This is a genomic window from Gluconobacter wancherniae NBRC 103581, assembly GCF_007988885.1.
Taxonomy (GTDB): Bacteria; Pseudomonadota; Alphaproteobacteria; order Acetobacterales; family Acetobacteraceae; genus Gluconobacter; species Gluconobacter wancherniae.
Genome location: NZ_BJUZ01000004.1, coordinates 1 through 57,671, shown reverse-complemented (window position 1 = coordinate 57,671; position 57,671 = coordinate 1). Strand labels below are relative to the sequence as shown.

Genomic DNA, 57,671 nt, shown 5'->3' with positions numbered 1-57,671 from the left:
CGATAACTCGCAGGGTCAACCATACCTCAACGCCCAGAGCATCGCGTATCTGACCTCCACCTCCCCGCGGAGCAAGATCATCCTGAATGCTTACTGGACCAAGGCGAACTGGGACGTGAACCTTCGTCAAACACGTTATGGCGAAACCACATCCATGCTGACCTATCAGGACCAGGCCCCTGCTGCGCTACAATATTCAAACACCACCTGGGGACAGTTCAAGAACACGCCGGTCTGGCTGACGGATATTGAGGTTGGCTATCGTCTGGACAGCAACTGGCACTTCGCAGTGGGCGCAAACAACGTGTTCAACCAGCGTCCCCGCAGGCTGCCAAAAGACCTGAACTACCTCGGCTCCAACATCTACGACACCGACTCTTCAGGTATCGGTATCGCTGGCGGTTATTATTACGGTCGCATCAACGCGAACTTCTGATCTACCGAAGCCCCCTCTTAACAGAGAGGGGGTTTTTTAAGGACGGCGGATCAGCAACTCGACCATTTCGAACGATCATGGCACCGCAAGCACCTCTTGGTTCCATCATCATTCTCTCCGCCCCGGTCGGTTGATCACTCTCTGAGACGTACACCTGCTTTCCGGTCCCAATGCAAAACATGCGGAGAGCGCGGAAGTGGCCCTGCTGTCTCGGCTGCCGTGACCCCGTATTTCCAGTCATGTGGACAGACCGCGATATACCGTGCGTAGCCACCAGTGCCCCCTTTGAACTTCGCAAATCCGATCGACACCAGACAGCCCGTCGGCTTGACCTGATCCAGATTGGCCAGCCCCTCTGCCTGTGCATAACCATGGTGCATCAGCCACTCCTCTCCTTCGAGAGTAGGCGTATCATCGGTGTCGAGCGGCTCGTGCCCATGGAACAGAATGTGCCGCTGCAAGTGCAGAAACTGCAATGCCGCAAGAGAAACACCGGGAAAACGCTCTTCGCGCGTCAAAGATGGATCAGGCCATTTTCTGGACCAGTCAGAACGTACAAACACGACTGAACCTTCAGGGATACGTCCATATTTGGCCTCGAAAGCCTCAATATCACTGACCTGTAACTGATGCCCTTTGTCCTTCGCCACCTGATCCTGCATCTGGATCACAACCAGTGGGCGCAGCGAGTAGGTGGGAGGAATTTCGTCAATTGCCGGATATTCGGGAGCCCAGTGCGCTGGTGGATCCAGTTGCGTGCCAAGCTGGTCTGTCGGCAGATCGTAATGCGTGGCCTCAAAGCCCGAGCGGGCATAGGTAAAAATCTGCCCCTTGTTGCCAAAGGGTGGAACAGAAGCATCAGCTTTTGCCGCGCGAAACACCGGTGGCGCAAAACCCGTCCATACAGGCATATCGGGAGTGATGGTGTGCGTCAGATCAATATACTTCGCACCGGCAAGCGCCTGATCATACACGGACCACAAATTTTCAGGATCTGCATACGCCACAGACGCGCCCGTACTGCCCAGAGCACCGACCATCATCAGCACCGTTACGTGTTTTCTCCATTTTCCCGGTCCCAGATTCATCACCATGCTCCCTGTATTGGGCTCCTTTATGCCGTCAGAGAGTTCTGGACTTCAATCAACACATCTCGCGCACTGCCATTGACCGCCCTCACTGCCAGCCCCTTATGAACAGGCGCGCCGCTCGCACTCTTTCCAGAAAGCTCCAGACCACATGCTGACGCCCGGACACTACACGACACTGCCTGAGAATTTCTTTGCGCGTCTGTCACCTCGCCCAGTGCGAAAGGCGGAGCTGATCAGGCTTAACAAGCCCCTAGCCGCAGATCTTGGGCTGGAGAGTGACTGGCTCTCTTCTGATGCAGGCATTGCGTTTCTCACGACCGGTGCGAGGCCGGACGGTCTGGGCCCAGTAGCGATGGCTTACGCCGGACATCAATTTGGCCATTTTGTTCCGTCTCTTGGCGATGGGCGTGCCATGCTGATCGGCGAAGCCCGGGATCATGAGGGAATCCTGCGCGATATCCATCTTAAAGGCTCAGGCCCTACCCCCTTTTCACGACGTGGAGATGGGCGGGCAGCACTTGGCCCCGTTCTGCGGGAATATGTAATCAGCGAAGCCATGCACGCGCTGAACATTCCCACAACACGCGCGCTCGCAGCCCTGACAACCGGCGAAACTGTCATGCGCGAAACGCCGATGCCCGGCGGTATCATCGCCCGTGTCGCACAAAGCCATGTACGCGTTGGCACGTTTCAGTATTTCGCGGCTCAGGGCGATCAGGATGCTGTTCGAATCCTTGCGGACCATGTCATTGAGCGTCTCTATCCTGAACTTTCTGGCGCCCAGAACTCCTATCTCGCACTTCTTGAAGCTATCATCACGCGGCAGGCGGAACTGGTGGCAAAATGGATGCTGGTTGGCTTCGTTCACGGAGTCATGAATACGGACAACATGGCAATCTCAGGCGAGACCATCGATTTCGGCCCGTGCGCTTTTCTGGATGAATATGACCCCGGCAAGGTCTTTAGCTTCATTGATGAAAATGGACGCTATGCTTACGGGAAGCAGCCCGACATGGCGCTCTGGAATCTCGGCCGCCTGGCGGAGGCATTGCTACCGCTTCTGGATCAGGACAGGGAACAGGCGATCGCATTGGCCCGCACGGCTCTGATGAGCTTCGATGACAGTTTCGGCGCTGCATATCTGGATGGGTGGCGCCGTAAACTTGGATTTTTCACATCTGAAGAACAGGATGCCCCACTGATTGGCCGCCTCCTAACCGTCATGCACCAGAGTGGATCTGATTTTACACTGACGTTTCGCAGACTCAGTGACATCACGTGCGCCGATGACGACACTCCCTTTGTGGAGCTTTTCTCAGATGCCGACGATATCAGGAGCTGGCTGAAAGACTGGCAGGAGCGTACAGGGCGGGAACAGCAGACAGATAGTGAGCGCCGCAAGGCGATGCATGCCGCCAACCCTCGTATCATTCCCCGGAACCATCAGGTCGAGGCCGTGATACAGGCAGCTCTGAAGGGTGACTTCAACCCGTTCCACATGCTGGTGGAAGCTCTTGCTGACCCATTTTCGAACAGGGATGATGGGCTGGATACTCCCCCAAGCATGCAGGAGCGCATCCAAAACACATTTTGTGGAACCTGACGGATCAGGCGGGCTGTGGCATCAACCGGCTGCGGCTCATGTCGAACAGTCGGCGCACCTGCGTATGCAGGGCCGCCAGATTCGGCAGGCAGGCATTATGCAGCGCACGCACACTCTCATGTGCTGCATAAAAACGCAGGGTATTGAGACCCTCTTGCAGAATTGCGGCGCCCAGGAAAACGCCATCCACATGAATGACCTTTGAACTCAGCATTGACTTAAAACCTCGACAAACACCCGTTCCAGAACGGTCGAACGCACTTTCGCGTCCGCCTCCGGCTTTTCCGGAGGGCGACACGAGTGGTGCTCTAACGGGGCACATGCCATATCGTTTCCAGTAATGGCGTGACCTTTTCATGACATCGTCTGACAGGCATTCAGGCCGGGGTCTGGACTCACTCTTCCCCATGCGTGAAAACCCGAAGCATGGCCGATCCCATTTCCCCCACCGCCCCAGAAAAAAACGCTGCCGACATGCCACATCTGTGGCTGCCGTATTCGCAGATGCAAACTGCACCGTTCCCTGTCGAAGCCACGCGGACACAGGGCAGCCGCATCACACTCGCAGACGGCCGGGAACTAACGGACGGCGTTGCGGCATGGTGGACAGCCTGTCATGGCTACAACCATCCCCATCTGCAGCAGGCCCTGATCCATCAGGCTGCGACAATGCCCCATGTGATGTTTGGCGGCATGGTCCACGCTCCCGCACGCACACTTGCGGCCCGCCTTGCGGCCCTTTTGCCCGGCGATCTGGAACGCGTCTTCTTCACGGATTCCGGGTCCGTGGCGATGGAAGTGGCCCTGAAGATGGCGGTACAATTCCATATCAACAGCGGAACCCACGGCCGCACCCGGATGCTCTCATTCCGCGGTGGATACCACGGTGACACGCTGGGCATGATGTCCATTTGTGATCCCGAAGAAGGTATGCACTCCCTTTTCGCAGGTGTTTTCCCCGAACAGATCCTGGCCGATCTGCCGCTTGATGAGCAGAGCACGGCAGATCTGGATGCTCTCCTTGCCGAACGCGGGAGCGAGATTGCGGCGGTCATTACCGAACCTCTGGTACAGGGTGCGGGAGGAATGCTTTTCCACGCTCCAGAAGTGCTACAGACCCTGAGAGCCCTGTGTGACCGCCACGGCATTCTTCTGATCGTAGATGAGATTTTCACGGGGTTCGGCCGCACGGGCACAATGTTTGCCTGCGAGAAAGCCGGGATTGTTCCCGATATCGTGGCGCTTTCGAAGGCCCTCACAGGTGGGACGATGGCACTGGCCGCGACAGTCGCCCGCAGGCATGTTTTCGAGAAATTCCTGTCCGATGACGCCGATCGGGCGCTGATGCATGGTCCAACTTTTATGGCCAACCCACTGGCCTGTGCCGTGGCCAATGCTTCTCTGGACCTGTTTGAACAAGAACCACGGCTCGAACAGGTGGCCGCGATCGAAGATCAGTTGCGCCGTGAACTCGCTCCCTGCCGGGCAATCCCCGGCGTCCGGGATGTGCGTGTCATGGGGGCTATCGGCGTTGTAGAGCTCGATAAGATCGAGGATGCAGACGCGCTTCGCAGGGCTTTCGTTGATCGTGGCACGTGGGTTCGCCCATTCCGCAGGATCGTCTATCTCACCCCGGCCTTCACCATCACGACCGAGGAATTATCCACCCTGACGGGCGCTATCGTGGATATTCTGAAAGCCCGCGCATGACGCTCTTTGACGTCCATTTTTCGGCCGTTCTTGAGGAACGTGAGCGCATCGGCACAAGGCGCGTTCTATCAGCGGTGACCCGCGATGGACGCTTCCTCGTGCGGGACGGCAAAAGGCTGCTCGACACATCGTCTAACGATTATCTGGGGCTCGCTGATCATCCTGCCCTGCGGGAACGGGCCGCTGACTGGGCATTGCGGTTCGGGACAGGAGCACGGGCTTCAAGGCTTGTCAGCGGCACGATGGAAATCCACCAGCAGGTGGAGAAAAAAATTGCCGCGCTCAAAAATTGCGAAAGCGCGCTTCTTTTCGCCACAGGGTGGCAGGCAAACGCATCTGTCCTCCCCGCCCTCTGCGCGCTCTCGACTGCACGGACAGGAAGCCCGGCGCTGGTTTTTTCAGACCGCCTGAACCACGCCAGCCTGCATCATGGGTGCGCTGCGGCAGGCATCCGCCAGATCAGGTTTCGCCATAACGATCTGGCCCATCTTGAAAACCTTCTCATGCGCGAAGCTGATAAAACCGGCCTGCGCATCATCGTCACGGAAAGCGTGTTCTCCATGGACGGGGATCGCGCAGACATCCCTGCATTGAGGGCTCTGACAGATCGCTTCAACGCTTTTCTTTACGTCGATGAAGCCCATGCGACTGGCGTACTCGGGCCACATGGTGGTGGCCTGTGCGAAGGTCTCGCCGATCTGGCTATGGGAACCTGCAGCAAAGCGCTTGGCGGAATGGGAGCCTATGTGGCGGGTTCCGCCCCCATGTGTGAGTATCTTCTCAATCACGCTTCCGGCTTCATCTACAGCACAGCTCTTCCTCCCGCCGTTCTTGGCGCAATTGATGCGGCGCTCGATTTGATACCAACAATGGACGATGAGCGCACAAACCTGTCACATCAAAGCCAGTATCTGAGAGCGCTTCTTCAGGATGGAAAACTCGAAACCCTTGGCTCAACAACGCAGATCGTTCCGGTTCTGATCGGCGATGCCAAACGTGCTCTCGCCATCTCAAAAGGTCTCGAAGAGGCTGGTTTCCTGAGCATCGCGATCCGCCCACCCACAGTCCCACCCAACACAGCCCGTCTGCGTCTGGCCCTTGATGCACGCTACACAACGACGGACATCGAAGCCCTCGCGGAAGCTATTATCACCCTAACACAGGAAATCTCCACATGATTTCAACGCTGTACTGTGTTCATGGCTGGAGTTTTGACCAGCATTTCTGGGAGGGCATCCGTCCTTTCCTCCCGGGAATGTCGCTCATCTGTTCGGATAGTGGCTATTTCGGTTCTCCGTTCGCACCGCCATTGCCAGAGGAGCCCTATCTGGCAGTCGGGCACTCTGCGGGCGTGCTCTCCCTTCTTGGCCGGGAACTGCCCGGATGCGCAGGAATAGTGTCTTTCAACGGGTTCGCACGGTTTGTGGAAGGGCAGGACTTTCCCGAAGGAACACCAACCCGCTTCCTGGAGCGAATGCGCGTAAAGGTCCGCCGAGCTCCTGATACAGTGCTGACAGATTTCCGGACGACATGCGGCACTGCCGAACCCTGGCCAGCCACGCCAGACAGCCAGCGTCTTTCAGACGGGCTGATCCCCCTTCTGACCGAAGACCGACGCACGGAAGCAGAGCGTTGGGGAAACAGGTTACACTGGTTAGCCGGCATGAATGATCCCTTCGGTGCGGCCCGGGCGATGCACTCAGCTTCTGGCGAAATGATTGAAGGCGGCCATCTTCTTCCCCTCAATCAACCTGAACGCTGTGCAGCCTTTATCCAAAGAGCGCTGCATGCCACGCATTGAAGAACGCAAGCACCGTATTGCAGCCCGTTTCGGTGCTGCCGAAAGCTACGAAGCCGCTGCGAAAATACAACGTGTCTGTGCGGATCAGCTGGCTGAACGCATTTGCTCTGCTTTTCAGACGCCCCCTCGGAGCATCCTGGAGTTCGGATGTGGCACAGGTTTTCTGACGACCCGACTGGCGACGCATTTTCCGACCGCACATCTCTGTGCCACGGATCTGGCGCCCGGCATGATCGAACGTATCAGGGCTCGCCTGCCGGATGTGGCGTCCGAGTTTCGGGTCATGGATGCTGAAAATCCGGATCGGGATTTCACGACACCCTTCGATCTGATTGCCTCCAGCCTTTGCCTCCAGTGGTTTTCAAACCGCCAAAAGGGTCTGGAACGCCTTTGCAGTCTTTTGGCGCCCGGCGGGAAGCTGATGGTTGCCACTCTCTTGCAGGGCAGCCTGCAAGAGTGGCGTGATGCGTGTGCCGTCGAACGCGCACCCTGCGGAGTTCCTGACTACCCTACGCTTGACCAGATAAGGGGTGAGTGGCCAACGGACGGTATTGGCTTCTGGGAGAGCGTGCCCCTTGTAGATCCTGTAGCAAAGGCTTCAGGTTTTTTGCGAGGCATGCGACAGATCGGCGCGTCTCTGCCGAGAGAAGGCAGCAGACCTGCCAGCGCAGCGGCACTTCGTCGTGCAATGCGCCGCTTCGATGCAGAAAATGACAGTGTGACTTACCAGATCGGCTTCGGCCTTTTCGAAAGGAACCACGCGTGAGCGTTACCCCAAAAGGCGTGTTCGTGACGGGAACAGACACCGAAATCGGCAAGACGCTGGTCAGTGCGATCCTGACGAAAGCGTGGAATGCAACGTACTGGAAACCTTTTCAGACCGGCCTCGCCGAGGAAACAGGCGACACATCAACTGTAACCCGCCTTGCCGATGTCGCCCCCGACCATGTTGTCGCACCGCTTTGCGCCTTGCAGGCCCCCCTGTCACCTTTCGCGGCTGCCGAACTCGAGAACACTGTCATTGATGTTGAGAAACTTCAGATGCCAGCGGGAAACGGCCCTTTCGTCGTTGAAGGCGCAGGTGGCCTTATGGTACCTGTGACACCTGACAGCATGATGATTGATGTGGTTCAACGTCTGGATCTGCCGGTCGTACTTGTGGCCAGAAGCGGGTTGGGGACGATCAACCATACACTTCTGAGCCTTGAAGCGCTCCGTCGCCGAGATATTGCTATCGCGGGTGTCGTTCTCAGCGGCTTGCCCAATGTTAAAAACGCCAGGGACATTGCGAGATTCGGCAAGACCCAAATTCTCTTTCAGGTTCCGAGGTTCGAAAATGTAACCCCGCAAACCATTGCGGATTTCGCCCGTTCAATTCCGGATTTCGCGAAGTTTTTCGATGACAAGCCTTCACAATAACGTGTGATTTGGCACCATGTCATGAAATGGCCATATCCCACCCGGTGATAGGACAGAACATTCCGCCATTGCCCTTCGCAAGACTGGGTAACCGGCGTATCGCTATTGTTACATCCCCTTCTATCAGAGGGTGACCAACAGGATTTTGAGTAAGAGTATGAGCATTCTGCGTCGTGATTTGGTGAAAGTCGGAGCAGGTCTCTCCCTTTTGGGAGCATCTGGTAGTCTGGCACATGCCCAGTCCGCTCCCGCCCAACCTGAAACCCCGCAGCCAAATCCCATGCCCAAGCCGGTTCCATTCGACGACAAGACTGTCCGCAATATTGCGCAGGCTCTTTCAAAGAAGTCCTATGCAGGCCCGTCGCAGGATATGCCTTCGGCCATCGCCAATATGGATTTCGACCAGTTCCGATCCATCGCATACAACCCTGACAAGGCCCTTTGGCATAACGACAAGCTGGCCTTTGACGTAGAGTTTTTCCCCAGAGGCTTCCTTTACAAGCCGCGGATCGGGATGAACGAGGTTGTTAACGGTCAATCCACTCCCGTTCCCTATGATCCGGACCTCTTTACCTACGGCAACCCCGTTCTGCGCGTTACTGATGATCTGGGTTTCGCGGGCCTGCGCCTACGCTATGCGATCAACACGCCGGGCGTAATGGAAGAATGCGCCGTGTTCCTGGGAGCTTCCTACTTCCGGGCTGTTGCCAAGGGCCAAAACTATGGTCTGTCCGCACGCGGCTTCGCGAATGGTACGGGAGACAGCAAGGGCGAGGAGTTCGCCCTTTTCCGCGAGTTCTGGCTGGAAAAGCCCGAGCCCGGCGTAAACTCAATCGTCATTCATGCATTGCTGGATAGCCCGTCCGTCGTGGGGGCATTCCGCTTCACGATCCGCCCCGGCGATACCACGGTGTTTGACGTCCAGACATCATTCTTTCCGCGCCAGTCCATCACGCAGGCCGGGATCGCCCCTCTCACGGGCATGTTCTATTTCGACACGAACGAGCGCAATCACGTCGACGACTGGCGCCCTGCCGCGCATGACAGTGAAGCCCTCCAGATCTGGACAGGCGCTGGCCAGCAGCTTTATCGCCCGCTCGTCAATCCGACGCTGCTCCAGTTCTCTGCCTTTACGGACAGCAGCCCACAAGGCTTCGGCCTCATGCAGCGCAAGCGGTCGTTTCAGGACTATCAGGATCTCGCGCTCAATTACGAAAAGCGCCCGTCCCTGTGGATCGAGCCTATCGGCAACTGGAATGATGGAGCCGTAGATCTCGTTGAAATTCCAACGCCCAACGAGGTCAATGACAACATTGTTTCTTTCTGGCGCCCGAAGGAACCCTTGAAGGAAGGGCAGGAATACGCATTCACCTATCGGATGTACTGGGGTTGGGACACGCCCTGGCCTACCCATCTGGCACGTGTAGCCGCAACACGCGTAGGTGCTGTTGTGGACCATCCGGAAGCTCGTTTCTTTGTGATCGACTTCACAGGAGAGCCGTTCCACAATGTTCCGCAGGACGCGCATTTCCATCTGCTACCCCAATCTACACCCGGTACGATCCGGAATGTGGTGGTAGAGCCAAACCCACAGATCAACGGCTGGCGTACAACCTTCGAATTCGTTCCTGGCGATGCCAAAATGTGCGAACTTCAGGCCCAGCTTGCCAATGATCAGGGACCGATTTCCGAAAAATGGATGTATCATTGGACTCCGTAACAGACTCCTTTCCCGCCGAAGCTGCGTTCCTCCCCCCTGATGCTCCGCTTAAAATGGAGCCTCAGGACCTGTGGCACGCTCCGAACCGGCATGGACGCCCATTTAATCCGCTTCCAACAACGCCGCGCAATCTCTGGGCACGGCGACTGTTTGTGTTCGGAACGGCAATCCTGCTGACAGCCTATGGCATTTACAGAATCAATCAGGTCTTCAATTCCCTTGGCGTTTCGACGCTGGGCATTGTGGTTCTGATCCTGTTCGCCATTCTTGGCATGTGGATTGCCCTGTCTTTCGCCTCAAGCCTTGGTGGCTTCGTGTCACTGCTGCGCAGAGGCGGTCTGGGTCTGGGGATTCACCGCGCGGGACCGCTTCCCGTCTTGCAGGCACGCACTGCAGTGCTGATGCCGACCTATAACGAGGACCCGACGCGCGTCATGGTGGGCCTGCGTGCCATCCACGACAGCATCCTCGCAACAGGCCAGATTGACGCCTTCGATTTCTTCCTGCTCTCAGACACCACTGATCCGGATGTGTGGATTCAGGAAGAGCGCGCATATCTTGCATTCCGTGAAGAAGTTGGCGGAGCAGGGCGGATTTTCTACCGACGTCGTGCCAAAAACGTTGATCGCAAGGCTGGAAACCTGGGCGAGTGGGTCCGTCAGTTCGGGGCGGCTTACGAACAGATGCTTACGCTTGACGCAGATAGCGTCATGGATGGCGGCCTGATTGTCCGCATCGTTTCAGCGATGGAAAAGCATGACGGCATTGGGCTGATCCAGACACTCCCGGTCATTGTGGGCGGTAAAACCCTCTTTGCGCGTATGCAGCAGTTCGCGGGACGTGTTTACGGCCCCCTAATTGCTCATGGAATTGCCTGGTGGCATGGCTCCGAAGGTAATTACTGGGGACACAATGCAGTCATTCGGACCCGCGCCTTCGCCGAACAGGCCGGTCTGCCACACCTGTCCGGAAAGCCTCCTTTCGGCGGCCATATTCTGAGTCACGATTTCGTCGAGGCCGCTCTCATGCGCCGGGGCGGCTGGGCCATTCATATGGTGCCCGGACTGTTCGGCTCCTATGAAGAGAGCCCCCCTTCCCTCACGGATGTCGCCATTCGCGATCGCCGCTGGTGTCAGGGAAACCTTCAGCACGCCAAACTGCTGTCCACACGTGGCATGCATTGGGTCAGCCGTTCACACATGCTCATCGGCATCGGCTCTTATGTGATGTCACCACTCTGGCTGCTGTTTCTTCTGTGCGGCATCCTGATCTCTCTTCAGTCACATTTCTACCACCCGGAATATTTCGGAACGACCAGAACGCTTTACCCACATTGGCCGCGCGTTGATCCCGTTCAGGCAAAATCTGTCTTTATCGGTACAATGGCCATTCTCCTCGCACCCAAAGGTCTGGCGTTTATCGCAATGTTGGTGGACCGGGGTGCCCTGAAGGGATCGGGAGGTGCAATCCGTCTGGCGATCTCGATTGTTCTTGAAACCATAATCGGTGGCCTCATCGCACCCATTGCCATGCTGATCCAGACTTCGGGCGTCATTTCCATCCTGCTGGGCCGTGACTCTGGCTGGAATGCCCAGAACCGTGACGATGGTCGCGTTTCGCTAAAGGAAGTGGCGCGCGGATACTGGATCTATACGGTTTTTGGTGTCCTTCTGGCTGTTGCAGCATGGTCTGTCTCCCATGCACTGTTCCTCTGGATGTCTCCTGTCCTGCTCGGGCTTCTGCTTGCCATCCCCCTGGCTGCGCTGACAGCCAGCAGGGACGTGGGAATGACGCTCCGCAGAATGGGCCTTCTGCTTATCGAAGAAGAGACCAATCCACCCGCTATCCTGAAGCTTGCTGCTGAGAACGAGCGCCGTCGGGATATGGCCTTGCATCAGCCTGTCCAACCACCTGGAGAAGCCTTCTCAGCACTCCGCCAGAATACGGACCTGCTGGAGGCTCATCGCAGCGCGCTACCTGCCGCCCGCAAACCCGGCTCGGCAGTGGATGCCAATCTTCTCGTAGGCCTCGTGAAACTGCAGGAAAGCTCAAACGTCGAAGGTGCACTCAAAAAACTGACACGTCAGGAAAAGGCGGCAGTTCTTTGCAATTCAGAAGGTCTTGCGCTGATCACCTCCCTGCCATCCTGAACGGGCAGTCAGCCAGACCGGAGAACAACTCTCGAAAAAAGGGCGACAGACATGAAGCCACATGCCGGAAAACGGATCTGCCTGTTCGCCCAATATGATCCGGTTCCCCGTCTGGCACCTCATACCCGGCATTATCTACGCGAGATCATTACATGCGGGTATGAGGTGCATGTCTGTATCTCGGGCCATCCAAACCTTGGTGACCAAGGCCTGAGAAATTTTCATGAGGGCCTTGAAGGGCTGCCTATCCATTTTTACCCTCGCGAAAATGGTGGCCTGGATTTCGCAGCCTGGCAGTTCCTAATCGAAAAAGGCTGCGTTCAAAACGCAATCGAAATTCTGTTTACAAATGACAGCCTTTTCGGCCCCATCACCCCACTTAAGCCCATCATGCAGTCCATGCGCGCAGAGGGTTATGATGCGTGGGGAATGGTGCGCTCGCAGGAGACAATGCCCCATCTCCAGTCATGGTTTCTGGTGATGACGGGTGATGCGTTCACTCACCCCGCCATCCAGCGCATTTTCAGTATGCCGTTCATGGAAATGTCCAAAGGCGAAATTATTCTCCACGGTGAATTCGGAACAAGCGTGGCACTTGATTCTGCTGGCCTGAAAACCGCTGCATGCTGGACAGCACGCAAGGCGTTAGGCGGCCTTCTGACAGCCAATCCCATGCACACGGATTGGCTCACGGTGCTGCAATCAGGCCGGGTCCCGTTCATCAAGACCGAGCTTTTGCGCGATAACCCTTTCCTCGCGCCCGGCGTCAAGGACTGGCGCAACGCAATCCCAGATAAGAGATTCTTCAGGCCCGCATGGATTGTAGAGTATCTCAAGGAAAATCCCCCACGTTCGCCCGGGCCAATCATTGGCTGGCAACAGAGGCTGACGAGTGCCTTAGCTGCTCAGGATCCTCGCAATTTTATCAGATATCTTCTGCAGTTTCTCTCTCGTAGGCGTCTCAGATAAAAATCTGCGGACAGTCCCCTGATAACTGACATAAGAGACTTTCAAGAAAGGCATGATTATGACCCACAAACTCTACGTCTACGATCACTGCCCATTCTGCGTAAAAGCGCGCATGATTTTCGGGCTGAAGAATATCCCCTTCGAACTTGCAATTTTCCTTAATGACGATGAGGAAACACCCATCCGCATGGTCGGAAAGAAACTGGTTCCCATTCTTGAAGAAGACGGCCGCTTCATGGGCGAGAGCATGGATATTGTCAGCCATATCGACGCACTTGGCACCCCCGTTCTGACCGGCGCGACGCGTAATGAGATCACTGAGTGGATCAAGGCCGCGAATGGCCCCTGCTACAAGTTGTTCCTGCCACGCGCAGCATCTGCTCCGTTGCCTGAATTCGCCACGACATCGTCGCGTGCCTATTTCATCCGCAAGAAAGAAGACGGGGTGGGTATGTTCGCCACTCTTTTCGCTCAAACACCGGAACTGACGGCCGAACTGAACACTCACCTTGCCGGACTTGCAAAGCTTATCCAGAGCCCGGATGCCGTCAACGGAGCATTATCCACCGATGACATTCACCTCTACGCCTTGCTGCACAGCCTGTCGCTGATCAAAGGGCTTGAATACCCGCAAACCGTCGAGGCGTACCGCCAGAAAATGTCTATCCTCTCCGGCGTCCCCCTGCTGGACGATATCGCAGCCTGATGCAGGTAGAGGGTTCTAAAAACCCACTGGTTTTAGTGCGCTCTATATGATTCCATTTCTTCGGCGTCCGTTGAGGAGATGAATGGTGAAGTCGCTAGGTCTCTTTGATGTTGAAGACCGATTGGCCTACTCGAGCGGGCTTCGCGACCCGCTCGAAGCCTTTTCCCGGAGAGGCTCAGCTTGCCATTTTTGGATCTGTGGAGCTCGGGAAACCTGTTTCCACGCGACCACCAAGAATATGCATCAGTGTCGGATGATCTTCGCTCTTTAAAACAATATCATACCACCGATTACTGGACTTAAGATCCAGCTTCAATTCCACTAAGGAATGGGGCCTCAAAACAACCCTTTTGAAAAAATTAGAATTATTTTCTTCGCATTGAATTGTTATTTTTACATTACCACAATTTTTCAAGCAAAGCACAATATTCTCTTTATTGTTTTTGAATTCATTTCGAATAGAGGAAAATAAAATATTTTCTTCTATTTTTCCTTTGTAAGCTCTGTAAAAACCATTCGGAGCCTGCACGACAACATCGTATTGCCCACTCTCAGATTGAGTGAGGGGGACGTTAACAGTCATTCTGTCGCCTGCTGCAACGGCATAAGTGCCAACCTGCAAACCTTGGCTTGAAGCTTGATAATTATAAATATTAAACGGCGCTCCATTCGAACGAGAGCCGTGAATATCTTTACCTGCTCTTAGTTCAAGATGCAGATTTCCTGCGGCATTTACCAAACCTCCATCACAATAAAGCTCATACGGAATGGCACATGCAGGCCGTGTTCCGGCTTCTTGGCGAACCGTTTGCCTAAGAGCCTCAGGTTCCGATTGTAGATGCATTATTTCATTATTAGAAAATGCATGGAACCCTCCTGGCAAAGGACGGTTTCGTGCATCCTCAATTGATCGAAGGTGTTCATTCCTATTCAGGAAATCGAGAGATGGCATTTGTCCATCATAAGGGCGGAAACACGACGTCAGATCACCGCAAATAGCACGGCGCCAGGGAGAGATATTTGTTTCGCGTGCTGAATGCCCAAATTTTTTCTCAACAAAATGTTCGATGAAACGAAGAGTCGATGAATGGTCAAAAAGTTCGGAATTGACCCACCCTCCGCGACTCCAAGGCGAAGCAATAACCATGGGTACGCGGAAACCGAGACCTATGGGCCCTGTCCGCGCCAGATGTTCTGGAACCCCGAGATTCATTTCGTCTTGCGCGGTCGTAAATTCCAGACCGTCGGATCCAATACTGGAAGATGAACGACCAGTCTCTGGGCGCTCCGGGTCTGGAGCAGCAAAAGATGCACAATGATCAAAATATCCGTCATTTTCATCATATGTCAGAATGAAAATGGTTTTCTTCCAGATTTCTGGATTTTCCGTAAGGATATTCATGACCTCCGACACATACCATGCGCCATACCATGCTGAAGTCGGGTGATCAGAGAAATGTTCTGGCGCAGCCAACCATGATACTGTCGGTAAGCGATTTCCTTTCACATCCTCACGGAACTGATAAAGAATGTCGCCCTTTGGCGCTTTCATATTTTTTGCGTTAACATCATCGGAGAAGGTGATTTGTTCCAATGTGCGATAATCAGGATCATTATTGTTTCTTACGAAGGCATTTTTAAAAAGTGCACGCTCGTCTGAAGTAAGATCCTCAAATTTTCTCGATGCTTTTTGACGCCTGGAAAGGACCTTCATCAAGGCCTTCGCTTCTATCAACTGCTCGGCATGCGTACTTGCAACAAGCATTTCCAAACGTTCCAGCTTGCTGATATGGTTAGAGCATTCCTTTATGCGTTCGTTTATCCACTCTTCAAAGCCTTCGCCCGAACTTACATTAAACTGGTCAAAATATTCGAGCACGTTGCAGCCAAAATTGGAAAGCCATGACCGCTCGATGCTGGAAAGTCCGCCCGTCTGGCTGATTTCGTTTTGATAGAAGCGCCACGAAACACCTACTTTTTCAAGTCGCTCGGGGAAAGTCGTCCATGTCATGCCGCCTTCGAGAATTTCTGGATTACGCATGTAGACATTCGAATTGTTAATTTGCTTATCGCGCACCGTTCCCGTCCAGAACACCAGACGGTTAGGTGTCGTGCTGGACATAACGCTGCAATAATTCTGATCACAGACTGTAAAGGCATCTGCCAGAGCGTAATAAAAAGGTAAGTCCTCTCTGGTATAATATCCCATTGTTAAAGGGTATTTTTTATAAGCCTCCTGATGAGGCTGCTTCACATCCACCCAGCGGTCATGATGACCTTCATTCCACGCATCTACCTGACTGTCACGAGAATGCGGGATAGACCCCATCCATGTTACTTTTGTGTCGTGAATATTCAGGCGCCATGGCGCATATGTTTCACCACTTTTGTTTGACTGAAGGAAAACGGAACTGCCATTTTCCTGCCGAATGGCACGGGGATCATTAAAGCCTCGAACACCCGCCAGTGTCCCGAACATATGATCGAACGACCTGTTCTCCTGCATGAGAACGACAATGTGTTCTGCGTCCAGATACGTGGTTCCGGGTTCTGGGGCTATCGCATAAGCCCGCTGAATGGCACCAGGTAGGCCCTCAATCGCTACAGAGGCGCCCCCGAAAAGAGCATACTTCAAGAAATTTCTACGGGTAGACATATTACGATTTTGCCTGAGACCAAAAATACGAGCTTATGCTCAAAAGTTCACGAGCGATTGTGATGAACACAATAGATATTCATACAGATATCCTTTCCTCATAAAAAATAACACAATTGAAATATGATCGTTTTCTTACGCCTACTCGTCATAATTTTTATTACGCATAAATAACATAATAAATTCTCAGTTCCTATCATTGCTACTCTACATTTACTATCAATCGAGAATTATTTTTATTTCCAAAAATAACATTTAATTGCCAAAGAATTTATGTAAAAAAACATTTATATATACAATAAAATATAACTACTACTTATTACTTAATTATTTGAATTAATAACATAATTGTGAGCCTAAACAAGAAATCGTCATTTTTGTTTTGTACAAAATTTCGAAATGAAGGGCGGGAACTTAATGATTCTACGTTTCTGGAGCGCGGCCATTGAAAAACTTAACTGACCCAAACGTCATTCCAGTTTTTCTCTCCCGCAGACGTCTTCTGGCTTTGTCCGGTGCCTCGCTTGCAGCGGCAGCTCTCGTTTCGAGAGAAAGCGTCAACGCACAGGATATTGTGACATCCGACCACAGCAATGTCAGCGATTTCATGGAGTTTTCGCGGTTTGCTACAGGCCACAAGAACCTGGATCTGGCTATTGGCTCGGCACTCCTTCTTGCGCTTGAAGCACAAAACAATTCTTTCCCGTCCCAAATGGCGAGCTTGCGTGAGCTTGTGTCCAAAAACGGGTATGCCAATGTGGAAGCACTAGAAGAGGCAATCCAGAGCAATCCCCTTCACCCTGTTCTGCTGAGTGTTGTGAAAGCCTGGTACGCAGGTGTTGTCGAGAGCGGAACAACGGCGAAGGTGTATGCCTTTGAAAAAGCGCTCATGTATCAGCCATCTCGCGATGTCGTTGTGATTCCGACATATGCGCATGATGGACCAAATTATTGGGTAGCCCAGCCCAATGCAGTCGAAGCGATGCCGGAATTTTAAGGAAATTCATACAGTGACCAAGCGATATTTTCGTCATCTGTCCGGCGCAGTCCTGACAACCGCTTTCATGCTCCCCACAACTGCTGCACTTGCTCAACCAGCCCCCGGAGAGGTAACACCAGCATCTGCACATCAGCCCTCCATCAGCCGAGGGCACTACCTCGCCATAGCGGCAGACTGCGCAGCCTGTCACACGAATGGTCGTGATGGACATTTTTTGGCCGGTGGATACGCAATTTCCTCGCCGATGGGGAATATTTATTCTACGAATATTACTCCGTCCAAAAAATATGGAATTGGCAATTATACGCTTGAGCAGTTTTCTCAGGCTCTTCGTCATGGTGTTCGCGCGGATGGTGCCCAGCTTTATCCTGCGATGCCCTACGACGCCTATAATCGTCTGACAGACGAAGACGTAAAATCCCTCTACACTTACATCATGACCGAAGTGAAACCGGTCGATGCACCTGCTCCAAAAACGCAATTGCCATTTCCCTTCTCCGTCCGGGCGTCACTGGGAATCTGGAAAATTGCGGCCCGCATCGAAGGCAAGCCATACGTATTTGATCATTCCCACAACGACGACTGGAACCGTGGGAAGTACCTTGTGGATGAACTCGCCCATTGCGGCACCTGCCACACACCACGCAACATGCTGCTCGCACCTGTGCAGTCTGCCTATCTGGGTGGGGCGGATATTGGATCATGGCGTGCACCCAATATTACCAATGACCCAGTCAGTGGCATTGGTGCATGGAGCGACCAGGATCTATTTCAGTATCTGAAGACGGGCCGCACTGCTCATGCCCGAGCTGCTGGTCCGATGGCAGAAGCGATCGAACACAGTCTCCAGCACCTGCCGGATGCCGATATCTCAGCAATCATCACCTATTTGCGTTCAGTACCTGCGATCAGTGAACGGGGGCAGACAATTGCGAACTTTGCCCATCCGGGACGCGCTTCGAATTATAATATTGCCGAAACAAATGTAAGACGCGGTGACAGCACTCTGGATAAGATGACAGATGGCTCTGCCCTATATGAGGCCGTATGTGCGAGTTGCCATCAGTCCAATGGCAAAGGATCTCCAGATGGATACTACCCCTCTTTGATCGGAAATACGACTACAGGGCAGTTTAACCCAAATGATCTGATCGCAAGCATTCTCTATGGTGTAGACCGAACGGTAAACGAGCATGAGATCCTCATGCCTGCGTTTGGACCCAATTCACTCGTCCAGCCGCTCACGGATCAGCAGGTAGCCTCCGTCGCAGATTATGTCCTGAGCCATTTTGGAAATGCAGAGGCCACAGTCACGGCCGATGCCGTCAAGCAGGTCCGCACGGGTGGGAAACAGGTTCTACTCGCCCAACTCGCCAATCCTGCCGTCTTCTTTGGGTTGGCCGCAGCGGGCATCATTGGAGCGTGTATCGTCCTGAGTGGCATCTGGTGGTTTGTTAGTCGTCGCAAGAAGCGTCTCGCTTAATAGATTAAAGGGTCAAAAAATGTCTGGTGAAACGCTTTCTGCCGATGTTGTCATCATGGGGGCCGGTATCTGTGGCTCCATGTTGGCTCACAAACTCGTTCGTAATGGTCTGTCAGTCATTCTGCTGGATGCCGGTCCTCGCCGCGACCGCTCGCAGATCGTCGAAAACTGGCGGAATATGCCGCCTGACAACAAGTCCCAGTACGACTATGCAACGCCTTATCCCAGCGTTCCCTGGGCGCCGCATACCAATTTTTTCCCCGATAACGGCTATCTGATTGTTAAAGGCCCAGACAGAACGGCCTATAAACAGGGGATCATCAAAGGCGTTGGCGGAACAACCTGGCATTGGGCGGCTTCCAGTTGGCGCTACCTGCCCAACGATTTTCAGCTTCACACCAAGTTTGGTGTAGGTCGTGACTATGCCATGAGCTACGACGAACTCGAGCCCTATTATTACGAAGCCGAGTGCGAGATGGGCGTGATGGGCCCGAACGGTGTGGATATTGTTCCGTCCGCTCCCCGTAAAAATCCATGGCCCATGACATCCATGCCCTACGGCTTTGGAGACCGGACCTTCACCGAAATCGCGCGCAAGCTAGGCTTCGATAACACCCCCGTGCCCCAAGCGCGTAACAGCCGTCCGTATGATGATCGTCCCCAGTGCTGCGGAAATAACAACTGCATGCCAATCTGCCCAATCGGGGCTATGTATAATGGTGTGTACTCAGCATTGAAAGCTGAGAGACTAGGGGCAAAAATTCTTCCTAATTCTGTTGTTTACGCAATAGAAACGGATGCAAAAAACAAAATTACGGCTATTCGTTTCTACGACCCGGATAAGCAATCCCATCGCGTTGTGGCCAAGACGTTTGTTGTGGCTGCCAATGGTATCGAGACACCAAAGCTTCTACTTCTTGCCGCCAACGACCGTAATCCCAACGGCATCGCCAATTCTTCCGATCAGGTCGGTCGTAATATGATGGACCATCCCGGGATCGGCATGAGCTTTCAGAGCGCTGAACCAATCTGGGCAGGCGGTGGTTCAGTCCAGATGAGTTCGATCACCAATTTCCGTGATGGCGATTTCCGTTCGGAATATGCGGCAACGCAGATCGGCTATAACAACACAGCGCAGAATTCGCGTGCTGGGATGAAGGCACTTTCCATGGGGCTGGTGGGCAAGAAGCTCGATCAGGAGATCCGCCGCCGGACTGCTCATGGCGTTGATATTTACGCCAACCACGAAGTTCTCCCAAACCCTGACAACAGGCTGGTCCTCTCCAAGGATCATAAGGACGCACTTGGTATTCCGCATCCGGAAGTCACTTACGATGTTGGTGAATACGTCCGAAAATCAGCGGAAATATCGCGCCAACGCCTTCGGGACATTGCCAGGGAAATGGGCGGAACAGAAGTTGAGATGTCGCCTTTCTTCACGCCGAACAACCACATCACGGGCGGCACGATCATGGGTCACGATCCACGTGATTCGGTTGTCGATGAGTGGCTGAGAACACACGATCACTCAAACCTGTTCCTCGCAACGGGTGCAACCATGGCAGCTTCTGGTACTGTCAATTCGACTCTCACCATGGCCGCTCTCTCCCTACGTGCAGGAGATGCGATCCTCAATGACCTGAAACAGGGATGAAACTCTTGAACGTAATGACCAGAAAACGGGTAGCGGGCGCCTGCCTGAGTGTATTCGTGGCAGCGGCTACCCTCTCGGGCACTGCTCTAGCAAAGGACTTCAAAGTGGATCTCACGACATCACTCACTCTTATTGATCAGGCCAAAAAGGTCGCAGCGGCAGAGCATGCCCGCGTGGCCATCGCGATTGTGGATGCAGGGGGAAACCTTGTTTCCTTCCAGAAAATGGATGGAACCCAGCTTGGCAGTGTCGAACTTGCCATTCGCAAAGCCAAGACATCCGTCTCCTTTTCCCGCCCCACAGTGGACATGGAGCATGCCCTGAATGGCGGAAACTACATGATCGCAACGCTGCCGAACGCACTCCCAGCTGGCGGCGGATATCCGATTATTGTGAATAATGAAGTTGTTGGTGCGCTTGGTCTGAGCGGTGGAGAGGGCCAGACCGACGCCCGACTGGCCCAGGCCGCCGTTACTGCAATCGTTCCACCATCAAAGACAAAGACGACTGAATGAAAAATGGACGTCCGATGCAGTGGGGAAGACTGATTGGTCTTTTCTGCTGCACGGTCCTGAGCTTTGTGGGCCTGGATCGCACGGCACTCGCACAGAGTGAAACTTCTCAGACACTGGCGACCCCTGATTCCTATAAATCGCGTGCTTTTGCGATGGAAGGTATGGGAAGCTTTGCAGTCGGTCCGCTGGTCCCAACGCTCTACGGGAACCCTCATCTTTTCGGAGACTGGGGTGGCGTTCAGCCGTGGTTAACCAAGCATGGCATGTATTTCAACGTCTCCCTCAACGAAGAATACATGGGAAACGTAACCGGTGGCCGCACCAGAGATAATGTTCTGGCGGGTCAGGTAGCTGGTGAACTTGATATCGACTGGCAGCAACTGGCCGGTGTGAAGGGGCTCTGGACGCATCTTCTGGTTGTTAATGGGCATGGCCGCAGTTTAAGCCATACGTTGGGTGATTCCGTAACGAACCCAGAACAAATTTACGGTGCTCGTGGTAACGTTGTGGCCCATCTTGTCTCGATGTATATGGACAAGTCATTCCTGAACGATCGAATAATCCTCTCATTGGGCGATATTCCGACGGGTAGTTTCTTCGCCTTTGATTATGTTGCCTGCTCGTTCATGAATGTTTCTGTGTGCAGTAATTTTGCTCCGGGGAAATACATGCCCGGTGGCCGCGACTGGCCTTCTGGCAATCTGGGCGGCGTCTTGCGACTGCGCCCTACCGAACAGACTTATATCATGGGCGGCGTCTTTGCCGTGTCGCCTCACAGCTATAACGGCGGTATCTCGGGCTGGGCTCTGGCGCAGAGCGGCCTTGGCAAAGTCTCTTCGCAAATCGAAATTGGCTGGATGCCGTCTTTCGGCAAGAACAAACTGCGTGGCAACTACAAGATTGGCGCATGGTACGATAATTCACGTTATCCCAATCTTTATGAGGACATTAACGGCAATTCGTTCCAGCAGACAGGTCTTGCACGCCGGTATCAGGCAGGCGTCTCAACAGCTTGGTTCATGTTTGACCAGATGCTTGTTCGCAATGGCCCTGGTGTGACCGATGGTCTGATTGCCATAGGTGGCGCTGGCTACTCACAGGGTAATGTTGTGGCCATGCGTGACCATGAGTGGGTTGGTCTCGTCGAGACCGGAACGCCCTGGCACCGTAAGAGCGACCAGATTGGCGTCATGTTTCAACATATGGACATGAGCCGAACAGTCGCCCTTCAGCAGGAATCATCGCTGTCACTGGGACTACCCTTCATCTCAAATCAATGGGGACCAGTTTACGGCGTTCAAAACTGGGAGAACGTGTACGAAGCTTTCTACAGCTTGCACTTAATGCGGGCGACAACGCTTCAGGCCGATTTCCAGTATTTACAGCGTCCGGGTGCTACCACCACCTTCAAGGACGCCGCAATTATTGGCGGTCAGTTTACGACCAATTTCTGATTATAAAATAACTGGAGCGGCGGCCGATTGCTGATATTGAGCCGCCGATCTCTCTCCAAGGCTATCGGCCCTGAATTTTCCTATTTTTCCAATTCTATGACAGCCTTTAGTACCCGGTAGACCTGTCAATTTCCCCCAACATTCTCTCATTTTTCTGATAACGAATGATGTTTTTCAAAATCATTCTCCCTCCGGAATCCACCCGAGAGGAACTGGCAATATGCGGCGTCAGGAAGATGAGCGGATGTTTCCAGAAAGGATGCTGCTCAGGTAATGGTTCAGGATCAGTCACATCAAGGATGGCCTGCTTTATTTTTCCTGTATCAAGCGCCCAGAGCAGATCTTCCTGAACCAGATGGCCTCCCCGGCCGCAATTTATGAGACATGCACCATCTGGGAGCTTCCCAAACAGCTGGCGGTTCAGGATACCTTTCGTTTCTTCGGTCAATGGCATCAGACAGATCAGAATATCTGTGCTTGCAAGAAATGCATCCAGCTCCTCAGCACCCGCATAACTTGTAATGCCCGGAACCTCATGTCGCTTCCGGCTCCAACCGCTGCAGACGTAGCCAAGTTCTGAGAGTTTTTCCAGAACGGGCGATCCAAGCGCACCCATGCCCATAACGCCCACACGGAAATGACGTGCCGAAATATTGGGAGTGCCCTCCCATATATGTTCCGCCTGCTGACGCGCGTAGCGGAACATATCGCGATGGTAGGACAGGACGGCCCAGAGGACATATTCAATCATCCCCTCTGCAAGCCCCGGCTCCATCATACGGACAATTCGAACGTTTTCAGGAACGGAAGACAGATTCAACTGATCCACACCGGCGCCGACTGAAAACAAGACTTCCAGATTAGGAAATACCTCTGCCAGATTTTCCGGGGGCTGCCACGCCGCAAGGTAGCGAACATCCTGCGCGTTTCCCGTTTCCGGCCAGACATGAAAAGGCAGATCGGGCAAATCACGGGCGAACATGGGCTTCCACAAACGCGCACGCTCTTCTGTGGACTTCAGAACAAACGACATGGGGCAATCCTTAACCCAGCGCCTGGCTGGTCAGAGCAAAATATCGGGGGGCATTTTCAGCGATTAATACTGGTTCGGTCGACATAGTATTGACCACATCCACCCGGATCAGCCCCATTTCATCAAGCCACGTAGAAAGATTGGCTGAGGTCGGGATGTCAATCCTGATGAATTCTCCACCATATGTTCCGATCCAGTGGGAAATGAGGGCTTTGGCCTGCTCTTCCGTTTTTGCAGCTACAGGCCCGATCAGCCATCCCCACCCAAACCGACGACAGAAGGAATATCCCAGAATTCCGTCTTCTGTATCGATCACGACCCCCTTTGCGTTTTGAACCAGTTCTTCAATGAGGGCGGACCGGTCCATGCCCGTGGCGGCATTATCGAAGGCTACCAGATCTTGCAGATCATACTGAACAACCGGACGCATCCTCTGCCCGGCGTCCAGGGCGATAATCGGAGAATATCCCCCGTTGCCCTGATGCTGCTCGACAATTCCGGTCGGCACAAAACCCAGCTTTTCATAAAGCGGCTGACCCGCAGGTGTAGCGTTCAGGCAAAGCGTGTAACCGGGGAGAGATCTTCGCACGGTCGTCAGCATGCTGGTCCCTATTCCGTGTCCTTGCCAGGCACTGCTGACAATAATCAATCCAACGGTCGCGTAACGCTCTCCAAAAGACCACCACAAAATAGTGCCAATCACTTCCCCGTTATCCAGCGTTGCCACCAGACCATGACCGAGGCGCAGCATGAACTCCCAGTCCTCAAGGCGATGAGGCCATCCGAGTGCCTTTGAAAGGCCAGATGCTGCCAAAAGATCGTCTGTTGTCATGCCACGCAGGTTAATGGCCGTCTGCTCGGGAATATTCACATTTCCGGATGTCATAATGAACGCTCCGTATTTCTGGTCAGATTTTCGATCAGGAAGGCAGGCTTCAGAATGGGTGACTTGATAACGATATAACTGAAGTATTTCTCGATACCGATATTCTGATCAAGAAGTGATTCTATTGTTTCCTGATAATGGTCAATGTTTCGCACCATAAACTTCAGAAGATAATCGTAGCCACCACTGATGAGATGCGCCTCCACCAAAGATTCCACTTTCTGCATCGCCATCTCGAAACGAAAGAAATCGTCACGCCTGTGGTCAGACAGTGTCACCTCCGTAAAAACGGTCATGACACTTGATATTTTCTGAAGGGCAATCTGCGCCCCATATCCGATAATATATCCCGCCGCTTCCAATCGCTTAACACGAATGAGACATGGACTGGCAGATAGGCCGACGCGGTTTGCCAGTTCTACATTGGTCAGGCGGCCATTCTTCTGCAATTGAGCAAGGATTTTGAGATCGATACGATCAAGCTTGGGCGCGATTGCCATAATTCAGGCCATTCTTTCTTCAAACAGGGTCATCACGCAGCGGGCAGTCCCATATGGAAGCTTTTCACTTCCAGGAACTCTTCCAGGCCCAGCGCTCCGCCTTCACGCCCAAGCCCCGATTGTTTCACGCCACCAAATGGTGCCGACACCATGGATACCGATCCAGTATTCAGCCCCACCATTCCGAAATCCAAAGCCTCACCCACACGCCAGGCTCTTGTAATGTCATTGGTGAAGAAATAGCTCGCCAGCCCGAAAGGCGTTGCATTGGCCTGCTGGACGGCATCGTCCTCATTTTCAAAACGGAACACCGGCAGGACTGGACCGAATGTCTCTTCCTGCGCAATCCGCATATCGGAAGTCACGTCCGCCAGCAGCACAGGGGACGCAAAACGCCCATTGATTTCCAGCGGCTTGCCCACAATCCGTGCGCCCTTGGCCAAGGCATCGTCCACGTGCTCTTTCACCTTCGCTACGGCCGCTTCGTTGATCAGCGGTCCGATCTGCGTCTGCGGATCAAAGCCGTCACCCGTTTTCAGGCTGGCAATTTCAGCAGCCAGTTTTTCCAGAAACGCGTCATGAATGCCAGACTGAACATAAACGCGATTGGCACATACACAGGTCTGCCCAGCATTACGGAACTTGCTGACCATTGTTCCGGCCACTGCGCCAGCAAGATCAGCATCATCGAACACAATCAGCGGTGCATTTCCGCCGAGCTCAAGGCTCAGCTTCTTGATCGTGTCCGCCGATTGACGCATCAGCAGAGCACCAATTTTCGTGGAACCCGTGAAAGACAGCTTGCGCACAACTGAGCTCGACGTCAGTTCAGGGCCAATTTCCTGTGCATACCCGGTCACGACAGACAGAAGACCTTTAGGAAGTCCTGCACGCTCCGCCAGTACTGCGAGCGCCAGCGCAGAATATGGCGTAAGCTCCGAAGGCTTGATTACCATGCTGCATCCAGCAGCAATTGCCGGAGCGCATTTGCGCGTAATCATCGCGAGCGGAAAATTCCATGGCGTAATGGCAGCAGTCACGCCAACCGGTTCCTTCAGAACAATGATCCGCCGATCTGCCGTGGGAACCAGCGCACTTCCCTGCAGATGCTCAGCTTCTGCCGCGAACCATTTGAGGAAGGAGGCAGCATAGGTAACCTCCCCCCTTGCCTCAGCCAAAGGCTTGCCCTGTTCAAGCGTCATAATCGTTGCCAGATCATCGAGATTATCCAGCATAAGTTGATACCAACCCATCAACAGAGCTGAGCGCTCGGCGGCAGAACTGCGGCGCCATGCGATCTGTGCAATCCGCGCGCTTTCAATGGCCGAACGGGTTTCATCAGCAGTGCAAGCCGGAATGCTCCCGATCGTCTCGCCGGTCGATGGATTATCGACCGTCATCGTCTTGCCGCTCCCGGAAACTTTCCACTCCCCTCCCACAAAGGCGTGCTGACGGAAAAGATCTGAATCATTCAGAGAAAGCGTCATGATGAAAACTCCGGACGGATGGATGCGGGAAGATGACAAAGAACTCGGGGACCATGCACGACAGAACGCACCGGAGGCGCTATTCTGTCACAAAGGCCAGCGACACGATCAGGGCATCGCGTAAGAAAACAGCATAAGCCCGCATCCGCAGATGAGGGGTTCGGGAGAGTTGCAGGCATGGTCTCAGCCAAACGCCGTAACCGCGTTTCCTCAAGCCAGCCAGGCTCCATCAAAGGGACGGAATCATGCAGGAGTCTGGTGTACGGATGATGGAATCCCTCCCCCAGAGCCGCTGCCGGACCAACTTCCACCACCTGACCTGCATAAAGGACAGCCACACGCTCACAGATGGACTGGAGAGCATGAAGATCATGAGTGATAAAAATAAAAGCCAAGCCCAGATCACGCTGTAATTCCTTCATAAGATCCAGAATGGCAGCCGCCACCACTGTATCGAGTGCGGCGGTAATCTCATCACACAGCACGATCTGCGGATCGGCGGCGAGGGCGCGGGCAAAGTTTATCCTCTGCTTCTGCCCCCCTGAAAGCTCCGAAGGAAGCCGCGTGGCCAGAGCTGGCGAAAGCTGCACCATCTCCAGTAATTCGCTGACCCGTCGCGCCGCGGCCTCGCCACGCAAACCGCTGTAGAAGCGAACGGCGCGTTCCAAAGTATTGCCAATCGTCTTTGAAGGGTTCAGCACGCTATCCGCATTCTGGGCGACAAGCTGTAACCGGCGGCGCTGCTCAGGCGCACGATCAGTGACATTTCCAGAGAGCGCCACGCCATTGAGCAGCAACTCTCCCGCACTCCATGGCTGAAGGCCGGAAATAGCACGGGCAAGCGTGCTTTTCCCACAGCCGGACTCCCCGATCACCCCCAACATTCCACCTTTCGGAACACTGAAACTGACATGATTGACAATGACCTTCTCGGGCAAACCCGCACTCGTGGAACGGCCATAGCCTACAACCAGATCCCGTACATCCAGAACGCTTTGCTGTTCCGGAGCCTCAACACCCTCGCTCTGCCTGGAGCATGGTTCGGCCGCTGCGAGAAGCGCCTGACTATATAGGTCTTGGGGCTGAAAAAGGATCTTCGAAACTGTTCCTGCTTCACGAACGGCGCCATCCTTGAGAACAATGGCGTGGTCCGCAATCTGCGCCACGACGGACAGATCATGCGTAACATAAACACCCGTGACGCCGCGCTCTGCCAGAACCGACTTGAAAGCGGCCAAAACCTCGATCTGGGTGGTGACATCCAGGGCAGTTGTCGGCTCATCGAAAACAACAACTTCAGGGTCAGTCATCAATGCCATGGCTGCCATGAGACGCTGCAACTGGCCGCCTGAAAGTTCGCCGGGATATCTCTCCCCTATTGTTTCGGGTTCCGGCAATGCGAGAGCACGGAACAGGGCAATGGCGCGGGCTTCGAGATCCCGTCGGGGAAGAATGTGATGAACCAGCGCCGGTTCCACGACCTGTCGCATGATGGCGAGCGCCGGGTTAAACGCACTGCCTGCATTCTGGGCGACGTAGCTGATCACTCTTCCACGCATGGAACGACGTTCTTGCGCGGTCAGAGCTGTAACTTCATACCCGGCCACTCGAATTGTTCCGCCGGAGATCCTGCATCCACTACGGATATGTCCAAGCAGTGAAAGAGCCACCGTTGTCTTGCCCGAGCCCGACTCTCCGATCAGGGCCAGCATTTCCCCACGTGCGACGGAGAAGCTGACATTGCGGACAATCGGAAGCTCAGCTCCACGTCCCCGACGTCCGACAATTTCGAGATTGTCGACCTGAATGGTGGCAACCATGTTCAGCCTTTTCCCCGACTGGAATCCAGGGCGAGATTGATCCCAACAGTCAGGACGGCAATTACAGCAACCGGCACAATCATGGCTGGCGAACCATAAACCATCCCCAGCATGTTCTCCCGAACCATTGAACCCAGATCCACCTCCGGCGGCTGTACACCGATGCCAAGGAAACTGAGATTGCTGAGCAGCAGAACCGAGTAAATGAATCTCAGCCCTACGTCAGCGATCATCGGGCCCGCCATATTGGGAAGAATTTCCTGCAGGACGATATATGCCGTGCTCTCGCCTCTGGCACGCGCGACGGTCACGAAATCGAGCCTTACGATCCTCTGGGCCAATGCGCGGCTCGTGCGGTAAGCGCCCGGCGCGTAGATGATGCCCATTGTTATGATCAGTGCCACGGTGGATGTCCCGAACACAGCAATAACGAGCAGAGCAAAGAGGAGGCTTGGAATGGAGAGAAAGCCATCCGCCAGACGGCCTGTCACAGCTTCCAGCCATGGCCTGACCGTGACAGCTGCAATACCAAGGAACGTCCCCACCGAACAGGCAATCAGTGTCGACGCAAAGCAGAGTATGACCGTGTGTCGAATACCATTCAGAAGCCTGGCGAAAGTGTCCCGTCCGAGATAATCCGTTCCCAAAAGATGCGTGATTGAAGGGCTCGAAAAAACTGGCTGACTGCCGATCGCCCCTGGATCTTGTGACGAACACAAAGGCCCCAGCAGAGCCAAAAAGAGCCAGAACACGATCAGCAGAACCGCACGGTCATGCTTGCCACGAAGCTTCCCGAGCAGCGCAATCATGCTTTCCTCCCTCTCGGAAGAGACAAAATCGTCACGATGTCTGCAAAGGTCGTCAGCAGGAGATAAGTCAGACAGAAGACAAGTGCGCATGCCTGAACTGTCGGAACATCACGGGAGCTGACGGCATCCACCATCAGGCCTGCAATCCCGGGATATGTAAACACGACCTCAATCACCACAACCCCGCCAAGAAGCGAAGACAGGCTGAGCGCGACCGCGTTGACGATAGGGCCAATGGCATTGGGAATGGCATGCACCAAAATTAGCCGTGCAGGACCAACACCCTTCAATAAGGCCATTTCAATATAGGGTGCCGAAAGCGTATCAGCCATTGCAGCGCGCGTCATGCGGACCATCTGCGCAAGGGTAACAAGCGCAAGGCTCGCGACCGGCATGAAGAACGCACGCAAAAACTGCCCTATCGAATGCACACTTGCCACATCTGCCAATGCTGGCAACACATGTAGACGCACCGCAAAGACATAAACGGCCATTGTTCCGATAACGAACTCAGGAACGGACACCATGCCCAGCGTCAAGACCGACACGGCACGGTCATAAAGCGTGTCTTTCCAGATGGCAGACGTAATCCCCAGGAATAGCGAAACTGGGACGGCCACTGCTGCAGAGGCTCCTGCCAGAAGGAGGGAATTATGCAGCCGGGGTCGAATAGCGTCTGCCACCGGAAGACCGTTCAATAAAGAATATCCAAACTGCCCGTGCAGCACGCCCCACAGCCAGAGCCAAAAGCGAAGAAAAACAGAACGATCGAGACCCAAATCATGACGCATGGCCGCAATGGCCTGCGGCGTTGCGCCCTGCCCCAGCAAGGCATCCGTTGCGTCTCCAGGAAGGATGTTCGTGATCGCAAACACGGTTACAATCACAAAGGCAAGAGAGGTTGCCGCCGCAAAAATACGCCTGCCAATCAAAGCTGGAAGATGGCGGTTCAAATCTCCTGCCCCCTGCTTCCGCTTAGCCATACCGAGCGTGCGAAATTATACCCCATCAACTGCCCTGCCTGACTGGGACGGAGGCCACATACATGCGGCGCATGGGCATCAAGACTATTGGTGAAATTCGGGATGCAAACCCCTGACCCCGCTGAAACGAGCGCCTGCATATCCCAGTAAAGTTGCCGCTTTCTGACTTCATCCCGCGTAGATTTTGCTTCACGCAGCAGAGTGTCAAACTGCGGATTACGCCACCGTGATTCGTTCCACGGAGACTTGCTGGCAAAACCTACCTCGAACGAAAGGCTTGCAGCGGGGCTCGGGTTGATGTTGCCGAAGCCCACCGGTTCTTTCATCCAGTACTGCGTCCAGTACCCATCGGCGGGAACACGCTGGACCGCCATTTTCTGGCCGATTTGAGATGCCGCATATTGGAGAACGACAGCAATATCGACAGATGCAAGAGCTGCAGGAGAACAGACGAGTGGAATGGTTTCATCCAGAAATCCACTCCGCTTCAGCAAAAAACGTGCCTTCTCCGGATCATAAGGGCGCTGGGGAAGCTGTGTATTGAAATAGGGGCTTTCAGGTGCAATGGGCTGGTCATTTCCCACACGGGAGAAGCCCAGAAAAACTGACTGGCGGATCTGCTCCCTGTTCAGAAGAAATTTCATACCCTCCACGAAATCAGCAGAGCGGCCATATCTCTGATCCAGCCGGATAGAGAGATCCGTATATGTGCCAACCGGGCTCTCGACGATGCCGAAGCCATTCTTTTTCAGCATCTGAACAAGCCGGGGATTAGCGGAGGCAATCAGTTCCACATCTCCGGACATCAATGCATTATGCCGAGCCATTTCGTCCGGAATCGCAATGAGTTCAACACTATCCAGAAAAGGCGGCGCCCCCCAGAATTCTGAATTTTTGACGGCGATCGTTCGGATCCCAGGTGCGAATTCCTGACATCGGAACGGACCAGTACCATTTGCGATCGTAAAATTTGTTGTTCCAGCTTTTAAAATGGCGAAATTACTGATCCCGAGAATAGCTGGAAAGTCTGAATTTGGCGCATCAAGAACAACTTCTACGAGCAGCGCCGATAAAACCCGAACAGACTGCATTGTCCGGGCAAGCGCATATCGTTGCGACCCAGTACTAGGAATTTGATGCCTCAAAAGTGAAAAGACGACATCTTCTGCTGTTAGGGTCGCACCATCATGAAAGCGTACATTGCGGCGCAGTCGTATATGCCAGGTCTGAAAGTCGTCACTTTCGAGCGTCTCCGCCAGCGCAGGGCGAGGTATCAACCTATCATCCAGAGACACCAGACCATCATAGAACAAGTGTCCCCGGATATAATCAGTCGCCATGGACTGACGGGCGGGATCGAAACTTTCTGAAGCAGATCCCACGGCCCCCGCCACTCTAAGGTGTCCACCAGAGACAGGCGCGCTCACCGCCGAGCGAGAAGTGACTCCTGCCACCAGAAGTCCGGCACCTTTCAGAACTGCGCGCCGATCCAGGACAGAAAACACGTACCGACGCCTCAGAACGTAAGAAGCGTGGCGAAGCGCATGTAAGGCGCAACAGGATTGAACATCTGCCTGAAAGAAATCACTTCGAGCCCCCGTTGCCAGTATGCAGGTTGATCAGAACACGGAATGGCTGAATGTTTTACTCAAAATACCCCACATAACAGAGAAATCTGCTGAATGACTTTTAGCATGCAGCAGATTCAGCGGCCTGTTCAGCCCATCATCACAAGTTCGCCACGATCTGCGGCATCTGCAAGTTCTGCGAGAGTGTGATAGTGATAATCAGGAGTTGTCAGCTTCTGAACCGCGACCGTACCGCCAAAGCCTCCGCCCACAGCCTTACGACGCTCTATCCAGCACACCGTATAGCCAAGCTCCCGGGCAATCGCGATATCATGAAACTGGCTCTGGGCAACATGCAGCACATCGTTCTTCGTGTATCCCTCTGGTGCGAGCTGCTCGAGCACATACGTAAAATACTGAGGGTCAGGCTTTTCACAGCCACTGTCATTCACCGTGTAACCCTTGAAAAATGGGTAATCGAGGGTTTTATCCATACCATCAAATGCCCACCTGCGAGCATTCGTCATCGCTACGAGATGGAAGTGCTTTTTAAGCCTCTTCATAGCGTCTACGCTGTCGTCAAACGCTGGCCAGGATGTGGCACTTTCTACAAATGTCTTTTCTTCCCCATTCCCTGTCGGAAGATCGAATTTTCCAGCAAGCTGCAGGTAGATAGGGGCCAAATCTTCGGGAAACAGCAGTTTGCCCGGGCGATTTCGTAACGCACGATATTCTGTCAGGAATGCCTCGAAATCCAGTGTTCCACCTTTGGGGCCCAAAATCTCCAGCAGAGCGTTCTTCATCCCGGTTTCGAAATCGATCAACGTTCCAACCACATCAAATGTCAGAACTTTGGGTCTACGCATCATTGGACTGAATCTTTCTGGAAAAAATTGGTCAGAAACCGGTTGTAAAGGAGAGAACGCCAGCGAAGCCGCCGCCGACAAAGTAGGTTGGCGCACTTCCAGCGATGGTTGTCCCATAAACACCTTTGGTAGCCTTGGCATTCGTGCTGAGCCCGCTGACGCCAGACAGAAATCCGCTATTGCCGATATTCATCAGGTTAAGCTGAATCTGCGGATGCTTGAGATACATGTAGTTATGGAAGCGGTATCCAAAGTTCAGATTGAATGTCTCAAATGACGGAATGCTCTCGTCATCCATGAAAGTTGAATACTGCTTGCTGACATAATTCATGTTGAAAGCCCCAAAAAGGCTTCCATCGTCATAGGAAAGCCCCACTGCAACAGTGACTTTCGGACTCTTGACAGCAATTTTCCCTGCAGAGCGAATATAATCATTTCCAACCTGCAGATTATTATCCGTCGTGGCGTGAAGATACTGCGCAGAAACATAGGGGCTGAAATGATGCCAGGGTCGCAGTCCAACCTCGATCTGCGCGCCACGAGCCGTCTGTCCACCACCATTAATGGATTCTGTTACCGGCGTGCCGCTAGCATAAGTCGTCGTGTTAATCTGGCGGTTCGTGAAATTGTAGTTGAAGAGCGCGAGAGATACATTCACAAGACCAGTGTGACGGTATCCGATTTCTTCTCCAATAGCATATTCGGACTTGGGATTGACGGTATGTGAACGTGTCTGCACCCCGGTTGATACACTGTAGCGATCAACATACGACATGATTGACGCCGGCAGACGAAAAGACGTGGTTCCGTTGACGTAAATCTGGTCGTGCGGAGTAATCTTGTAGCTGATCGCGACCTGCGGCAGGGGAGCCGCATCGCTCTGTCCGTTCTGGTAGTTGGCACCCGGAATGTTCTGGGTTACCTGACGCGTCACCATCGTTTCCTTGAATCCTGCCGTCAAAGTTAGACGGTCGTTAAAGGCTTTATAGGTGTCGTTGATGAACAGGGAGTTTGTCTGCTGGATAAGATGAATATTATACTGGGACAGAAGTGATCCATCCTGAGTTTTGATCGCCCATTGCCCATACATGCTGGACACCTGCCCATCTGGCCCCAGAGCCTCATATAGCGATGGTTCAGACTGATCAAAGTACGAATACCAGTATCCAACGGCAAGGGTGTTATTTCCCTTCTGCCAAGAAAGCGTTGTATTTAATCCGCTATAATACAGATCATAGCGATCAATCGAGATTGCAGAAAAAGAATTATTCCCAACAGCACCCGTATTCTGAAGCGTCCCGGCAGGTTGATTACCATAATAGCTTCCGTCAGGAGAGAGAGTGGTGCCCCCGTTGTCGTAGCCTGTAGCGTAAGTGAAATAGGGCGTTGTGTTGAGCTTGAGTCCATGGCCAAGACTCAGATTGACCGGGGCGCCAAGAATAAGGGTGCGGTGCAAGTTTTCTTGAAGTTTATAGTAATTGGAACTGCCTTTTGTGAATTTATCTGCATAATTATAATTAACGCCATATCGACTCCACTGAGACTTTGTTGGCGCACGTAAATAATACTGAAGGGGGTCGTTATACGATATAATAAAAGACGCCTTATTGCCCTCGCCCCATTCCTTTACAAATTTTCCATCCACGTGATAACGCCGCGTCTGCCCCACACCGCGCCATTCATCAGCAGTCCGGGCAGAGAATGAAAGAAATCCACGAATTCCCGTATGGCCGATATCACCCGTATCCATACGGATGAATTCACGCTTCAGGCTAAAAGAGCCATATGAAAAATTAGCCAGACCGCCAAATTTATGAGACGGATCACGCAGGCTTTCACTCAGTTCTCCGCCTACTGCATTATACAGCGGCGACGTTATGTCCGGTGAGCCCTGCGTAAGAGTGATGCTCTGAATATTTTCATTATCTGCTGTGGATGACGTGTAAGGCAGAAGATAAACCGGAGCAGCAGACGGAATACCTTCATAGAGATATCCGATTTCGGTCTGATCCAAACCGCGAACACTCAGCCCCTGCTGGTCATCATTCGTACCCAAAGGATCGTTGCCTGAATATACCACGCCCGGAAGATTTGCGATCATGGCTACCGGGTTTGAAGTTGGGCTCTGCTTGGCAATAAAATCGCGAGTGATGCCACTGCGCGACTTCGCCACTGTCTGGGGCGGCATCAAGCCGCCTCCAGGCGTGGAATTTGTTACGCCTGTAGCCGACGAAACATTCGTATGAACAACCACACTCTCCGCTGCATGCGATTCAAGGTCGTGATGGGCAGCTCCCATGGGATGACTTGCCTGAACTGCAGTCGTAACAGGTGGAGATACAGCCTTGCTGGAATGTCGGGTACGCGCGTGATGCACCGCCGCAGCCGCACCTGCGCTCTGAACGGACAGCCAGGTGGAGAGCGTAAGAAGGATCAGACGTCCATGCTTCCTCATGCTTTTGGAGAGTATCTTGGAGCCACAACATTGAAGCACGAACATTTGCGCTGAATCTGACATGCCTGTTCCCATCGATAACTGGTTCTCCGAAAGCTGACAGAGAGCCGTATTTGCATTCTTTCTGGCAGACAATTCGTTGCATATTCAGTTCAGTTCATTCTCCCGTTTCGACCTTTCGATTGGCAGATGATTCCGTTATTGGAATACTTAACCCCCATTTTTGCCGGGCGCTCTTAAAGACCTTTCAGAACCGCCTGAGAGATTGCATTTCCAACATCTGCCGTTCTCGCTTCACCACCCATATCCGGCGTACGTGCCGCATCCGGGCGGGACAGAACATCCATCATGGCCTGCAATATCATCGCTGCAGCCTCGGCTTCCCCCAGATGATCCAGCATCATGGATGCAGCCCAGATCTGGCCGATCGGATTGGCAATTTTCCTGCCAAAAATATCTGGAGCCGAGCCATGAACGGGCTCAAACATTGATGGATATTTTTTTTCAGGATTGATGTTGGCCGATGGCGCCACCGCAATCGTACCCGTCATTCCCGGGCCTAGGTCAGAGAGAATATCTCCGAACAGATTGCTTCCGACAACCACATCAAAGCGTTCTGGTGACATTACAAATCGGGCCGCAAGAATGTCGATATGGTACTGATCCATGCGGACATCCGGATATTCCGTACCAACAGCTGCAAACCGCTCGTCCCAATAGGGCATCGAATGGAAAAGACCATTCGATTTTGTAGCAGATGTCACATGAGGTCTGCCTATCTTGCGAGCCAGCTCAAATGCATATCGTAAAATGCGGTCGGTCCCGAGTTTTGTGAAAACAGCACTCTGAACAACACCTTCCGCCTCCGTTCCCTCTGCGAACCTTCCACCGATTTGCGAATATTCCCCTTCGACATTTTCACGGACAATCCAGAAGTCCACATCACCCGGCTTCTTGTTGGCCAGAGGACAGGGAATTCCTGGCAGGAGGCGAACGGGACGCAAATTTACATACTGATCAAACTCCCTGCGGATCTTGAGGAGCAGCCCCCACAGCGACAGATGATCCGGCACTCCGGGATACCCCACTGCGCCCAGCAGAATGGCATCATTCTGGGACAGTTGGCCCATGCCGTCTTCAGGCATCATCTGGCCGGTTTTCAGCCAGGTTTCACAGCTCCAATCAAAATGGTTATAATCAAAACTTATCCCACATAATTTCCCGACACTATCAAGTACTTTGAGAGCTTCGGGCATGACTTCCTTGCCGATACCATCTCCGGGCAACACGGCAATTCTGTAATTTGGCATGATCAGATATCCTGATTTGGGCGCAGGCAGGCATGGGCGAGTGCTACCCAATAGGCGATGCCATGCGGAATGATTGTATCATCGAAATCGTAATCCGGTGCGTGGAGCGGTGCGGAGTTGCCATTTCCCAGCATAACAAGCGCGCCTGGCCTTTGCTCCAGCATGAAGCCAAAATCTTCGGATGCCATGCTTGGTGGCATATCAGGTACAACCTGCCCCTCCCCGCCCATGGCCTGCTTCATGACTGCCAGCACCAGTTCCGTTTCTTCAGGAGTATTTACCGTCACGGGATAAGGCTGAAGAAAATGCACCTTGATAGTGACGTCATGTGCGAGCGCCAAACCTGCAGCAAGACGCGTCATCCCCTCTTTCAGGGCATCCAGACATTCAATATCCAGAGAGCGGATCGTGCCACGAAGCACCGCCGTTTCGGGCAGGATGTTGTCTGCTGTGCCCGCATGGAAAGTACAAATGGACAGAACCGCAGTTGCCAGTGGGTCAGCCCGGCGCGACACCAGAAGCTGTGCTTCCTGCACGAACGCCGCCCCGATCGTCAGCGCATCCCGACCCTGATGCGGCTGGGCCGCATGTGAACCCAGACCCGTTATGTCTACCTGGAAACGCCACCCGCCAGCCATAATCGCACCTGTACGCGTAGCCATCGAACCTACGGACAAACCGGGCCAGTTATGCATTCCAAAAACACGATCAGCAGGGAATTTTTCCAAAAGCCCCTCCTCGAGCATGACTCTGGCCCCTGCCCCTCCCTCTTCAGCAGGCTGGAACACAAAGTGCACTGTTCCGCTTTCAGGCGGGTTCAGCGCCAGAGCGGCAGCCGCACCAAGAAGCATGGTTGTGTGGCCATCATGTCCACAAGCGTGCATCCTCCCGGGATGGCGCGAAACATGCTCATACTCTCCGCGTTCCTCAATGGGCAGAGCATCCATATCCGCGCGCAGAATAATGGATGACCCGGGCGTTTTGCCGTGAAGAGACGCCACAACGCCAGTTTTTGCCAATCCCCGGAACGGCTGATACCCGAGCGATGTCAGAACATCCGCTATGGTGTCGGAAGTACGAAATTCCTCAAATCTCAGTTCTGGATGAGCATGGAGGTCTTTTCGTAAAGCAATGAGGTCTGCGAGATCCATGGCTCAGCCCTCAAACGCCATGAGAACGCTTTTATGGCGCAGATTGGCTTCAACCGCCTGACGCCCAAGATCCTTCCCGATCCCGGATCCGCCATATCCACCTGTAGGAATTACAAAATCCGATGAACGTCCATAACGGTTAACCCAGACAGTACCGGCCTTCAGATTGCGGACAGAACGCATGGCCCGCCCCAGATCGGAAGTATGAACACCAGCCGCCAACCCGTAAGTGGCATGCGATGCAAGCGAGAGCGCCTCGTCTTCCTCATCAAAAATCTGGACTGTCAGCACCGGGCCAAAAAGCTCATCCTTAACGGCTGTTGTTTGAGACGTAACATCAGAGAGAATACAGGGGGACAGGAATACCCCTCCCGAACTCTCCAGACGCTTGAGCGGTATCAGTGCCGAGGCACCTTCCCGCACACTGATCTGCACACCCGTCTCAATAGAATTTGCCTGCCGCTCCGAAATAATAGGGGAGTAGCGCGTTGCCGCATCTTCGAGTGCACCCGCCGCGAAATTCTGCGCCCGAACAACAATCTTCTCCATGAGAGCGTCATGAACGCCCCGCTGCACGATAAGGCGGGACCCAGAAACGCAAACTTGCCCTGCATTGCCAGTAAAGGCTCTCAGAATGCGATCAGCCACTGCATCAATGCTGCGAATATCGTCAAAAACGATTTGCGGGCTCTTCCCGCCCAACTCCAGCGTAACCGGCTTTGGCCCGCTTTCCGCCGCCGCCTTCATAATTTCGATACCTGTCCGCGTAGACCCCGTAAATGTCAGCTTTCCGCAGCCACTATGTCGCGACAGCGCATTTCCCGTGATCGGTCCCGTCCCCTGAACAATATTAAAAAGTCCGGCTGGAACACCCGCTTCGACAGCGAGTTCAGCAAGACGAATAATCGAGAACGGTGTCATTTCCGATGGTTTGAGAACAACACCATTTCCTGCCACCAATGCGGGAACGACTTTCCAGCTTCCCATGACCAGCGGGAAATTCCACGGAGCAATCGCGCCGATCACCCCATAAGGCTCTGCCAGAACCATACCCAGAAGATCGCTCTGGGTCGCCGCCACCTCTCCGCCAAGCTTGTCAGAATATTCGGCAAAAAACCGGATGCCTTCAGCGGTAAATGGGACATCCCATGCCGTTGTTTCCGAAATGGGGCGCGTGGAGCATAGTGTTTCCAAACGCGCCAGCTCCACGGCATTTTCTTCTACAAGATCCGCCCAACGACGCAGCACACGCCCACGCTCACGGGGCGCAGCACGTGCCCAGCCGGATCGCACCTGCACATCCTGCGCGAGGCGGACAGCATAATCCACCAGATCAAACCCAGCCTCAGGGAGATTACAGAGAAGCCGACCATCCGAAGGTGCATGGACCGGAATGACACCTTCTCCCGCCAATAGCCGACCATCTATAAAATGACTGTTTGGAAGAACCATCTGGCGTGGATCAAAGGTGGTACCGGTCATTATTCGTTCCTGAAAAGCACCATTGCGGTTCTACTACAATGTGCTTAGGGGCCGACCTGATCAAATAGCAAAACGACCGATATGCATATTTGAATATCCATGCTGTTCCGGGGGCGCCTACAGCATTTTGTGCTCCAGAGCGCTGTCTTTCTTGCATTACATATCGCAGCTTTTACGCAATGATCCTGCTCAGGATCAGGACAGGAATCATCATGGATACGCCACGTCTCGTCTCGCTTGACCGCGAACACCTCATCCATCCCGTCTCGTCATGGCAGGGCCACGAAACCAATGGTGCCACCATTCTCGAGTCAGGTAAGGGTGTCTGGCTGACAGATAGCAATGGACATCGCCTGCTGGACGGTTTTTCGGGGCTGTGGTGCGTCAATACCGGTTATGGTTGTGAAAGCGTTGTCGAGGCCGGGCGGCGCCAGCTTGAAAAACTGCCCTACGCCACCGGATATTTCGGGTTTTCAAACGAACCAGCCATCGAACTGGCTGCACGTCTGACCAAGCAGGCTCCAGGCCATCTGAACCATATCTATTTCGCACTCGGTGGTTCCGACGCTGTCGACAGCACGTTGCGGTTCATTCGTTACTATCAGCATGCACGCGGAACACCTGAAAAGCGCCACGTCATCGGCCTGCAAAAAGGCTATCACGGTTCTTCATTTGTAGGCGCTGGCCTGACTGCGCTTCCGGTATTCCACCGCGACGCTGATGTCCCCCTTCCCTGGCAACATCACATTCCAAGCCCCGATCCTTATCGGCACCCGGCTGGCCCCAATGCAGAGGCCATCATTCAGGCTTCCGTTCGCGCGTTGCATGATGAAATCGCGAAGATCGGTGGTCCAGAACATGTTGCGGCATTCTATTGTGAGCTCGTGCAGGGTTCGGGAGGCGTTATCGTACCACCCGCAGGTTGGGCAAGCGCCATGCAGGCAGCGTGCCGCGAACTGAACATCCTGTTCATCGTCGATGAAGTCATTACGGGCTTCGGGCGAACAGGCCCTCTCTTTGCCTGTGAACACGAAAATATTGAGCCGGACATGATGACAGTCGCAAAGGGCCTGACTGCCGGATACGCCCCAATGGGCGGCGTCTTCATGTCCAACGAAATATACGAGACGATCCGCGACAAAACACCAGCGGGAGTTGCCGTCGGGCATGGCCAGACCTACAGCGCCCATCCTGTCAGCGCTGCCATCGGTCTGGCCGTTCTGGACCTATATGAAGGTGGTCTTCTCGAAAACGGTACCCGAGTGGGCAAACATCTGGCCACACGTCTGGCAGGCCTCGGCAATCATCCGTTGGTCGGAACAACGCGCTCTATAGGGATGCTTGCCGGGATTGAACTCGTAATAGACAAATCGGCCAAAACGAAGCCCGATCCAAAACTTGGTATTTCAGGAAAGCTGAGCCGTTACGGCTATGAACACGGCATTCTTTTCCGTGCCTTTGGTGACGATGTCATTGGTCTGGCACCGCCCCTGTGCAGCACAATTGCCGAAATGGATCAGCTCTGTGACGGCCTTGTCACTGTTCTGGATCGCGTCATAGCCGATCCAGCCGTAGCACTCGCGTTGAAAGCCTGAAAACGCTCATGCTTAACAGGAGGAAACAAAGGTTGTCCCATCATGACCCTGACGTTTCCTCCGCTCCCGCTGCCACACTTGATGATCTGCCTCCCACAGGGTTTCATTCGAAACTGGCGCTAATTTCCGCGGGGGGACCATTCTGTGATGGCTATATTTTGGGAATTATCGGCATCGCTCTCCCTTCCATCGTTCGGGAGCTTCACCTCAATGGCGGGGAGACCGGCCTTGTGGGGGCAGCAGCATTGGTTGGCGTTCTGGCGGGCGGAATGCTTGGTGGGGCAGTTTCGGATCGCCTTGGCCGACGTCCACTTTTCACGCTGAATATCGCAGCATTCGTCGTCTTCTCGCTTCTGCAAGGGATATGTTCAGGCCTGATAGTCCTGATCGGGCTTCGCTTCCTTCTTGGCGTAGCCGTAGGCGCCGATTATCCCATCGCAACGTCCTACGTCACGGAATTCATGCCACGCAAACTTCGTGGCCCCGTGCTTTCAGGGCTCATACTAGCCTGGTGGATCGGATATACCGCCAGCTATGCTGTGGGTTACGGCCTTTCCTTTTTTCCAGGGATTTCATGGCGGATCATGCTGATCTCCAGCGCCGTTCCCTCGCTTATCCTTTTCTGTTTGCGCATGGGACTACCTGAATCTCCTCGCTGGCTCGTGCAGCAAGGACGAATTGGCGATGCCCGCAACGTCGTCCGTAATCATCTCAAGACGGATGTCCTGCCTGCCGCCGAAACTCAGGGGCAGCTCTCCCTTCTCCAGATCATACGCTCCCCATATCGGGGGGCACTTATGTTCGTCAGCGCTTTCTGGATCCTGCAAAGTGCGCCGGGCTTCGCAATCCACACACTTCAGGCCCAGCTCCTGCATCAATACCATGTCCAGAACGCACTCCTCGGATCGCTCTGCATTACGGGCCTGACGATCCTGGGCATTCTTCCTGTAACGCTCGGATTGATTAATCTAATTGGCAGGCGCCTGCTCCTGATTGGCACTTTCGCATTCAGTCTGGCTGGGCTCTTGCTTCTGGGCGTATCGCCCACGCCTGCTGACTGGATGATATTTGCCGGATTCATTCTCTACTCAATGTCGGAAGCCGCAGGAAGCGGACTGCAGTTCGTCTATCCTAATGAATTATTCCCAACATCCATTCGTGCAAGCGCCGTCGGCATGGCCTGTTCTTTCAGCAGGCTTGGAGCCGCGCTGGGAACATTCCTGCTGCCACTGGGCTATGCCCGCTTCGGGATGCAGCCAATGATGCTCACGGCGGCAGGCTTCATGCTCGCAGGTCTGCTGATCAGCTGGATCTGGGCGCCGGAAACAAAAGGCACCGTCTTGGGCGCCACCGTTCTTTGATCGACCCTTTGCCTCCCTCAATCTGTGCATCCTGACGGAGATCGTCTCATGAAACTTGTTCCCTACTGGTTGGACAGCATATCCCGCGTATCAGGCACTGCGTTGTCCGAGTTTCCCACATATGCCGATGTCGTGGTCGTCGGTGCTGGTTTCACCGGTCTTTCGGCAGCACGCACTCTGGCAAAGGAAGGCAAGAAGGTTGTGATTCTGGAAGCAGACCAGATTGCCTGTCATGCGTCCGGTCGAAACGGCGGGCACGTCAATAATGGTACCGCTGGCAATTTTCAGGCCATGGTGGGGAAATATGGTCTGGAACAGGCCGTTGCGCTCTACCGCTTTTTTGATAACGCCGTCGATACGGTCGAAAAAATCGTCACAAGCGAAAATATCGCCTGTGATTTTCGCCGCTGTGGAAAACTGAAAGTCGCATGGACACAAAAACACCTGACGGGCCTTCGCGCAGATCAGGAAGCCTTAAAGCTACATGCTGATCCACAAACAGACCTTCTTGATCGTGAAGCAGTAGCCAGGGAAATTGGCGGCTCGACGACATTTGAAGGCGGCATTCTCTATCGCAAAAGCGCACAGATGCATGTCGGAAAATTCGGAAGCGCGCTTGCAATCAAAGCAATGGAAGCAGGTGTAAAAATCTTTGAAAACACCCCCATGACAGCTATCCGCCGGATCGGCGAAAAATTTGAAGTTTCCTCATCCGCTGGCGCCATTCAGACACGCAATGTGCTGCTCGCAACAGGAACAAGCCGAAAAGCACCAAGCTGGTTTCGGCGCAGGATCATGCCTGTTGGCAGCTTCATTGTTGCTACTGCTCCCATGCCGGAAGAACAGTTTGCGCGTATTTTGCCGGGTCGGCGGAACGTGGTCACCACGCGAAACATTCATAACTATTTCAGAACTACCGCCGATCGGCGCCTGATTTTTGGTGGACGTGCCAACTTTTCGCAATCCAGCGAAAAATCAGATATCCGTTCAGGCCAAATCCTCCATGCAGCCCTGACAGAGATCTACCCGGAACTCGAAAATACGGAAATTGATTACTGCTGGGGCGGAAACGTGGACATGAGCGTAGACCGCCTGCCCCATACTGGAGAATGGAATGGCATTACATACGCCATGGGACTGAGCGGGCACGGCGTTCAGATGTCCGTTCACCTCGGGCAGCTTCTGGGCCGCAGACTCGCCGGAGAAAAAGTTGAAATCCCAGTCTGGAACCGCCCGTGGCAGCCTATCCCGGCCTATGGGATCGCCACCCATTTTATGCCGTTCGTGGGGGCTTACTACCGCGCCAAAGATAAATATTTTTGACTCACCAATTGAGCCCAGCAAAAGGCTATGCCTCCTGCTGGGCTTCTACTCTCAAAGGTCGAAAACGCCAGGCAACCCGTTGATATCTTTTATCTCTTCATATTCATAAAATGGGTTCGCAGGTTCATGACCACGATTAACCCAAACCTTTGAGCGAATTCCCAAATCATGGGCTGTCATCAGGTCATACCGAAACGATGACGAGACATGCGTGATGTCTTCCGGGCCACACCCCAGAACATCCAACATATACTCAAATCCATTCATCTGCGGCTTGTAAGTACCTGTCTCCTCAGCCGTTATGACTTTATAAAAGGGCGCACCAAGTTTCTCGACGTTTGACATGATCTGACTGTTCATAGCGTTCGAAAGAATCACCAGGGGAATTTCCTGGGCGATTTTTGCTAATCCAGCAGGGACATCCGCATGAGGTCCCCAGGTCGGAACCTCATTATAAATTTGCATTGCATCTTCAACGCGGAATGGAACACCATTTTTTCTGCAGGTACGTTCCAAAGCATTATGTACAATCTCAGCATAAGGCTTCCACGCCCCCAACACTTCATCCAAACGATAAGCTGCGAAATTCTGGATGAAGAGCTGCATGGCCGGTTCACTCAGAGTTTCACCGTAAATGCGACGGGCCGCTCCGGCCATGTCGAAAAAAGTGAGTGTGCCGTAGCAGTCAAAGGTAATGAACTTTGGACGGAAGGTCATACAGGATTCCTTTTGCAGCCATTCTGTCTGGCATATTCGTCATGATGCAGCCTTCAGGTCGACAGTCGTTATCAGGTTTTCACAATCCAACGCAGGAAATTTCATATTGAAACGATGATGCAGCACGCCGTGCTGCACACGGCGAAAAATCAGGATCAGAACCGGCAAGGAACGCGGCACATTAAGAGTGCAACATCCTATTTGGCGAGATCACGCATGAGTCTGCTTCTTCCTATTTCATCGAGCCCTGAATTTTCACCACGAGAATCCGTTGCTGACCCGGAGCGGCTTGTTTCCGGTTCCCCCGCCTTCAAAACATGGCCGCTGGACAAGTCTCGTGATGGCAACGTGCGCACGGGCATCTGGGAAGCCACTCCCGGTACGACAAAGTCCATCAAGGGTGAAGCATTTGAATTCTGCCATATCCTTGAAGGATTGGTCGGGATCACAGAAAACGATGGAAAGTCGTATCTTTTCAAAGCAGGAGACAGCTTCGTCATGAAACCTGGGTTTGTTGGAACTTGGGAGACCATGGAAACCGTGAAGAAGATCTATGTCTTCGTGGAATGATGGCGCACACTGAAACAGTCACCTGAACTACCCTGAACGCTTCCGCACATCACACGGAGACCACGATGTCCGCACCACTGAACACGATCCGGACTGATCCAACACTGCCAGCAGAAGCCGATGTTGTTATCGTGGGCGCGGGAATTGTGGGAGTGTCCGCGGCTTACTGGCTCGCGAGAGGGGGGATGAAGGTCGTTCTTCTCGAAAAAGGCTCTGTCGGAGCTGAGCAATCAAGCCGAAACTGGGGATGGTGCCGACAGCAGAACCGCGACGCACGCGAATTGCCGCTTTCGACCCGAAGCCTCTCCCTTTGGGAGGATATGACTACCGACATCGGAGAGACCCTCGGTTTTAAACGCTGTGGTCTCTTATACCTCACAAATGATCAGGCTGAACTGGATGGCTGGGACAGGTGGGGTATTTTTGCACGCGGGGAAGGCGTGGACACGAGAATGTTGAGCCCGTCTGAAGCGGCACGACGAGGGCACGCCACGCAAAAAAAATGGCTAGGTGGCGTATGGTCCCCGAGTGACGGAATAGCAGACCCATCACTCGCGGCACCCATGATTGCAAAAGGCGTATTAAAACATGGCGGACACGTCATACAGAATTGCGCAGCACGTGGAGTTGAACTTTCGGCTGGAGCTGTCTGCGGTGTCATCACCGAACGCGGAACAATTCGCACACGTCAGGTTGTAATGGCTGGAGGCGTTTGGGCGCGCTCTTTCCTTAACCAGCTTGGTATTAATTTTCCTCAGGCCTCGGTCCGATCATCCATTCTTTCCGTTAAGCCCGGCGCGACGGGCTTGCCTGATGCCCTGCACACCACAAATGCATCCGTTACCAAACGAGGCGATGGCGGCTATACGCTGGCAATATCTGGTAACGGGCGCGTAGATCCAACGCCCGGAATACTCAAATGTACTGTACAGTTTCTCCCGATGTTTGCGAAAAGATGGCGCCAGCTCGCTCCCGGGGGCCTACAGGCATGGCGCTATGGCTTCGATACAAATCGCAAATGGAGTCTGGAGCAGCCTACTCCAATGGAAACAACGCGGATACTTGATCCACGGCCTGATAAAAATACACTCAGAGCAACGCTGGAAAACGCGCAGGCGCTTCTACCCGAACTAAAAAATGCCGCTATTCAGGCTCAATGGGCAGGATATATTGATAGTACCCCAGACGGTGTGCCCATCATTGACGGGAATAGCGGAATTTCGGGTCTTCTTGTTGCAGCAGGTTTTTCTGGCCACGGCTTTGGTATCGGTCCTGGCGCCGGGCACCTTGTTGCCGACATAATACTTGGAAGAACACCCATAACGGAAATCAAACAATATAAACTTTCCCGCTTCAAGAGAACATCTTGGGGAAAAGTGTCAGATTTCTAGATGGGGATCGAAGAACCGTTGTTTGATGGGCGTATCTTTTGATCTTACGTTTGCGGCGTACTGTTTGACGGTTGCCGTGATGGCTTTCGCTCTACGATTTGAGCAATGTGAGGATTTCATATTCTGACTTGATAAGCGGCCGCTCTGATCCTCTTCAGGGAAAAAAAGCCGCGTACATTGTAGACGATATTGGCAAGGCAGATCCTCATTGTGGCCAAGGTAATGCGTAGAACAGTCCAGTCTGTGATTTCTGATCAACCAGGACATGCTGTCCATGAAATCTTCATTTGCTTTTGAACGACAGGCCGTGTTCGCCCACACCGCTGACGCTGTATTGGTTGTATCCAGCAAGCCCTCTCTTAATCGCGCACAGTCACTGGCGACGGCATTCATCGTCTTCCATTTCTGAATCAGCCGAAATTTTCGTTCGATGGAAACATGCAATTTGTAGCCAAAGAACAAGATGTCAAGATCCGTTGTAAGGATCGTTCTGTTACCTTGCCCTTTGCTTTGGTAAACTTCAGTGCCCAGCCCGTATAGCGATCTTTATGAGAAAGCTTTGAGGGTTTGCTCTACTAGCCCTATGGGATACGCCCTGCACGCAGATCTGCCTTCTCTGCGTTGGTATTGCGCTGCTTTGGGGCCGCCGTCAGCGTGGCGTCCACGATCTGGCCTGAAATCCGCAGATAACCGGCGTTCCTCACAGTAGCATCAAAGCAGTTGAATAGAATTTCCATCGCACCAGCTTGGGTCAGACGATCACGAAACAACCAGACCATTTTGGCATCAGGCACGCAATCCAATAGTCAGAGAAAACGCCTCAAGCTGATCACCGAGCCAGCTCGGGCGAGTAAGCTGCTCTTCAACATCAAAGGAACTGGACAGCTTCATGATCCATACCCTAATCAACGCAAAGGGAATGGAAGCACACGGAAGGAATCAAAATGAGTAGCTTCTTCAAAACCCTGCAGCTTGACCTATGTTGCATAAAAGTAACAACATGAAGCAAATAAGCTTAAACCCTAACGTTTTTAATTTTATGCAAAATTACCATATGACAAAACGTTTCCGATATGAAATTTGCGGAATCATGCATGATCCGCACCACTAGTTTTGACGGAGTACCCTGTGGTTATGAAAAAGGCTCGATGGACGACATCGCTTATGGGAGCGACTGCGCTTGCGGCTGGGCTTCAATTTCCACAAATTGCGCATGCTGCATCTTCTGATGGTACGCTTACGTCTAAGCCCAAAAAGACGGTTGTAACGTCCAAAAAAATAACTACCCAAAATAAAAATGTAGTATCTGCTACAAAGCGAAATACTTTAAAGCAGAGTGTCGAAGCTCCCAAATCTCGTAGTGAAAACGTTGTTGTAACGGGCACATTGTTTCGCGACCCCAATGCGACAAGTTCGTCAGAGATCACTCATATTACGCGTAAAGACATGCAGCAGCGTGGTCTCAAAACGGTAAATGATCTCGTTCAACAACTTTCCTCAAACGGTGCAGGAAATTTAACGAGTCAGTGGGCCTCTGGAGGAGGGTTTGCTCCAGGCGGATCCGCTCCGTCCTTGCGTGGACTAAGTACTGACTCTACTCTTGTGCTCATTGATGGACAGAGAGGTTCTTATTATCCGCTTGCGGACGATGGGGAACGTGACTTTGTCGATACGACTTGGATTCCGATGTCTATCCTTGAAGGTATGGATGTCCTGCAAGACGGAGGCTCTGCAACATACGGTGCAGATGCGGTTGCAGGCGTGATTAACTTCAGAACCCGAAACGAGATTAAGGGTTTTGAAGGGAATGCCGAGGGTGGTTTGACCCAGCGTGGAGACCAAGGTCATCAGCGCCTTTATGCTACGTTCGGGCATGGTGATCTGGCTAATGACGGTTACAATTTTTACATCAATTCCGAATACCAACAGGACGATTCTTTATATTATCGGCAACTTCAATCTCCATATAATAGTGGAGACCTGACATCATTAGGCGGTTCCAACGGAAACACAAATACTCTTCTTCCTGGAACAAATCAGTTTAATACGAACTTTACTGGTGCAACGACTACAGCTCTCGTCCGTCCTGCTGTTAATGGAAGCGGTGTTGGTGGATATAACCTTCTAAATTCTTCTGCCGGATGCGGTAGCAATCAGACAGGCGTCTCAGGTTACGGTTTCTCCACGAATTATCCTAATTCTCTTACTAATGCATGCTCACAGAACGCAATGCGTTACAAGCAAGTCTCTCCAGATTTACGCCGTATTAGTGCTACAGCACATTTGACTGCGAATGTGACAGACCAGTCGCAGTTAATTGCGATGTTTAACTGGTCTCAGGCGCGTACAATTACGACCGGGACGCCAGCATCCTATGGTTCTTATACACAGGATGAGTTGGCTGGTAATTCTCCCACCATTCTGCCGTGGGAGCTTTCGAATGGACAGTTGAACCCGAACGATCCATACGCTGCACAACATCAAGATGCTCAGGTGGTAGGGTTATTTAATCAAATTCCAGTAACAACCGATACGTCTAATAACTTCAGAGGATCTGTCCGTTATACTGGTTGGTCCAATTCGAATTGGGGTTCCGACTGGAATTATAATGCTGACTTCGTCGGTATGAATACGCTCCTTAATCAGGTGCAAACAGGGCAGCCATATATCAGTCATTTGACAGCCGCGATTGCGGATGGGTCTTATAATTTTGTTGATCCTTCGAAAAATTCGCGCTCTGAAATGAATTATGTTTTGCCTGCGAACACTATTAATGCCCGCTCACAGGAATATTCGGGGCAAGTTGGCCTTAGCAAGGGGCTTTTCAAGCTTCCGGGTGGTATGGCTAAGCTCGCGATTGGGGCAAACTGGCGTTATGAATCAGTGAACGACCCGAACGCCAATCCAATTGATACAAGCAACTACGCGAATCAGTGGGCAAGTTACAATCCGGTCTCGCAGATCGGTCATCGTTGGGTTGAATCTGGTTTTTACGAAGCAAATTTGCCTATTCTAAAACAGTTCGTTGTTGATACGTCAGGTCGTTACGATCACTATTCAGAAGGTTTTAGTCATTTTTCTCCAAAAGTTGGCTTCCAGTTCAAACCAGTCAAGCAGTTCACTTTACGCGGTACGTTTAACCGTGGTTTCCGTGTACCTAGCTTTGCAGAAACGTCTGGTCAGACAGAAGGCTTTACCCCGGTGACCTACGACACCGCCAACCCTGCTGTGCAAGCATGGATGGCGTCGCATGGGAATAGTGCTTATGTTCAATCAGGTAATGAGCTTGGGCTAATGAGTGTAGGAAATCCACACCTTCGCCCCGAAATATCTACGAGCTATACTGTCGGACCTGTCATTAAGCCGACGAATTGGATGACACTATCTTTTGAGTATTATTATATTAAAAAAGATCATTATATTACGACCGGAATTCTTAATCCAAATCAGTATTTCAATTCTTGGATTGAAAATGGTGGATCGAACTCTGGAGAGCCTTCTGGAATTACGGTTGTTCCAGGTCCAAAAGATCCTAACTATCCGAATGCATTAGCCGCGCCCGGTTATGTTGAGGGCGAATATATTAATGCCAAAAGTATGATGACTGATGGCTTTGATATGTCTATTGATGCGCATGCACGTCTTCCTGGCTTCCTGCACAATATTATGTGGTATAGTAAGGGGCAGGCAACGTTTGTTAGGCGCTTTAATCAGGTTAATCCTGACGGTACCACGTATCGCTATGCTGGAACGCTTGGTCCATATCAGAGTGTTTCTTCCTCTGGCACGCCTCGTTGGAGAGCGAACTGGGCCAACACTTTTTCGTATAAGGGTTTAGCAGTCACCCCCACTGTTTACTATACAAGCGGTTATAAGACAGTCGCAGACGATAGTGGTATTGCATCAGCAGGTAGCAATGGACTGTATAGTCATAGCTGTGCCTATTCTTTAGGCATGAACCAAGCGAATGGACCTAATTATCCTACACAATGCCGAGTTAAGGGCTTCTGGGATGTTGATATGACTGTTAATTATCAGATGAATAAACGTTGGTCTGTTTATGCGAACGTTTACAACCTACTCGGTTTCCGTGCTCCTTTGGATTATGCGACTTACGGTGGGTATTTGTATAATTCGTCATGGTCTCAGAAGGGGGTTATCCTGCGTTCCTTCCAGTTTGGCGTGAACGTTTCTCTTTAAGGTGTAACCTGGAGGGTTTTTATAACCCTCCAGGCTCATCGCACGAAGCTGCATCTCAGGTCTCTGCCCCGGTATATCCAGAGAGCCAATGCAGGAAATTCTGTTATTGGCTCCCGCGTCGAGCACGTCTTTGCTGATAAAAAATCACAGATAGGGCTGTTCGTCCGAACCGTAGGCATAACGCGAGCCACCATAAGATCGGACTGACCAATATAGTCTACAATATGCGCCACTTCATCTTTCTGGAACTAATCAGCAGCGCTGTGTAGCAATCTTACGGATGAAAACTTCAAATATCCGATAAGCGCAGAACGAATGCCACCATGGTAATCATCAATCAGTGTCAAAAATCAGGGCGAAACTGTATCAATCAACAGTCCCTTGAGAACTCCAGCTAATTTTCTCTAGAAAGCTAGGGGCAGTGATCCGCTTATGGCATATCGGGTTAAGAGGTCATCAGCGCCCGGAGCTGGGCATGGACCCACGGATAGAGTTCCTCGCCCTTCGTGTTGAGTCTCGACTTCAGGTCGCGCGTCGTATCATCGGCCAAAATTTCCAGAGCACCGGCGGCAATACCGACATAAGCTTCTGTCACGACGCTCGCAGCGCTGCTCTTCGGAATAGTCCAGTTTTTGGTCATCGGCGTGTCAATCATACCGACCAGCAGCCCGATAACCTGCGTGCTTTGTCCCTCAAGCGCCATACGCAAACCGTTGGTCGCGGACCATAACGCGGCCTTCGATGCGGCATAGGCCGTCGGTATACTGACCCACGCCGCAACAGACAGAATATTAAGCATTGTCCCACCGCCATTGGCACCGAGAACCGGTGCAAAGGCATTGGCTACGTTCAGCGTGCCGAAGAAATTCGTGTCAAAGATGCGCCGTGTTTCCGCCGCGGGCTGGAGTAAGACATCAGCTTCCGGTGCGATGGCCGCGTTGTTGATGAGCAGATCACAATCTTGCGCAGTCGCGACAGCACGTGTGATGTCGTCGGCTTTCGTGATGTCGAGCGTCAGCGGTACGATGCGAGCGTCATTCCAAACTCTGGGTTTTCGGGCTGCCGCATAAACGCGGCGTGCGCCACGCTGAATGGCCTGTTGGACGAATTCTTCCCCGAGCCCCCCATTGGCACCCGTTACGAGAACAACCCGATCTTCCAGAGTACGGTTGGTCTTGTCGATTTCCTGCGTCATTCTATAGTTCTCCGAAAGTGGGGATTTTCCCCGGAACACTATCTGGGGACTCTCCCCGATTAGTCAAGGGAGGATATTTATGACTGCGGAGCCGGAAATAAATTCAGCCAAGCCGCGCCCCATGCGCGCCGATGCACGGCGTAACCGTGATGCGATCCTTACGGCCGCACGCGCCACATTCGAGGAAGAGGGCGTTCTCGCCTCCCTCGACGGCATCGCCCTACGTGCAGGCGTGGGAAATGCGACGCTGTATCGGAACTTTCCGACGCGGGACGATTTGCTTGCTGCCGTAGCTTCGGTCAGCATCGAAACTGCTCTGGCCGAAGCTGATGCACTGTCCAGATCGCTCGCGCCGAAAGAGGCACTGGCAGAATGGCTGATCCGGCTCGCCTGGACACTGCGCATCTGGCACGACCTGCCAACCTGTGTTGCGTCCGCTCAGACAGACCCGCAATCGTCCATGGCTTCTGCGTGCGCCGCGCTGATTGATCGAACGGGGACATTGCTCCGTCAGGCAACCCTGTCCGGAAACGCTGGGGACGGTGCGACAGCGGCAGAAGTGTTCGAACTCGTTGTGGCATTGTCCTGGGCCGTGGACCGTTTCGGGGACAATGAACTGACGGCAAGGCGGCGTGTTTCGGTCGGTATTGCCGGCATTTTTAGGACAATTGCCCTTGATGATGCCTGCCTTGGTGCGCCATCAGGCGCCGTGGAGATAGCCCCCTAATTTCATCCATTCTGCAAAGTCGAGTGTTTGTCCGAACACTTCTGTCGACGTCTCAGACGTCGGCCTACTTCCAAAACGGAACGTAAAGAAGACATTGATAGCAGTCTACGAAGAAAACGGGTGATGTATCGCAGGAGAGTGGTTCTCGACAGCGGTATTTGCCGCATTTATGCATAATTACTAACTCAGTCTGCATGACGATAAAGAGAATAAGATTAGTGAATTCTTCAGTTTCCGCCGTTCTCGATCCTAGAATATGGTTTCTAGCTCTCGGCACCTTCGCGATCGGGACAGATGTTTTCGTCATCTCGGGTATTCTGCCCGAAGTCGCGACCAACCTGCATGTAAATCTCAACGCTGCAGGCCAGATCGTTACAGCCTATGCCCTGACATATGCTCTTGTCGCGCCGATTGTTGTGCCCTTTACCGCGGCCTACAGGCAAACCCGAATTGTCATTGGAACCTTGGTCACGTTTGCAATCGCAAATATGCTCTGTGCCACAACGCCATCTTATGCTGTTCTAATCGCAGCCCGAATTGTCGCTGGCATCGTCGCTGCTCTTTATACTTCAACAGCCTACTCCCTCGCCGCATCTCTCGCACCAAGCGCCCGGAAAGGTGCGGCGCTCTCTGCGGTGGCACTTGGTTTCACTGGATCGGCCGTCTTTGGCGTCCCGATCGGGACAGCAATCGGCGATATACTCGGCTGGCGTATGACCTTCTGGCTGGTAACGTCAGTCTCGGCACTGTCTGCCATTATCCTGTATCTCCGGCCACCCAAGGAGCCAGTAAAACACGCCGCCCCTGTTGGCATTGCAGCGAGGTTTGCCTCCCTTAAAGACCCAACGATCCTGTTGGCCATGCTGCCAAGTGTCTTCTGGAACACTGCCAATCTGATGAGTTACACTTATCTTGGAGCTCTTTTGGCCAGACACCATGAAGCACATACCGTCGTCTTTCTCTTTCTGGCTTACGGATGTGGTGGCTTGGTAGGCAGTCAACTTGGCGGCCGCCTGGTTGATCGGTTTGGAGCCATTAAACCGCTGATTATATTTCTATTTATAGCTGCCCTCAATCAGGCTGCAATGGGATTAAGCCTGAAAACAACCATCACAACCGCCATGGCTCTTGCTATTTGGTCTATTACTGGCTGGGGCACTTTCGCACCACAACAGGCACGCCTGATCGCTCTGGCACCATCCAACAGCCCTCTTCTTATCGCGATTAATCACTCTATTATCTATTTCGGAACAGCCGCTGGCGCGGCCATAGGAGGTGCATTACTCGCACACAGTTTGCCTTTGGAAAAATTGCATTGGGTGACCGCCGCAATGCTCGCCGTTGCTGTCGGCATTCTTGGTGGCAGTCGTCGTCTTTCCAGATTTTTCGGACTTACAACTGCCGGGAAGCAGACATCAGTTACCTAGTTGTTTAGTCCCGGAGTTTGATGGTGTGGTATTTTCACGAGAGCGGCAGGAAGCCTTATGGGACAGATACGTCACGGCGGCGCCACGACCACGCACGCCGTGCAAACAGCATTATAGCAATCGCAGGATTCGCTCTCAGCGCTGAGCGAAGAGTTGGGAATCAACCCGTAAACAGTTGCGAAATGGCGGAAGCGTCAGACTGTCAAGGATCAGAAAACTGGCTCCAAAGAGCCGCACTCAACGAGTCTGAAAGAAACCGAAGAAGCCATGGCAGTCGATTTTCAGCGGCATATGTTGCTGCCGCTGGATGACGGCCTTTATGCCTCCTGCAGGCCAGCATTCCTTATCTGACACGCTCTGCATCGCCGCTTTCAGCGTCACGGAATATCCCGACTTCCGGACATGGAGATAGACAAGCCCCAACGACAGCGTTTCAAACGTTACCCGGTTGGATTTTTGCACCTCGATATCGCGGAGGTCCAGACCTCTGAAGGCAAGCTATGCCTCTTCGTTGCAACCGACCGGAAGATGGTCGAGGGCCTGGGAATTCATCGAACATCTCCTAAGCGTCATTCCTTATCGGGTACGCACCATTCTGGCCGATAATGGGATCCAGTTCACTGAACAGCCCCGTAATCGCAATACAGCTTGGTCGCGTCCCGTGCGCTTCGACATGATCTGTGAAGCGCACGGGATCGAACATCGCCTGACAAAACCCAATCATCCCTGAACGAACGGTCAGGTTGAACGGATGAACCGGACGATCAAGGAAGCAACCGTCAAACGCTTCCTTTAAGACAATCATGAGCAGCTGAGCACCCCCCTCAATGACTTCATGGCAGCCGATAATTTCGGGCGAAGGCTCAAGACGCTGAGTGGCCTCACACCTTACGAATCTATCTGCAAAATCTGAACTTCAGAGCCAGAAAGATTCATCATCAATCCAACCCATCAAATTCCAAGATTAAACAACTAGACAGCAATAACACGATTATGGCTATTGAAAGAGAGCTTCCGAACACACGAAATTCATAGCAGAAGTACCTCCTAACCACCCATCTTTTCCGTTTTCTATTGCCAGAAAATTCTTCTATGGACATGATAATATGAATATTTTTTCAGCATTGCCACATCATTAAGGTAACAGCCTCACGTGGCATTCCTGGTATGGGATGATCGTATCATGACTATGCGCAACGCAGTCTCAGCCGCCGTGATCACGCTTTTAGCGTCTTCTGTGGCCTATGCCGCGCCTTTAGCGGACTATATTTCGTCTGCAATGACTGCTCCAATTCGTCAGGGTGACAGAGCGGATGATAGCCGTCGACACGGAGCTGAGATTGCTGCACTGGCCGGGATCAAACCAAGCGAGCGTGTTGCTGACTTTTTACCAGGAGGTGGTTATTGGACCCGTATCTTCTCTGGTATCGTTGGTTCTGAGGGCAAGGTACTGGACATTTGGCCAGCCGGCATGGTCGCTCCAGGATCAAAGGGCGAAACCCGCATGAAAGCACTTATCGGGGCACCAGGGTTAGAAAACGTAGCGGCCGTTCCGGATGATCTCGCTCATCTCACCCTACCAGCCCCTGTGGACGTATTCTTTACGTCCCAGAACCTTCATGATCTGCCAACCCCATTTCTGGGGAACGTGGATATCACCGCATTTAGTAAAAACGTTTTCGATCTCTTAAAGCCTGGTGGCCGCTTCGTTGTCATTGATCATGTGGCCGCCCCAGGGACCGGACTCAGCGAGACGAACACTTTGCACCGTATTGATCCGGCAATCGCCAAAAAAGCCATCCTCAGTGCAGGCTTTTCCTTGAAATTTGAAAGCAAACTGCTTTCAAACCCTGAAGATGACCATCATCTCAAAGTTTTTGATCCTGCCATTCGAGGAAAGACCGATCAGTTTATCTTCGTATTTACCAAACCGGCTCTCTAATTGATCCGAATAAAAATAGACTGCGCATTTTAACTGCGAAATTCTGGGTATTCCTCTAAAATTGTCTGTCTGCTCAATAATAAAAGAGCAGACAGACAGTAATCACCGTCAAGTTGGATTTTCCAGGCAAGCTTTGTGCTTCCCGAAAGCTGACATGCGTACTTAGGTTCGAATGCTGGGTGTCACGGATCCCGGAGTAGTTCACCGCCTCCCTCAGGACCCTCCGAGCGTATATGTTGGGTGGACCGGCAACATATGCGCCAGATAACAAGAAAGCTGCTGCTCCAGTTCTCTGGACGAAAATATTCCTGCGATGTAACCGTCCGGACGCACGAGCACCCATTGACCAGGGTCGACCCCGTACGCTGCGACGATATAACCATCTTCGTCGACGAGTTCATTCCCCGCGCCGATAGTGACAATCCGGACGCCCGCGATAGCCGATGGCCGGTAGGTCGGCTCGTAACCTAGCAAGGTCCAATGAGTCCCTTGGAAAATCGTGAACAGTCGTGTTCGTTGCCCAGCTTGTCCGCAACAAGGCGCATCAGGTGCGCGATCGCCCGCCTGCAATTTGCCGTCTACCGGACCGGGCACGTTCAACGATGAGCCGCGATAGTCAAGGTCGAGCTGACGCGCTTCGCGATCACGTCGCATGATGCCCTGCTTGACTTCCCCGAGCAGCCGCGTCGAGAGACGCAGCATGTTCAATGCGATCGGCCGACGTTCCGCTTCGTAGCTGTCGAGCAGCGCTTCTGGCGCACCGGCGAGCACGGACGCCAGCTTCCAGCCGAGATTATAGGCGTCCTGAACACTGGTATTGAGGCCCTGACCGCCGGTTGGCGGGTGAACATGCGCAGCATCCCCCGCAATGAAGACACACCCGATCCGATAGCAATCAGCCAGACGCGCACTCATCGTATAGACCGAGGACCAGGACACCGAACGGACCCTAATATCCCCTTTGCCAGTTCGGTCTCCGATGAGTGCGGTCAGTCCGACAGGGGACAGATCGATCTCTCCATCCAGTGCCACAGGAGCCTGAATCTGGAAGAGATCCGTTCCCGCCAGCGGGCAGATCATTATCTGTGTCGCCGCTGAATCGAACTGGAAACGATGCCAGGCGGACCGATCCAACCCCTCTAGCTGCACATCGGCAACAATCGCGCGCACACCCAGTGCTTCTCCTGGAAAATCGATTGCCAGAGCATGACGCACAAAACTCCTACCGCCATCAGCTCCGACAAGGAACCTGGCGCGGATAACCTGCTCGCTACCTTTCTGTGCGATCCTCGCCGTAACGCCATGGGGGTCTTGTTCAAACCCGGTCAGTTGTGTCCCAAAATGTGGATGATGGCCCAGTTCGGAGAGCCGTTCCCGCATAACGGCTTCAGTTGCGAACTGCGGCAGCATCAGCGGCGCGGCGTAAGGTTCGGCGGTGGCCGGAAAAACGTCTGCCTCCGTTAGAAGCGACACTTTATGGCTTCCATCAGGACGATACTGACACAGTGGCGGATAAGATTCACCTGCCGCCGCTACACGGTCGACGATGCCGAGGTCTTCGAAGATTTCAAGCGTTCGGGGTTGGATGCCCTTGCCGCGCGACCCGCTGAACGGCTTTGTGTTCTGCTCGATCAGTTGGAATGAAACCCCACGACGGGCAAGATCTATGGCAAGTGTCAGGCCTGTGGCCCCCGCACCCGAGATCAGGACGTCTGTATCGAAGGACACTGGCAGCTCCACGAATTAATGTGTAATATTCACATATAGAGGTTTGAGGTCGAGAGCAACGAGAAACGTGAATAATGCACATGATTCTGAAATCCTGCGTGAACTCCATGCTGCGGTCATTGATCTGGTCGATGAAATCAACCGACCGCGTCGGGATGATCGCCTAATCGAAGAAGCAGGCATTCCGCTGGATCGGGCCCTGTTTCCGCTTCTGGCGCGCGTATGGCGTTACGGTCCTATCGGCGTTGTCGACCTCGCAGATCGGACGGGCCGAGATCATACGACCATCAGCCGACAAATGAGTAAGCTCGAGGAGCTGGATCTTATCGCGCGTCGTTCTTCTACGACGGACAAGCGTGTTCGCGAAGCGACAGTAACTGAAAAGGGACAGGAAATGGTCGATCTGCTGAACGCGGCCCGTGAGAGGTTGGCCAACCGCATTCTCGTCGATTGGGCCCACGAAGATCTTGATCAATTAAAGACACTTTTGCGGCGTTTTGCTGACGATTTGATGCGCTCTTAAAGCTTCATCTAATCATTCAGTTTAGAACACATCGGAGGCGGTCACCTACATTACAGAAGCAGCGATGTAGCTTTCGTTTCATCAAAAGCCGACATTCAAACTCGCTCTCAAAAAAGAAAGATACGACCCCTTTTCGTGTTTCAATGCGACATAATATGAATGTGTCGCATTGAATTGAAAATCTAACCACGCACCCTATGATGAGCGGAAACACTTTCTGGAAGAGTTATCTCTGTGTGGATAAAAAATCTCCGA

45 protein-coding genes and 3 pseudogenes (1 of these 48 running past the window's edge) are annotated in these 57,671 nt (G+C 53.0%); 28 read left to right on the top strand and 20 right to left on the bottom strand.

What is annotated here, in order from left to right; genetic code table 11:
• On the top strand, positions 1 to 436 hold the 3' portion of the coding sequence (locus GWA01_RS11925; RefSeq protein WP_146798321.1) for a TonB-dependent receptor plug domain-containing protein. 2,096 nt of this gene lie to the left of the window's left edge; 436 of the gene's 2,532 nt are visible here — the last part of the coding sequence; its start codon lies off the left edge, out of view; its stop codon occupies positions 434 to 436.
• A 134-nt stretch (positions 437 to 570) separates the two neighbouring features.
• Here GWA01_RS11925 and GWA01_RS11920 read toward each other — a convergent pair whose 3' ends face one another.
• A complete protein-coding gene (locus GWA01_RS11920; RefSeq protein WP_228118627.1) occupies positions 571 to 1,524 on the bottom strand; it encodes a cyclase family protein in 954 nt (317 codons plus the stop codon).
• Positions 1,525 to 1,675: 151 nt separating this feature from the next.
• Here GWA01_RS11920 and GWA01_RS11915 point away from each other — a divergent pair, with 151 nt between their 5' ends.
• Positions 1,676 to 3,130 (top strand): protein adenylyltransferase SelO, encoded by a 1,455-nt coding sequence (locus GWA01_RS11915; RefSeq protein WP_146798319.1) that lies wholly within the window; start codon positions 1,676 to 1,678, stop codon positions 3,128 to 3,130.
• A 4-nt stretch (positions 3,131 to 3,134) separates the two neighbouring features.
• Here the strand turns inward: GWA01_RS11915 and GWA01_RS11910 are convergent, their stop codons facing one another.
• Positions 3,135 to 3,344 carry a hypothetical protein gene (locus GWA01_RS11910; RefSeq protein WP_146798317.1) on the bottom strand — a complete coding sequence of 70 codons (210 nt, stop codon included), beginning with the start codon at positions 3,342 to 3,344 and terminating at the stop codon, positions 3,135 to 3,137.
• A 212-nt stretch (positions 3,345 to 3,556) separates the two neighbouring features.
• Between GWA01_RS11910 and GWA01_RS11905 the strand changes: the two genes are divergently transcribed.
• The 9 genes from GWA01_RS11905 to grxB all read left to right on the top strand — a co-directional run bounded on the left by GWA01_RS11905 (position 3,557) and on the right by grxB (position 13,605).
• Positions 3,557 to 4,840, top strand: a complete 1,284-nt coding sequence (locus GWA01_RS11905) for an adenosylmethionine--8-amino-7-oxononanoate transaminase (protein WP_146798315.1) — start codon at positions 3,557 to 3,559, stop codon at positions 4,838 to 4,840.
• Positions 4,837 to 6,018 carry an aminotransferase class I/II-fold pyridoxal phosphate-dependent enzyme gene (locus tag GWA01_RS11900; protein ID WP_146798313.1) on the top strand — a complete coding sequence of 394 codons (1,182 nt, stop codon included), beginning with the start codon at positions 4,837 to 4,839 and terminating at the stop codon, positions 6,016 to 6,018. Before GWA01_RS11905 ends, GWA01_RS11900 begins: the two co-directional genes overlap by 4 nt.
• Entirely contained in the window at positions 6,015 to 6,641 is a 627-nt protein-coding gene (locus tag GWA01_RS11895; protein WP_146798311.1) for an alpha/beta fold hydrolase, read from the top strand. The genes GWA01_RS11900 and GWA01_RS11895 overlap by 4 nt, the downstream gene beginning before the upstream one ends.
• Entirely contained in the window at positions 6,628 to 7,407 is a 780-nt protein-coding gene (locus GWA01_RS11890) for a methyltransferase (protein ID WP_228118628.1), read from the top strand. The genes GWA01_RS11895 and GWA01_RS11890 overlap by 14 nt, the downstream gene beginning before the upstream one ends.
• Positions 7,404 to 8,060: a dethiobiotin synthase gene (gene bioD / locus GWA01_RS11885; RefSeq protein WP_146798309.1), complete on the top strand. Its 657-nt coding sequence runs from the start codon at positions 7,404 to 7,406 to the stop codon at positions 8,058 to 8,060. The genes GWA01_RS11890 and bioD overlap by 4 nt, the downstream gene beginning before the upstream one ends.
• 157 nt (positions 8,061 to 8,217) lie before the next feature.
• Positions 8,218 to 9,780, top strand: coding sequence for a glucan biosynthesis protein (locus tag GWA01_RS11880; protein ID WP_146798307.1), 1,563 nt, complete (start codon positions 8,218 to 8,220; stop codon positions 9,778 to 9,780).
• Positions 9,756 to 11,930, top strand: a complete 2,175-nt coding sequence (mdoH, locus tag GWA01_RS11875; protein ID WP_146798305.1) for a glucans biosynthesis glucosyltransferase MdoH — start codon at positions 9,756 to 9,758, stop codon at positions 11,928 to 11,930. The genes GWA01_RS11880 and mdoH overlap by 25 nt, the downstream gene beginning before the upstream one ends.
• Before the next feature lie 51 nt (positions 11,931 to 11,981).
• On the top strand, positions 11,982 to 12,899 hold the full coding sequence (locus GWA01_RS11870; RefSeq protein ID WP_146798303.1) for a rhamnan synthesis F family protein: 918 nt from the start codon (positions 11,982 to 11,984) through the stop codon (positions 12,897 to 12,899).
• A gap of 58 nt (positions 12,900 to 12,957) precedes the next feature.
• Positions 12,958 to 13,605: a glutaredoxin 2 gene (grxB, locus tag GWA01_RS11865; protein ID WP_371858448.1), complete on the top strand. Its 648-nt coding sequence runs from the start codon at positions 12,958 to 12,960 to the stop codon at positions 13,603 to 13,605.
• Between the two features lie 175 nt (positions 13,606 to 13,780).
• Here grxB and GWA01_RS11860 read toward each other — a convergent pair whose 3' ends face one another.
• Positions 13,781 to 16,261 (bottom strand): phosphocholine-specific phospholipase C, encoded by a 2,481-nt coding sequence (locus tag GWA01_RS11860; RefSeq protein ID WP_146798299.1) that lies wholly within the window; start codon positions 16,259 to 16,261, stop codon positions 13,781 to 13,783.
• 445 nt (positions 16,262 to 16,706) lie between these two features.
• Between GWA01_RS11860 and GWA01_RS11855 the strand changes: the two genes are divergently transcribed.
• The 5 genes from GWA01_RS11855 to GWA01_RS11835 are packed head-to-tail and all read left to right on the top strand — an operon-like array spanning position 16,707 to position 22,367.
• Positions 16,707 to 17,258 (top strand): sugar dehydrogenase complex small subunit, encoded by a 552-nt coding sequence (locus GWA01_RS11855; protein ID WP_146798297.1) that lies wholly within the window; start codon positions 16,707 to 16,709, stop codon positions 17,256 to 17,258.
• A 13-nt stretch (positions 17,259 to 17,271) separates the two neighbouring features.
• Positions 17,272 to 18,744: a c-type cytochrome gene (locus tag GWA01_RS11850; protein WP_222592708.1), complete on the top strand. Its 1,473-nt coding sequence runs from the start codon at positions 17,272 to 17,274 to the stop codon at positions 18,742 to 18,744.
• A 19-nt stretch (positions 18,745 to 18,763) separates the two neighbouring features.
• Positions 18,764 to 20,398 carry a GMC family oxidoreductase gene (locus GWA01_RS11845; RefSeq protein ID WP_146798295.1) on the top strand — a complete coding sequence of 545 codons (1,635 nt, stop codon included), beginning with the start codon at positions 18,764 to 18,766 and terminating at the stop codon, positions 20,396 to 20,398.
• Between the two features lie 14 nt (positions 20,399 to 20,412).
• Entirely contained in the window at positions 20,413 to 20,913 is a 501-nt protein-coding gene (locus GWA01_RS11840; RefSeq protein ID WP_228118629.1) for a GlcG/HbpS family heme-binding protein, read from the top strand.
• Complete coding sequence (locus tag GWA01_RS11835) at positions 20,910 to 22,367, top strand: carbohydrate porin (protein WP_228118630.1); 1,458 nt, start codon at positions 20,910 to 20,912, stop codon at positions 22,365 to 22,367. The genes GWA01_RS11840 and GWA01_RS11835 overlap by 4 nt, the downstream gene beginning before the upstream one ends.
• Before the next feature lie 106 nt (positions 22,368 to 22,473).
• Here the strand turns inward: GWA01_RS11835 and GWA01_RS11830 are convergent, their stop codons facing one another.
• The 13 genes from GWA01_RS11830 to GWA01_RS11770 form a co-directional block, all read right to left on the bottom strand.
• Positions 22,474 to 23,400, bottom strand: a complete 927-nt coding sequence (locus GWA01_RS11830) for a 2-hydroxyacid dehydrogenase (RefSeq protein ID WP_146798293.1) — start codon at positions 23,398 to 23,400, stop codon at positions 22,474 to 22,476.
• 10 nt (positions 23,401 to 23,410) lie between these two features.
• Complete coding sequence (locus tag GWA01_RS11825; protein WP_146798291.1) at positions 23,411 to 24,286, bottom strand: GNAT family N-acetyltransferase; 876 nt, start codon at positions 24,284 to 24,286, stop codon at positions 23,411 to 23,413.
• Positions 24,283 to 24,786: an Lrp/AsnC family transcriptional regulator gene (locus tag GWA01_RS11820; RefSeq protein WP_146798288.1), complete on the bottom strand. Its 504-nt coding sequence runs from the start codon at positions 24,784 to 24,786 to the stop codon at positions 24,283 to 24,285. The genes GWA01_RS11825 and GWA01_RS11820 overlap by 4 nt, the downstream gene beginning before the upstream one ends.
• 32 nt (positions 24,787 to 24,818) lie before the next feature.
• The gene (locus tag GWA01_RS11815; protein WP_146798286.1) at positions 24,819 to 26,273 is read right to left on the bottom strand and encodes an NAD-dependent succinate-semialdehyde dehydrogenase; all 1,455 of its coding nucleotides are present in this window, start codon (positions 26,271 to 26,273) and stop codon (positions 24,819 to 24,821) included.
• Positions 26,270 to 28,093 carry an ABC transporter ATP-binding protein gene (locus GWA01_RS11810; RefSeq protein WP_146798284.1) on the bottom strand — a complete coding sequence of 608 codons (1,824 nt, stop codon included), beginning with the start codon at positions 28,091 to 28,093 and terminating at the stop codon, positions 26,270 to 26,272. Before GWA01_RS11810 ends, GWA01_RS11815 begins: the two co-directional genes overlap by 4 nt.
• Positions 28,094 to 28,095: 2 nt before the next feature.
• On the bottom strand, positions 28,096 to 28,902 hold the full coding sequence (locus GWA01_RS11805; protein ID WP_146798282.1) for an ABC transporter permease: 807 nt from the start codon (positions 28,900 to 28,902) through the stop codon (positions 28,096 to 28,098).
• Entirely contained in the window at positions 28,899 to 29,855 is a 957-nt protein-coding gene (locus GWA01_RS11800; protein WP_186819567.1) for an ABC transporter permease, read from the bottom strand. The genes GWA01_RS11805 and GWA01_RS11800 overlap by 4 nt, the downstream gene beginning before the upstream one ends.
• A complete protein-coding gene (locus GWA01_RS11795; protein ID WP_146798278.1) occupies positions 29,852 to 31,390 on the bottom strand; it encodes an ABC transporter substrate-binding protein in 1,539 nt (512 codons plus the stop codon). The genes GWA01_RS11800 and GWA01_RS11795 overlap by 4 nt, the downstream gene beginning before the upstream one ends.
• A 212-nt stretch (positions 31,391 to 31,602) precedes the next feature.
• On the bottom strand, positions 31,603 to 32,322 hold the full coding sequence (locus GWA01_RS11790; RefSeq protein ID WP_146798276.1) for an HAD-IA family hydrolase: 720 nt from the start codon (positions 32,320 to 32,322) through the stop codon (positions 31,603 to 31,605).
• Between the two features lie 28 nt (positions 32,323 to 32,350).
• Entirely contained in the window at positions 32,351 to 34,774 is a 2,424-nt protein-coding gene (locus GWA01_RS11785; RefSeq protein ID WP_228118631.1) for a TonB-dependent receptor, read from the bottom strand.
• Between the two features lie 236 nt (positions 34,775 to 35,010).
• Positions 35,011 to 36,084, bottom strand: a complete 1,074-nt coding sequence (locus tag GWA01_RS11780; RefSeq protein ID WP_146798274.1) for a tartrate dehydrogenase — start codon at positions 36,082 to 36,084, stop codon at positions 35,011 to 35,013.
• Positions 36,085 to 36,086: 2 nt separating this feature from the next.
• Positions 36,087 to 37,235, bottom strand: coding sequence for an amidohydrolase (locus GWA01_RS11775; protein ID WP_146798272.1), 1,149 nt, complete (start codon positions 37,233 to 37,235; stop codon positions 36,087 to 36,089).
• Between the two features lie 3 nt (positions 37,236 to 37,238).
• Positions 37,239 to 38,717: an aldehyde dehydrogenase family protein gene (locus tag GWA01_RS11770; protein ID WP_228118632.1), complete on the bottom strand. Its 1,479-nt coding sequence runs from the start codon at positions 38,715 to 38,717 to the stop codon at positions 37,239 to 37,241.
• Between the two features lie 212 nt (positions 38,718 to 38,929).
• Here GWA01_RS11770 and GWA01_RS11765 point away from each other — a divergent pair, with 212 nt between their 5' ends.
• The 3 genes from GWA01_RS11765 to GWA01_RS11755 are packed head-to-tail and all read left to right on the top strand — an operon-like array spanning position 38,930 to position 42,996.
• Positions 38,930 to 40,312: an aminotransferase class III-fold pyridoxal phosphate-dependent enzyme gene (locus tag GWA01_RS11765; RefSeq protein WP_146798268.1), complete on the top strand. Its 1,383-nt coding sequence runs from the start codon at positions 38,930 to 38,932 to the stop codon at positions 40,310 to 40,312.
• 32 nt (positions 40,313 to 40,344) lie between these two features.
• Positions 40,345 to 41,673 (top strand): MFS transporter, encoded by a 1,329-nt coding sequence (locus GWA01_RS11760; protein WP_228118633.1) that lies wholly within the window; start codon positions 40,345 to 40,347, stop codon positions 41,671 to 41,673.
• A gap of 48 nt (positions 41,674 to 41,721) precedes the next feature.
• Entirely contained in the window at positions 41,722 to 42,996 is a 1,275-nt protein-coding gene (locus GWA01_RS11755) for an NAD(P)/FAD-dependent oxidoreductase (protein ID WP_146798263.1), read from the top strand.
• 51 nt (positions 42,997 to 43,047) lie between these two features.
• Here GWA01_RS11755 and GWA01_RS11750 read toward each other — a convergent pair whose 3' ends face one another.
• Complete coding sequence (locus GWA01_RS11750) at positions 43,048 to 43,713, bottom strand: haloacid dehalogenase type II (protein WP_146798261.1); 666 nt, start codon at positions 43,711 to 43,713, stop codon at positions 43,048 to 43,050.
• Positions 43,714 to 43,929: 216 nt separating this feature from the next.
• Between GWA01_RS11750 and GWA01_RS11745 the strand changes: the two genes are divergently transcribed.
• Together GWA01_RS11745 and GWA01_RS11740 are read left to right on the top strand one after the other, a co-directional pair.
• Positions 43,930 to 44,283, top strand: coding sequence for a cupin domain-containing protein (locus GWA01_RS11745; protein WP_146798259.1), 354 nt, complete (start codon positions 43,930 to 43,932; stop codon positions 44,281 to 44,283).
• Positions 44,284 to 44,348: 65 nt separating this feature from the next.
• A complete protein-coding gene (locus tag GWA01_RS11740) occupies positions 44,349 to 45,674 on the top strand; it encodes an NAD(P)/FAD-dependent oxidoreductase (protein WP_146798257.1) in 1,326 nt (441 codons plus the stop codon).
• Between the two features lie 116 nt (positions 45,675 to 45,790).
• Here GWA01_RS11740 and GWA01_RS11735 read toward each other — a convergent pair.
• A pseudogene (locus GWA01_RS11735) lies at positions 45,791 to 46,480 on the bottom strand (IS5/IS1182 family transposase); the annotation flags it as partial.
• A 328-nt stretch (positions 46,481 to 46,808) separates the two neighbouring features.
• Between GWA01_RS11735 and GWA01_RS11730 the strand changes: the two are divergent.
• Together GWA01_RS11730 and GWA01_RS13280 are read left to right on the top strand one after the other, a co-directional pair.
• Positions 46,809 to 49,874 carry a TonB-dependent receptor plug domain-containing protein gene (locus tag GWA01_RS11730; RefSeq protein WP_228118634.1) on the top strand — a complete coding sequence of 1,022 codons (3,066 nt, stop codon included), beginning with the start codon at positions 46,809 to 46,811 and terminating at the stop codon, positions 49,872 to 49,874.
• A gap of 30 nt (positions 49,875 to 49,904) precedes the next feature.
• Positions 49,905 to 50,143, top strand: a pseudogene (locus GWA01_RS13280) (IS5/IS1182 family transposase); the annotation flags it as partial.
• 176 nt (positions 50,144 to 50,319) lie between these two features.
• Here GWA01_RS13280 and GWA01_RS11720 read toward each other — a convergent pair.
• The gene (locus GWA01_RS11720) at positions 50,320 to 51,069 is read right to left on the bottom strand and encodes an SDR family oxidoreductase (protein ID WP_146798255.1); all 750 of its coding nucleotides are present in this window, start codon (positions 51,067 to 51,069) and stop codon (positions 50,320 to 50,322) included.
• Between the two features lie 79 nt (positions 51,070 to 51,148).
• On the opposite strand from GWA01_RS11720, the gene GWA01_RS11715 reads away from it, so the two are divergent.
• From GWA01_RS11715 to GWA01_RS11690, 4 genes and pseudogenes are all read left to right on the top strand, one after another.
• Entirely contained in the window at positions 51,149 to 51,796 is a 648-nt protein-coding gene (locus GWA01_RS11715; RefSeq protein WP_146798253.1) for a TetR/AcrR family transcriptional regulator, read from the top strand.
• Positions 51,797 to 52,014: 218 nt separating this feature from the next.
• Positions 52,015 to 53,223, top strand: a complete 1,209-nt coding sequence (locus GWA01_RS11710) for an MFS transporter (protein ID WP_186819566.1) — start codon at positions 52,015 to 52,017, stop codon at positions 53,221 to 53,223.
• A 57-nt stretch (positions 53,224 to 53,280) separates the two neighbouring features.
• A pseudogene (locus GWA01_RS11700) lies at positions 53,281 to 54,199 on the top strand (integrase core domain-containing protein).
• A 207-nt stretch (positions 54,200 to 54,406) separates the two neighbouring features.
• Positions 54,407 to 55,165: a class I SAM-dependent methyltransferase gene (locus GWA01_RS11690; protein ID WP_222592707.1), complete on the top strand. Its 759-nt coding sequence runs from the start codon at positions 54,407 to 54,409 to the stop codon at positions 55,163 to 55,165.
• 213 nt (positions 55,166 to 55,378) lie between these two features.
• Here GWA01_RS11690 and GWA01_RS11685 read toward each other — a convergent pair whose 3' ends face one another.
• Entirely contained in the window at positions 55,379 to 56,893 is a 1,515-nt protein-coding gene (locus GWA01_RS11685) for an FAD-dependent oxidoreductase (protein ID WP_146798249.1), read from the bottom strand.
• 67 nt (positions 56,894 to 56,960) lie between these two features.
• Between GWA01_RS11685 and GWA01_RS11680 the strand changes: the two genes are divergently transcribed.
• On the top strand, positions 56,961 to 57,416 hold the full coding sequence (locus tag GWA01_RS11680; RefSeq protein WP_146798247.1) for a MarR family winged helix-turn-helix transcriptional regulator: 456 nt from the start codon (positions 56,961 to 56,963) through the stop codon (positions 57,414 to 57,416).
• Positions 57,417 to 57,671 lie beyond the last annotated feature (255 nt).

Excerpts from the sequence above, each read along its gene's own strand:
- GWA01_RS11920 (WP_228118627.1), bottom strand. The coding sequence starts at position 1,524 with ATGAATCTGGGACCGGGAAAATGGAGAAAACACGTAACGGTGCTGATG.
- GWA01_RS11915 (WP_146798319.1), top strand. The coding sequence starts at position 1,676 with ATGCTGACGCCCGGACACTACACGACACTGCCTGAGAATTTCTTTGCG.
- GWA01_RS11910 (WP_146798317.1), bottom strand. The coding sequence starts at position 3,344 with ATGCTGAGTTCAAAGGTCATTCATGTGGATGGCGTTTTCCTGGGCGCC.
- GWA01_RS11905 (WP_146798315.1), top strand. The coding sequence starts at position 3,557 with ATGGCCGATCCCATTTCCCCCACCGCCCCAGAAAAAAACGCTGCCGAC.
- GWA01_RS11900 (WP_146798313.1), top strand. The coding sequence starts at position 4,837 with ATGACGCTCTTTGACGTCCATTTTTCGGCCGTTCTTGAGGAACGTGAG.
- GWA01_RS11895 (WP_146798311.1), top strand. The coding sequence starts at position 6,015 with ATGATTTCAACGCTGTACTGTGTTCATGGCTGGAGTTTTGACCAGCAT.
- GWA01_RS11890 (WP_228118628.1), top strand. The coding sequence starts at position 6,628 with ATGCCACGCATTGAAGAACGCAAGCACCGTATTGCAGCCCGTTTCGGT.
- GWA01_RS11880 (WP_146798307.1), top strand. The coding sequence starts at position 8,218 with ATGAGCATTCTGCGTCGTGATTTGGTGAAAGTCGGAGCAGGTCTCTCC.
- mdoH (WP_146798305.1), top strand. The coding sequence starts at position 9,756 with ATGGATGTATCATTGGACTCCGTAACAGACTCCTTTCCCGCCGAAGCT.
- GWA01_RS11870 (WP_146798303.1), top strand. The coding sequence starts at position 11,982 with ATGAAGCCACATGCCGGAAAACGGATCTGCCTGTTCGCCCAATATGAT.
- grxB (WP_371858448.1), top strand. The coding sequence starts at position 12,958 with ATGACCCACAAACTCTACGTCTACGATCACTGCCCATTCTGCGTAAAA.
- GWA01_RS11860 (WP_146798299.1), bottom strand. The coding sequence starts at position 16,261 with ATGTCTACCCGTAGAAATTTCTTGAAGTATGCTCTTTTCGGGGGCGCC.
- GWA01_RS11845 (WP_146798295.1), top strand. The coding sequence starts at position 18,764 with ATGTCTGGTGAAACGCTTTCTGCCGATGTTGTCATCATGGGGGCCGGT.
- GWA01_RS11840 (WP_228118629.1), top strand. The coding sequence starts at position 20,413 with ATGACCAGAAAACGGGTAGCGGGCGCCTGCCTGAGTGTATTCGTGGCA.
- GWA01_RS11835 (WP_228118630.1), top strand. The coding sequence starts at position 20,910 with ATGAAAAATGGACGTCCGATGCAGTGGGGAAGACTGATTGGTCTTTTC.
- GWA01_RS11830 (WP_146798293.1), bottom strand. The coding sequence starts at position 23,400 with ATGTCGTTTGTTCTGAAGTCCACAGAAGAGCGTGCGCGTTTGTGGAAG.
- GWA01_RS11825 (WP_146798291.1), bottom strand. The coding sequence starts at position 24,286 with ATGACATCCGGAAATGTGAATATTCCCGAGCAGACGGCCATTAACCTG.
- GWA01_RS11820 (WP_146798288.1), bottom strand. The coding sequence starts at position 24,786 with ATGGCAATCGCGCCCAAGCTTGATCGTATCGATCTCAAAATCCTTGCT.
- GWA01_RS11815 (WP_146798286.1), bottom strand. The coding sequence starts at position 26,273 with ATGACGCTTTCTCTGAATGATTCAGATCTTTTCCGTCAGCACGCCTTT.
- GWA01_RS11810 (WP_146798284.1), bottom strand. The coding sequence starts at position 28,093 with ATGGTTGCCACCATTCAGGTCGACAATCTCGAAATTGTCGGACGTCGG.
- GWA01_RS11805 (WP_146798282.1), bottom strand. The coding sequence starts at position 28,902 with ATGATTGCGCTGCTCGGGAAGCTTCGTGGCAAGCATGACCGTGCGGTT.
- GWA01_RS11790 (WP_146798276.1), bottom strand. The coding sequence starts at position 32,322 with ATGATGCGTAGACCCAAAGTTCTGACATTTGATGTGGTTGGAACGTTG.
- GWA01_RS11785 (WP_228118631.1), bottom strand. The coding sequence starts at position 34,774 with ATGAGGAAGCATGGACGTCTGATCCTTCTTACGCTCTCCACCTGGCTG.
- GWA01_RS11780 (WP_146798274.1), bottom strand. The coding sequence starts at position 36,084 with ATGCCAAATTACAGAATTGCCGTGTTGCCCGGAGATGGTATCGGCAAG.
- GWA01_RS11775 (WP_146798272.1), bottom strand. The coding sequence starts at position 37,235 with ATGGATCTCGCAGACCTCATTGCTTTACGAAAAGACCTCCATGCTCAT.
- GWA01_RS11770 (WP_228118632.1), bottom strand. The coding sequence starts at position 38,717 with ATGACCGGTACCACCTTTGATCCACGCCAGATGGTTCTTCCAAACAGT.
- GWA01_RS11765 (WP_146798268.1), top strand. The coding sequence starts at position 38,930 with ATGGATACGCCACGTCTCGTCTCGCTTGACCGCGAACACCTCATCCAT.
- GWA01_RS11755 (WP_146798263.1), top strand. The coding sequence starts at position 41,722 with ATGAAACTTGTTCCCTACTGGTTGGACAGCATATCCCGCGTATCAGGC.
- GWA01_RS11750 (WP_146798261.1), bottom strand. The coding sequence starts at position 43,713 with ATGACCTTCCGTCCAAAGTTCATTACCTTTGACTGCTACGGCACACTC.
- GWA01_RS11745 (WP_146798259.1), top strand. The coding sequence starts at position 43,930 with ATGAGTCTGCTTCTTCCTATTTCATCGAGCCCTGAATTTTCACCACGA.
- GWA01_RS11740 (WP_146798257.1), top strand. The coding sequence starts at position 44,349 with ATGTCCGCACCACTGAACACGATCCGGACTGATCCAACACTGCCAGCA.
- GWA01_RS11730 (WP_228118634.1), top strand. The coding sequence starts at position 46,809 with ATGAAAAAGGCTCGATGGACGACATCGCTTATGGGAGCGACTGCGCTT.
- GWA01_RS11720 (WP_146798255.1), bottom strand. The coding sequence starts at position 51,069 with ATGACGCAGGAAATCGACAAGACCAACCGTACTCTGGAAGATCGGGTT.
- GWA01_RS11715 (WP_146798253.1), top strand. The coding sequence starts at position 51,149 with ATGACTGCGGAGCCGGAAATAAATTCAGCCAAGCCGCGCCCCATGCGC.
- GWA01_RS11690 (WP_222592707.1), top strand. The coding sequence starts at position 54,407 with ATGACTATGCGCAACGCAGTCTCAGCCGCCGTGATCACGCTTTTAGCG.